This window comes from Ruegeria sp. THAF33, from assembly GCF_009363615.1.
Lineage (GTDB): Bacteria > Pseudomonadota > Alphaproteobacteria > Rhodobacterales > Rhodobacteraceae > Ruegeria.
Map to the genome: position 1 here is coordinate 1 of NZ_CP045384.1, position 56,474 is coordinate 56,474.

Sequence of the window (56,474 nt, forward strand, 5' to 3'; positions counted from 1 at the left end):
ATGACACAAGAGAAATGGGGACTACTGCGTAACAAGTTGCTGAAGGCCATCGGTCGGAACAATTATACGACCTGGATCGAGCCTTTGGAATTCAAGGAGCTTCAGGACGGCGTGGCGGTTTTCTCGGTGCCGACTAATTTCATGGGCAATTACGTCAGCCAGAATTTTGCGGACCTCATTTTATACGAGCTGAACACCGCAGGTGAAACTGTGCAGCGTCTGGATTTCCGCGTCGCCGCAAACTCGCCTGCCCGGCCCAAGCCAGCTGTCGATACGCCGCCGGTGGCAAAGCCTGAACCTGTCGCCGCGCCGAGCGAGGATCCGGCGCAGGATACATTGGAATCGCTTCAGGCCGCCCCGTTGGATTCCCGCTTTACCTTTGACAGTTTTGTCGTCGGCAAGCCCAATGAACTGGCCCATGCGGCTGCGCGTCGGGTATCCGAGGGCGGGCCGGTGACCTTCAATCCGCTGGTTCTGTACGGCGGCGTAGGGCTGGGTAAGACCCACTTGATGCATGCCATCGCATGGGAGCTGAAAACCAAACATCCGGAACTGAACGTTCTGTACCTGTCGGCGGAACAGTTCATGTACCGGTTCGTGCAGGCCCTGCGCGAGCGTCGGATGATGGATTTCAAACACCTGTTCCGTTCGGTTGACGTTTTGATGGTTGATGACGTGCAGTTCATCGCCGGCAAGGATTCCACTCAGGAAGAGTTTTTCCACACGTTCAACGCGCTGGTGGACCAGAACAAGCAGATCATCATCTCGGCCGACCGCGCCCCGGGCGAGATCAAGGATCTGGAAGATCGGGTGAAATCCCGCCTGCAATGTGGTCTGGTGGTTGACCTGCACCCGACCGATTATGAACTGCGTCTGGGCATTTTGCAGAACAAGGTGCAGCAATACAGCTCATCCTATCCGGACCTGACGATTGCCGATGGCGTTCTGGAATTCCTGGCGCATCGCATCTCGACCAATGTTCGGGTGCTGGAAGGTGCCCTGACCCGTCTGTTCGCCTTTGCCTCGCTGGTTGGTCGCGAGATCGACATGGAACTGACGCAGGATTGTCTGGCGGATGTGCTGCGCGCCTCGGAACGTAAGATCACCGTTGAAGAGATCCAGCGGAAGGTGTCCGAGTACTACAACATCCGGCTCTCTGACATCATCGGCCCGAAGCGCCTGCGTTCTTACGCGCGTCCGCGTCAGGTGGCGATGTATCTGTGCAAGCAGTTGACCAGCCGGTCGCTGCCCGAGATCGGCCGCCGTTTTGGCGGGCGCGATCACACGACGGTCATGCATGGCGTCAAGCGCATTGAAGAGTTGAAGCTGACCGATGGTCAGATCGCTGAAGATGTGGAAATGCTGCGCCGGTCGCTTGAAGCCTGATCCGCGCCTCTAATGCAGGAAACCGCCCCGGTTCCTCGGACCCGGGGCGTTTCTTGTGCGCATTAGTCCACGGTTGGATCAGAACTGGTGCCTGTCAGGCACGCTGCCCTTGACGCTGGACGCAATCCAACCCAGAAATCCGTAAAAAATCCTTGTGCCTCAGGGTGGAACCGCTAACGTGCCAGTCCCGCCCATGTCGGTACGCAAGTCAGAGGAATTGAGGGTATGAAGATCAGCATCGAACGCGGCACCCTTCTCAAGGCCGTTTCGCAGGCCCAATCCGTTGTGGAACGTCGCAACACCATACCCATACTTGCGAATGTGTTGATCGAGGCGGAAGGTGATCAGGCGCTGTTTCGCGCGACCGATCTGGATATCGAAGTGGTCGACAAAGCCCCGGCGCAGGTCGAGAAAGCCGGTTCCACTACCGTGGCCGCGACCACCTTGCACGAGATCGTGCGAAAACTGCCCGACGGAGCGTTGGTCACGCTGACCGCCGACAGCGCGGCAGGGCGTCTGACGGTTGAGGCCGGTCGGTCAAATTTCTCGTTGGCGACGCTGCCGAAAGAGGATTTCCCGGTCATGGCGTCGTCGGAGTATCAATCAAATTTCACGGCTTCGGCTGCCTTGCTGCGTCGGTTGTTCGACAAGTCGAAATTCGCAATCTCAACAGAAGAGACACGGTATTATCTGAATGGTGTCTACATGCATGTGGCCGCCGGATCCGATGGCGGCAAGGTGCTGCGCTGCGTGGCCACCGACGGCCACCGGCTTGCTCGGATCGATGCCGATTTGCCGGATGGTGCAGAGGGCATGCCGGGCGTTATCGTCCCGCGGAAAACCGTGGGCGAACTGCGCAAGCTGCTGGACGATGATGAAATGGATATCGCGGTTTCGGTCAGCGAAACCAAGGTGCGTTTCGCCACGCCGGATATCACGCTGACCTCGAAGGTCATTGACGGAACCTTTCCCGACTACACGCGCGTTATCCCGCAAGGAAATACGCGCAAGCTGGAAGTGGATGCTGCCGAGTTCGCACAGGCCGTGGACCGGGTGGCAACGGTGTCTTCCGAGCGTTCGCGTGCGGTAAAGCTGCAACTGGATGGCGACAAGCTGGTCCTGTCGGTGAACGCTCCAGACAGTGGCGCGGCCGAGGAAGAACTGGCCGTCGCCTATGGTGATGAGCGTCTGGAGATCGGGTTCAATGCCAAATATCTGCTGGAGATCGCGTCTCAGGTGGATCGAGAGAATGCGGTGTTCATGTTCAATTCAGCTGGCGACCCGACCCTGATGCGCGAAGGCAATGATCAGAGCGCGGTTTACGTCGTCATGCCAATGCGCGTCTGATCGCGCGGACGCGCGATGCCTACGGCGGGAGTATTTTTGAAAAGATGAAGGGAGGGGTCATGGGATTGGCCCTGACCGAGCTTACGGTCTCGCATTTTCGGTCTCACAAGCTGGCGCGGTTGTCTCTGGACGGGCGACCGGTGGCGATTCACGGGCCGAACGGGGCGGGCAAGACCAATATTCTGGAAGCGGTATCCTTGTTTTCACCCGGTCGCGGAATGCGGCGGGCAAGCGCGGCCGAGATGACGCGGCGGCCCGAGGCGTTGGGCTGGAAACTGTCGGGACTGTTGCAATCGCAGGGTCAGAATTTCGAAATCGAAACCTGGTCTGAGGGTGGTGCAGCACGGCAGGTGAGGATTGATGGAAAATCCGCCACCCAGATTGATCTGGGTAAACTTGCGCGGGTGGTCTGGCTGGTTCCATCCATGGACCGCCTGTGGATTGAAGGGGCCGAAGGCCGGCGCCGGTTTCTTGATCGCATTGCGCTCAGTTTTGATCCGTCTCATGCAGAGGCCTCGCTGACGTACGAAAAAGCAATGCGCGAACGGAACCGTTTGCTGAAAGAGCAGGTTCGGGACGAGCATTGGTATGCTGCGCTTGAGGGTCAGCTGGCAGAGATGGGGCATCGTATCCACGCAGCGCGATTGGCGGCGTTGAGTCATCTGCGGGTGGCGCAGGACCAGGCGGAAACGGCTTTTCCGTCTGCCGAGTTGGAATTGGTGCAAACCGAAGGCGCGATGCCGGAAACGGCTGAGGATTTGCGCGAGACTTTGAATGAAAGCCGGTTCAGGGATCTGGCTGCGGGTCGGACTTTGGTTGGGCCGCATCGGTCAGACTTGTATGGCGTCTTTGCTGCCAAGGGTGTTCCCGCCAAGGATTGTTCGACCGGTGAGCAGAAGGCGCTGCTGGTTTCATTGATTCTGTCCAATGCCCGAGCTTTGGCCGCAATGGTGGGTGCGCCACCGATCGTGTTGCTGGATGAGGTGGCTGCTCATCTGGACGCGGGTCGGCGCGCTTCACTTTATGACGAGATTTGTGCGTTGGGTGCTCAGGCCTGGATGACGGGCACCGGGCCTGAACTGTTTGAGGAGTTGGGTGACCGGGCCCAGACGCTGATCGTGACCGAAGGCGATGAGGGGTCGGTCGTGGCGGCTTAGGCCGGTTCGTTGACTTTGCGCTCCCACAGGAAACCGCGCATGACTTCATCGACCGGTGTTTTGGCCATGTGGTTGACGTAGTTTGACATGGTTTTTTGTGCCAGGCCCAGCACCACGTCCAGAACCGCACGATGCGAATAGCCCGCGTCGAAGAACGCCTGAAGCTGTTCCTCGGTCGGGTTGCCACGGGTTTCCATCACTTGCAGGGTGAAGGTGCGCAGCGCTTCGAGCTTGGGCGAAGGCAGTGGGGTTTCATTGCGCAAAGCCTCAGTTATCTCGTCTGATACCTTCATCATCTTTGCGATGCCGGTGTGCGCGGGCACGCAGTAATGGCATTCGTTTTCCACATTGATGGTCTGCCAGACGACGGTCTTCTCATCGTTGTCAAAATCGGTCTGCAAGAACAGGCTGTGCAGAACTTGATAGCCTTCAAGGTGCTGTGGGCTTTCTGCCATTACCTTGTGCAGGCCCGGCAAACGGCCAAAGGCGGCCTGGGACTTTTCCAGCAGTGGTTTGGATGCTTCGGGTGCGGATTCGATATCATGAGACGGGAAAGTGGCCATGTCGGAACTCCTGTTTTTGGCGCGATGGGTAGTATTTAGGGTTTCTTGAGTGATCACTCAAGTATATATTTGAGTAAACGTTCAAGAATTGGTGATGCCGATGCCCCGAAAACCCGCATATGATCGCGACGCGTTGATCGAGAAGGCCCGTGACATCTTTTGGCGTCAGGGCTGGGCTGGTACGTCGCTGAAGGACCTTGAGCGGGAATTGAAGCTGAAACCTGGCAGTTTCTACGCGGCTTTCGGGTCGAAGGATGCGCTCTATGCGTTGACGCTGGAAAGCTACACGCAAGAAGGCGTGGCGCGCCTGAACGCCCTTGCTGAAAGACTGGGGCCGAAGGAAGCGCTCAAGGCGCAACCTCGTTTGGTCATCGAAGCGGTCGAGAACCCGGCAAAGGCTTGCATGTTGGCAAAGACATATGCCGAGTTGCAGGCGAAGGATCATGCGCTTGCGGATCAGGCCGCGCTTCACATGGCGGAAATGAAGGCGTGTTTCGCCGACCTGTTTCGCAGCGCCCAGGCTGCCGGTGAAATCCGGCCTGAACATGACCCAGATCGGCTGGCGGCCCGGTATCAGTCGGACATTCTGGGGCTTCGGTTATCGGCCGAACGCAAGGATGTCGATGCGCTGGAAATCGCGGCGGATATCGCTTCTGACATCGACCGGTTATGAGGTGGATTCGGATGGGCAGAAAACGACCCGAGTACACACAAAATATTGGGGGATCGCGTGACAATCCCCACCAGAAAACGTATAAGGTACCAAAATAATATAGGTACTGACTGAATGTCCGAAGACGCACAGGCTCCTCAAGAATACGGCGCAGATTCCATCAAAGTTCTCAAGGGCTTAGAAGCCGTTCGCAAACGCCCCGGGATGTATATCGGGGACACGGATGATGGATCGGGCCTGCACCACATGGTGTATGAGGTTGTCGACAACGGAATTGACGAAGCGTTGGCGGGTCACGCCGACCATGTGACCGTGAAAATTCACGCGGATTCCAGCGTTTCGGTCAGCGATAACGGCCGCGGAATTCCTGTTGATATCCACCCGGAAGAAGGCGTTTCAGCGGCAGAGGTCATCATGACCCAGCTGCACGCGGGCGGCAAGTTCGACAGCAACTCGTACAAAGTGTCGGGCGGCCTGCATGGCGTGGGTGTTTCGGTGGTAAACGCCCTGTCGGATTGGCTGGAGCTGCGCATCTGGCGCGCGGGCAAAGAGCACGTGGCGCGATTTGAGGGTGGTGAAACGGCAGAGCATCTGAAGGTTGTCGGCGAATGCGGCGATCGTACGGGAACCGAAGTGCGGTTTCTGGCGTCGACCGACACGTTCTCGAATCTCGAATACTCGTTCGAGACGTTGGAAAAACGGCTGCGCGAACTGGCCTTCCTGAACTCGGGCGTGCGGATCATCCTGATCGACGAACGCCCTGCCGAGCGGCTGGAAACCGAGCTGTTCTACGAGGGCGGCGTGAAGGAATTCGTCAAGTACCTCGACCGATCCAAAACGCCGGCCATGCCCGAGCCGATCTATATCAAGGGCGAGCGCGACGATATCGGTGTCGAGATCGCCATGTGGTGGAATGACAGCTACCACGAAACGGTGCTGCCATTCACCAACAACATCCCGCAGCGCGACGGCGGGACCCATGTGGCTGGGTTCCGGGGGGCTTTGACCCGGACGATCAACAACTATGCGCAGTCCAGCGGGATCGCGAAAAAGGAAAAGGTCAGCTTCACCGGTGACGATGCGCGCGAAGGTTTGACCTGCGTATTGTCGGTGAAAGTGCCCGATCCGAAATTCTCGTCCCAGACCAAGGACAAGCTGGTTTCCTCCGAGGTCCGTCCGGCTGTCGAAGGTCTGATGAATGAAAAACTGGCCGAGTGGTTCGAAGAAAACCCCAACGAGGCCAAGAATATTGTCGGCAAGATCATCGAGGCTGCGTTGGCCCGGGAAGCTGCGCGGAAGGCGCGCGAGCTGACCCGGCGCAAGACGGCGATGGATGTGAACTATCTGGCTGGCAAGCTGAAGGATTGTTCCGAGAAAGATCCGTCGAAAACCGAAGTTTTCCTCGTCGAGGGTGACTCGGCAGGTGGATCGGCACAGACCGGACGGGATCGTCTGACGCAGGCGGTTCTGCCCTTGCGGGGGAAAATCCTGAACGTGGAACGCGCCCGGTTCGACCGGATGCTGTCGTCTCAGGAAATTGGCAACCTCGTCATGGCGCTGGGTACGGGCATTGGCCGCGATGAATTCAACATTGAAAAGCTGCGCTACCACAAGATCGTCATCATGACCGATGCGGATGTGGACGGCGCGCATATCCGGACCCTGTTGCTGACCTTCTTCTATCGGCAGATGCCAGAGCTGATCGAGGGCGGGTACCTCTATATCGCGCAACCGCCGCTGTACAAGGTTTCCCGCGGGAAGTCAGAGGTTTACCTGAAGGATCAGGCCGCTCTGGATGACTATCTGATCAATCAGGGCGTCGAAGGCGCGGTTCTGAAACTCGGCTCGGGTGAGGAAATCATCGGTCAGGATCTGACCCGCGTGGTGGACGAGGCGCGTCAGCTGAAACGTGTGCTGGACGCGTTTCCAACGCATTACCCGCGGCATATTCTGGAACAGGCCGCCGTGGCCGGTGCCTTTGTGCCCGGCGCGGTCGATGCTGACCTGCAAGGTGTGGCTGATAAAGTCGCCGCACGGCTGGATCTGATCGCGTTGGAATACGAACGCGGTTGGCAGGGTCGGATCACACAGGATCACGGCATCCGGCTGGCCCGTATCCTGCGCGGTGTCGAAGAGGTCCGCACGCTGGATGGCCCGATGCTGCGCTCGGGCGAGGCGCGCAAGACCGGCAGCTTTACGCAGAGCCTGCAAGAGATCTACAACTCTCCGGCCACATTGAACCGTCGTGATCGCAGCCAGATGATTCACGGTCCGCTGGACTTGTTGCGCGCCATTCTGGAAGAGGGTGAAAAGGGCTTGTCCTTGCAGCGCTACAAAGGCCTGGGTGAGATGAACCCTGACCAGCTGTGGGAAACGACACTGGATCCGGATGCGCGGACACTGCTGCAAGTGCGCGTGGATGACATGGTTGAGGCGGATGATCTGTTCACCAAGTTGATGGGTGATGTCGTGGAACCTCGTCGGGAGTTCATCCAGAAAAACGCCTTGAGTGTTGAGAATCTGGATTTCTGATCATGTTGTAGCAAGTTCCTTTGCCGAACAGACCTGCGAATGAAGTCGGATGAACAGCTTTATCTGACTGGTCCCTTGAAATTCTGGACTGATCATTCCACATCTATGCCATGAACAAAGAAACCCTTCCAATTGCCGACATCAAGTCGCCCGTAGGCCCGGGTAGGCCTCGTGCCTTTGACGAAGCCGATGCTTTGGAAAAAGCCTTGTGCGTATTTTGGCACAAGGGCTACGAGGCCGCGTCGGTGGACGATCTGACCAAGGCCATGGGTTTGAGCCGTTCCAGCTTCTATGGAACCTTCGGAAACAAGCAGGCATTGTTTCGCAAAGCCCTCAGCCACTATTCAAGACGTGGTTTGAAAGCTTTGCACGACGTCGCGGACGCGGGCGGAGATGACCCCGTCGGCGCGATAATGGAAGCCTTGGCGAACCCGCAAGGAGGTCGTGACGGCTGCATGCTGATCAACTGCCTTACCGAGCTTGCCCCGCATGATGATGAAGTGGCCGATCTCGGACGCCACCATTTGGAGAGCATTGACAAAATTATTGCGGAAGCGCTTGAGCCTTCAGATCCAAGTCTGGCGCTCGACAGGGCGCGCGCCTATGCCTCCCTTGCCATTGGCACACTAGCCTTGCGTAAGGCGGGCGTTCCCGCTGAGCAGATATCGCAAACCCTGAAACAAGCCCGGTTGGTGATTTCACCATAAGGTCTCCCGCCACCATTACGAAATGAAACCTAACACAAACTCAAACAAGAGACAGTGAGCACAATATTGGACTAGTTGGTCCAATAATATCTGAACGAAGTTTACCAAAGAAGGAAGCAGCAATGGCTGATGAAAAACTGTTCTCGGGCATCAAAGCTGGCGCAATCGAGCTGAAGAACCGCATTGTCATGGCGCCACTTACCCGTAACCGGGCAAGAGCTGAGGATGACAGTGTCCATGAATTGCAGGCCGAGTACTACGCGCAGAGGGCAGCTGCTGGTCTGATCATCACGGAAGCATCGCAAATCTCGCCCCAAGGCAAAGGCTATGCCTGGACGCCCGGCATTTATTCCAAAGCACAAATCGACGGCTGGAAAAAAGTGACTGAGGCCGTCCATGCCAAAGACGGGAAGATCGTGATCCAGCTTTGGCATGTCGGACGGATTTCGCATTACAGCTTGCAGGAGGGTGGTGAAGCCCCTGTTGCGCCATCCGCAATTGGCGCTAAGGCCAAGACGTTTGATGGTGAGCAGTTTGTTGAAACTTCCGAACCGCGGGCTCTGGCCATCGAAGAAATTGCTGACATCGTTGCGGACTACCGGAGGGCCGCGGAAAACGCCAAAGAGGCTGGTTTCGACGGTGTAGAGGTCCATGCAGCCAACGGATACCTTATCGATCAGTTCCTGCGCGACGGGTCGAACAAGCGTGAAGACGAATACGGTGGTCCTGTTGAGAATAGAGCGCGATTCTTGAAAAAGGTGATGGACGCTGTTGTCGACGTGTGGGGCGCCGACCGCGTCGGTGTCCGCCTCAGCCCGTTCTCGGACGCTAACAACATTTTCGACAGCGATCCACAGGCGACATTCTCGCATGCGATCAAATTGTTGAATAGCTATGGGTTGGCCTATCTCCATCTCGTAGAAGGGCAGACCGGCGGCCCGCGCGATATTCCTGAAGGTGGTGACCTAAAGGCGCTCTATGAATTGTTTGACGGAGTTAAAATGGGCAACAACGCTTATGACCGAGACATGGCGATTGAAGCGGTCGAGACCGGCGCCGTCGATCTGGTGGCCTTTGGTCGGCCGTTTATTTCCAACCCGGATCTTGTGAACCGGCTGGAGAAAGACGCCGCACTGAATGAGCTCGATCCAACCACTCTCTACGGCGGCAATGAAAAAGGGTATAACGATTATCCGGCACTGGAAGAGGAAGCAGTCGCCGCAGAGTGATACATCGCTCTTAACCCCTTAGCGACGGGCTATACCAAGCAAAGTGAGCGCGCCGGGTTGGACGCGCTCACCCAGCAACTACGGAGATCTCTATTCTTAAGGCGAGGGCCTATCACAAGCCTGAAAATGAACTGCTGCCATATGATCAAGTTGGAATTTATCCTATCAGGATGCATCCTTGTTTGAGAGGCGCCCGGTTTTAGTTGAGGGAGACGTGCAGTGGCTACAATCAATTGAACGCGTTTCTCGAGCCGCGCAGTGTCGTCAGTAAAACGTGCAAAATAATTCAGTCTTTTGGCGTAGTCTTTGCGGTTACGGCCCCTTGCGTTGCTGAATCCCGCAAAGGTCCTCCTTAGGAACCTTGGGTTCTATGCAGCCTTTCTTGCTTGGACTTTCGCAAATGTCTGCGATGCGCAGAAAGCGGGCTGTGCAAAGTCGTCCGGATTCGTCAATTCTTGCAATCTTCAATGGCTTTCAACGCTGTAAAGCTTTCGGACCAAGTCCAATCATTCGAGTTCAACGTCGCTTTGTACCTCTGAATGTGACATCAAGGATTGACCCTAGAACACTTTGCATCGGCTGCGATACGACGTGTTTGATCAGTATCTAGTCAGAGTATCAAGTATCGCTTGCCGCGTTGCGTCATCATTGTGGAAGATCCTGCCGGCGAGAAACTCCGATGGAAACTCAGGCCACGTTTTGCGCATTTCAGTGACCAGTCGTTGTGCTTCTTGCGAATGTCCCAGCTGATCCTGCGCAACGGCCTGAAATAGGAGCGACGGAGCACTCACGGGCGCACCGGCAGCGGGCGCGCCTTGAAATGCTTCGACAACCTTTTCGTAATTCCCGAGCATAAGCTGCGATACACCCCAAATATTACGTGCGCCAAAGCGGCCCGATCCTGACCTTAGTCTTTCGGGATTGCTAACCTCGGCAGCAAGTTCCGGTGCGTTAGCCAGGATGGCTGTGATGCCGACAAGATCCAGGATATGACCATCATTCGGAGCAAGTTCGACGGACATTCTTGCATATTTTTTAGCCTCGACTGGATTATTTTGGGCAGCCAATACCCAACCATTTGCGCCGTTTGCCCAGGCATCTGTCGGAGACAGATCAAGCGCCCTTCCCGACATCTCCGAAGCCTTGCTGATAAGGTCATCTCTTTGCGCTGTGTCCGGGGACAAAATAGCCAAAGTCGCCAGAACTTGTGCCGATCCGGCGTAGCCATCGGAAAGTGCCGGGTCCAACTCCGTGGCATGCTGGAACATTCCTAATGCTATTTGCTGTCGTTTGACATCGAAAACAGGAAAAAACATTCCTCTGGCTTGATCCGCAAGGTTAGCCGCCTGAAGTCTCGTCAAAGACTGCTCACCAAGGGCTGCTCTTTCAGCCTGTCCTAGGGATTGGGTTGGGGGCAAAACCACATTGCTATCTTGAACCAGCCAAAAGCCAAGTCCAGTAATCAGTACAAGGCCACCCAGTCCAAACGGCAGCATTTTTTTCAAACGCGGATGTTCTGCAAGCACATCGCTACTCGGTACCTCTGAAGTGTCGTATGCTGTCGTATTTTTTTGCGAAAACCGTGGCTTGTATCCACCCGGATCAACAAAAATGCGAACCCCTTTGCCGTTCCATTGATCTTCGTAAAACTCATGAAGCAGTCGACGCAGCCGTCTGGCTTCAACGCGAACGAGATTTCGGCCACCGGTGCCATCAATACTTCGACCGTAAACTTCGACTGCGATTGCTTTGCCACGGATTTGGGCGCCGCGACCAGCGAGAGTTTCTTCGACCACGTAAGTAATAAATTGCTGGAGTCGCGGCGAAGCCTGGAACGCGACGCTTGAAACAACGCTCTGAAGTGCTTGTCGGACAAGCTCCGGCGATGGCGGTGCAATATCTTGATCTATCGGCAATTCATTAGCTTGGTTCAAAGCAAACTCACCCCCAACTCACGGTGACTCACTTGGCCTGCATCGTCAACCGCACTCATCTTGATCTGAGAATAGATAGTGGGAACCATGGATAATCCAGTGACTTGGGAACTGAGTGACGAGCTTCCAGAGCTTTCCGATGCGCTCTCAGGGTTTAACGAAACGGATGCGTTGCTCAGCGAGGCAATCGAAGACCTGAAGAAAGTATCGGCACTGTTGGATGACACATCAATACCAGCCCCAGAGCGCGCGGAATGGACCCACATCAAATCTGAGCTGATCAACGAGCTTCGCCGGATGGTGAAGCGAAGCCTTCGCAACACTTCTAACTGAGGACTGGTCCATGACTAAGGAAGACACTGGGAAAGACCTGGACAACAAACAGGGGCAACCAACAGAGCAAATCGAAGACCCGTCGCGGCGGAGTGTTCTAAAGGGCTTGGCCACTGGAGCGGCCGCGACAGGGGCAGCTGGGTTTGCGGCAGGAAGTGCCGAGGCCCACGAAGGAGACGGCCCCCTGGGAGAAACACTCAAGAACCCATATGGCGGTCGACCCGCAGGCGGCATATCATTGCCAGAGTACTTCCGCCCGACGAAGTACATGACCGGTTCAAACGCGAACTATTTTCCACTGAGTGAGGAGTTGGGGCCAGATGAGATGCGCATCTCATTCTGTGGTTCAACACCGTATCCACCGCGCGAAGATCAGGCGGGTACTTGTATCATGGTGGAGTTGGGGAATGGAAAGCGGTTCTTCTTCGATTTTGGCTCCGGTTGTGTCCGCAACATCGTTGCCATGCAAGTACCGGGGCAACTGATCAACGACATCTTCATCTCTCACCTACATGTCGACCACTATGCCGACATTCCGTATATTTACCCGTTCCGTGCCTGGTCGGGTGGCTACACGCCATTGCGCATTCACGGTCCCTCTGGTCGGACACCGGAACTTGGGACCGCCGGAATGGTCAAAGGCATGCAACAGATGCTCAAATGGCATCTAGAGGCCTTTGATGTGTTCCCGATTGGGGACGGCTACGAGATCGAAGTCAATGAATTCGATTTCCGTCAGGAAGGCGGCATCGTTTATGACGAAGATGGCGTGACTGTCCGGTCCTGGCCACGAAGCCATGCCAAGGACGGTGCGGTTGGCTATCGACTCGATTGGAACGGGCTGAGCTTTGTATGGACCGGCGATGGTCGCCCGGATGAGCTTTCACGAAAATACGGCGAAGGTGTTGATGTCTTTGTAACCGAAATGTCGGGACAGGATATTGGTCAGCTGATGACCTACAAATATGGTATCCCACAAGATCTCTTTAACTACACTATCGATACGCATCACACCTCCCACTATGCCGTGGGTAAGCTCTTTGCTGACACAAGGCCGCGTTTGGGAATGGTGACACACTATACCCAGGACGAAGACATCGATGCAGAAATGCTGGCTGGTATTCGCGCCCACTACGACGGTCTGTTCCAATGGGGTCTCGATGTAGCCGTTGTGAACGTGACCAAGGATGCAATCTGGTACAGGAAAGCTGCACTGCCCGGAAAATCCGGTACTGTTCCGCCATTCCGCGAACTGGCTGCGGCAGCCGAGGCCGGACGTATCGAGCTTCCAGATGAAATCACACTACCGAACCCGAGGCTCACCCGAGCAGATCAGCAAGATCAGAAGTACAGAGATATGGAGATTGATCCACGCGAGTACTACCCAACTGACGTTTTCCGAGCACCCGGCGGGGACTGGCCGCAGGACTTTACCATCAAAGTTTCGGATGTAATCGGCACGCGTGATGAAGACTGAGAGGAGATCGAACGATGATTGAATTTGGTTCGACTTCTGCGATCCCCGTGACGATCCTTACCGGCTTTCTAGGAGCCGGTAAGACAACACTTTTGAACCGCATCCTGACAGGCAATCACGGGTTGCGGGTTGCGGTTCTGGTAAATGACTTTGGATCCATCAATGTCGATGCCGATCTTGTAGTCGGCCTCGAAGATGATGTGATGAGCCTGGCTAATGGTTGCGTTTGTTGCTCGATACGAGATGACCTGATCGAAACGGTGGAAGCCGTACTTGCCCGGCCTGAGAAGCCGGAATACATCGTCCTTGAGGCAAGTGGTGTGTCCGACCCGTCGTCTATCGCGATGACATTTACCGATCAGAAGTTTCGGGACATGATCCGCTTGGACAGCCTAATGTGTCTTGTCGATGCGGAACAGCTATTTGCTGCGCCGGAACAAATGGAACTGAAGCTCCGTCAAATCGCGTTCTCGGACATGGTTATTTTAAACAAGGTCGATCTCGTCGACAGGGCAGCTGTTCAGAAGGTGCACGATTGGCTTGGGTCTCGCTTCCGTCGATATCGCCTGGTCGAAGCTGTCAATGCCGACGTCCCACTGGATATACTTCTTTCCGTTGGTCGCTTTGCCGCCGAACAGCTCGAAACAACAATACCCGATCATCACGAACATGGACCAGATTGTGGTTGCCGCCACTCTGATCACTCGGACAGTTTTTCAACAACCATGATGAAAGCTGAACGCCCGATAAGCCTATCTTCTCTCCGGAACGCAATTCGGAAGCTTCCAGGCGATGTCTATCGCCTCAAGGGTTTTGTTTTTAGCGAGGAGGACCCGGATCATCGCATTCTCGTTCAGGTCGTTGGAAAACGTATGGACATCGCAAGGGATGGGGTATGGGGCCACCGAAAACGCGAAACAAGGCTTGTTGCAATAGGTGCACCGGGTGCCCTGTCAGAATGCGAGCTTTCCGATGCGTTGTTGGCGACCGTATAGCGGCAAGTTCGACCAAACTTGCTTGCGTGTGATTCTTAAATTCCAACTCGTAACCGCTCGAAAACCCGCAGCGCCAAGGACCAAATAAGGAGAAACACCTGATTGCTGAAACAGATTGGGAAATTGGTTCAAGCGATCACATGACCCGCACCTGCCACTGCGTTTGTATTATCGGGCACGGCTGTATGCGCGCAGGACCTCTCAGGTCCAGAACTTGAAGATGCCGCCCCAGAACCCGGATTGCCGTGTTCAGCCGGAGGACAAGATGCCGAGTTGTTTTCTGCTTTCTACGGGCCCGGGGCGTTACCTCGGGTTTCAAATCTCCTTTTCTGGGGTTCTAGGGGCAAATTCAGGATGCCTATATTTTTTCAACCGAGGAAAATCTGGAAGCCATGCAGCGGGTGACGTCAGTGTTTTAACAAAGTCAGGCGAGGTCGGAACAATGCGCTGCGCGTCAGTGTTGCACGCCAATGTTCCCGGTGAATTGCGTGCGACGCTTCTCATCAGGGACTTTGGGAACGATTCCGACGATCCACCCGTGGCAGTCTAAGTTATTGGCTACCTGCATTTCATCGAGGCCGCACTTGATCTCCGAGGCGCGATTGTAGCCGTAACTTCGAAAGCAATTATTGGCTGAACCACGATAGGCAAAAGGTATTAATCTGATCCAAGACACCCGCCGAGGCGTATTTATCAAGTACCTCTTAACAAGGAGAAAAGAATGCTTCCACCCAGCATTATCGCTGCGACCCTTGGATTTTTCGCAGCCACTTCGCTTCAAGCTGGTGTTCAAATTCGCTTCGTAGAGGGCGCACCAAAGGATCGTTTTGTTCTGACAAATGTCGGAACGTGCGACGTCGTAGCCTCGACCGTCAAAATTGACTTGTCGCAATCTGCCGGAAGCTTGATTTTCGACGTTACCGAAAAAGGCGCTGGCGTGGAGGTTTTTCAACCTCTCGAATTCGTTGAAGGTGCTGACGCACTGCGTCAGCTTCCGTCGGTCGTGGACGGGCAAAATACAATTGAACTTGAGATCGCCTCCCTCGCGGCAGGGGAACAACTCGCTTTTACCATCGATGTAGATGACACCATTGGGCAACGCGAAATCACTGTTTCTGGGTCGGAGATCGAGGGCGCCATGGTGTCATATACTGCCTCGGATGAGACCAATACTGCGACCTTCTCTTCCGAAGCGTTCGTCAACGTGATGACCAAGGATTGCTGAGAGCTGCCCGGCAATGTCGGACTGGTTGATCCGCATAGCATTTCTTGTGCTCATGCTCGGAGGCGGCATCCTGATCGGGATACTAACCGCACCCGGTGATTGGTATGCGCAACTTTCTAAACCTGCTTTCAATCCACCAAATTGGATTTTTGGCCCGGTTTGGACGGCGCTTTATGTATTGATCGCGATGGCGGGCTGGCGCCAGTTCGAAGCAGACCGGAGCTCGGCCGCCATGAAGTTGTGGTGGGCGCAGATGGGGCTGAACTTTTTGTGGTCACCAACCTTTTTCGTACTGCAAATGCCGTGGGTTGCCTTTGTGGTCATTGTTGCGTTGCTGGCTGTCATCTTCGTGTTCATCGCTCGGGTGAGGAACTCGGATCCAGTCTCCGCGCTGGCCTTCCTGCCGTATTGTGCATGGGTCGCATTTGCCACGGCGCTTAATCTTTCTATTGCGATACTGAACTGAGAAGGAACAACATGCGTGCCAACTTCTTTGGGCTTTTTTCGGGGCTTGTTATGCTCGGATCTACAATGGCACAGGCTGATGAAAACCTTGCTGAGGACTTTTCCAAGTCTCCCGAGACGCGTTGGGACTATGTTGCGGACACAGTCATGGGAGGCGTCTCTTCAGGGAAAGTGCAGTTTCGTACGGAAGGTGATGTCGCATTCGCGCATCTGACCGGAACCGTCAGTACAAAAAACAACGGTGGCTTCATCCAGTTCCGACGCAAGTTGCCTGATCGGCCCGATGTTGGCGTATCGGGCGTAAGGCTGTTGGTCCGGGGTAACGGCGAGCAATATTTTGTTCACCTCAGGACACGTGGCACCGTGCTTCCTTGGCAATACTATCAGGCCGAGTTTCCAACTTCAGAAGACTGGACCGAAGTCTCTTTGCCTTTGTCAGCCTTCAAGGCTTCAGGTGCTATGTTGCGCGCTATTCCCGTCGCTGACGAAATCACCTCGGTTGGAGTTGTAGCCTATGGGCGCGATCACGAGGCCCGTGTGGATGTCAGCGAGATTGGGTTTTACTGAAGGTCGCCCGGGCGATGGCCAGAAATACGTCTGGGCGTCCCCCTTTCGGTGTAGCCGCGCCCCCAAAAAGGGCGACATGCCATCAGATTATTTGTCAAAAAGACCTAAAGCTGCGACCCAATTGGCAAAATACTCAGGAAACCGGAAACTATGTGATCCCAGGCTGATCCAGTCGGCTCGGATTCATATTCAAGGACGTTGCCATCATCATCTCTTGTCGTCCATCTAAGCTGGCCAGCTTGCTCGAGTGTGACGTGATATGTGTATGCGGGCAGCGCATCGTCTAGGGCACCCATCGTCTGTGCAGTCAATGCTGGCGAGTCAATCAGAATTCCCATCTCGGTGTTGATGTTGACAGACCGGGGGTCCCAGTTGAACGACCCTACGAACAAGTATCGGTCATCAACCGCAAATGCCTTGGAGTGTAGGCCTGATCGCGATTGAGCCCAGTTAATCCCGCGGCGTTGAACTTGATAAGCGTCGGGTCGCAGTTCGTACAGTTCTACTCCACCGCGTAAAAGTGCTCGGCGTTTTTTAGCGTAGTGTGCGTAAACGGGTGCGACGTCGTTAGACGCAAGTGAATTGGTTACGACCTTTACGTCGACCCCGCGCCTCTCGAGTTCGGTCAACCATTTCACGCCGTTGTTGCGCGGCACGAAATAGGCGGACACGATATTCACCTCACTGCGGGCATTCTCAAAATACGGAAGCAATTGAGATGCCAGAACGGGGTCTGAACTATCCAGACCCGCCGCTTTTGAAGGTGGATCAGCATATAGTTTCGCAGGCTGCCAATCCAGTGACAGGGCTCCATCTGCGAAGTTCTCTTGTGCTGACTTTCTGAGGGCGGCGCCGTACTGCGTTTGCTTCGCTTCTTCGACCAGTTCCTTCAACCTGCTTCGTGCATCGCTAAGGTCAAATTCTTCGGGTTCCCCAACGACCGCACGTGCCGGAACGGCGAACTCGCTGTTCCAGTAAGAGTCAAAGCTACGCGACACTTCGCGTACAACGGGGCCTGCGGCCAGCACATCCAGATCAGCGTAGTTCATTTCTTCCCGTGCCAGAAAGTACTCGGCACCGATGTTTCTTCCACCCACAATCGTGAACACATTGTCTGCCGTCATGGACTTGTTGTGCATTCTTCGATTGATGCGTTTGAAATCTGTGATACCCGCAATCAAAAGGCTCTGATCTCGCCAAAATGGATTGAATAGCCTGATCTCAATATTTTTGTGATTGTCCAACGCGGCCGTCATCGCGTCATAGCTGGACGTGTCCATGTCATCCAGCAACAATCGGACACGAACACCCCGATCTGCTGCCTGCAAAAGACTGGCTGCAAAAAGGTGACCTGTTGGGTCGTTGTGTAGAAGGTAGTATTGCGCGTCTATCGTTCGCTCGGCAGCAGCCGCCAACAGCAGCCGTGAAACAAACGCTTCTTCTCCATCACTGATCAGCTTGATGCCTGACCGACCGTCTTTGGGGTCCCCAAGGCGATCGGCCGCCTGGCCCAGAGCCGTGCCCGAATTCGCCGGCAGCGCAGCCGATGCTGTCTTTTCATATGTACGGGATTTTGGAGCGCAAGCGACAAGAAACAGCGCGCAACAAACCCCAATCACGAACTTCCATTGCGCCATAGGTTTCCTCCAACCGTATGCCCTAAGTGACTACGCCGGACCATGCGATGGCAAGTTTGTTCTATGACGCCTGAGGTTGTTTCGTTTGTAAGTGTTGATTTCGCATACCAGCAATGGCGGAATTGTCAGTCTGATGCCGGGCGACGGTTTGATGGCTCTTTTTGGAGTTCCGCAGCCACCGCCGAACTTTGCGCAAAGCTCAGTGTAGGAAGGACATCAAATGCATAACATGATTGAGATGTAAGTTCACGAGCGGCGCTCAGAAGGGAAAAGTGACCTGAAAATCAGCATCGGAATAGCGACTGGCGAAGTCGTCGCGGGCTATGCCGGTACAGATAATCGGGCGACGTATACTTGTATCGGATCGACCGTAAACCTTGCTGCTTACCTTGGGACAGAGACGCAGAAAACCAGAAGCCTTTAATTGATTGATCAAGAAGTCTTCGATCTGTCGGTGGCGGCATATGTGTTGGACACATTTGGTGGAACCATGATCAAGGGTTTCTCCGATCCATTCGGCATCCATGCGCTATGACCAATCGAGCGACCTCAAAAAATGGCTGAAACACTTGAAGTATTCGACGCAGTTTATGAGGGCTTAGAGCGTAAAGCAGAACAGTCAGCAAGTTCGGACTATCGGTCAGGGGCGTACCAAATTGGCGAAGTGTATGCGCGTTCCTGCGCTGTCAATGGGACATTGTCTGGCATTTGTATTCCAAACTTAACGGCATCATACGCCGTCCAGCGGGGTGTCGGAATTTCGATCACTCGGGCGTAGTAAAACGCGCTTTCTGACGGATCAAAGTCGGGATCCTGCCACACGGTTCCTAACTCAGAAGCACCTATCGTGTTGGTCCACGAGGGGATTGAAAGGTTAACTGTGGTGCCTACGGATGGCAGCTTACCAGCGGCATCTGGTTCGCGGGAACCGGACCAGGCCACATCGTAGACTTTTTCCCGTTGCTCTCCATCTCCATCTAACCAACCCTTTATGATCTGGATTCGATCCAAGTTTGCTCCCATCGGATCACGAAGCGCGTATACCAGAAAAGTAGGAGAGCCTTCCCCACGGCCAAGATCGCCACCCATCGGCACACCTTTGGTGTATCCCACAAGCGCCAAGTCCCGCCGCAAGGCATCCTCTTCGGTAAAAGTATATCCACCGAACATACGGACGCGCATTCGGGGACCTGTTGTTGCGTAAGTTTCACGCCGATGCATCGCATCCCAGATGGCTGTGCGGGAATTCTCCTCGGCCCATACTGCTGTCAGACCGCCGGTAATATATTGCGACGACCGCAGCGCAACCGTCCCGTCAGCATACGTCTTGCTGACATGTTGGCTCCGTTCTTCGCTGGGCTCGTAGCCGGTAAATTTTCCGAAGAAATTGTCGTTGTCAGGGGCGGTCAAACCTGTGTGCGTGTCACTGGCCCCACCCAAACCAAACTTGAAAGGGTTCACCCCTAAAATTTTTTGAAGCGACAGGCCGCGAAGCAACCCGGATCGGGCATATTCGCCGGGCAGCATATCCGTCTCTTTTCGAACCGAAGCATCAAGGTTACCGAAGTCCCACGTTTCGAAGTCAGCAAATTCATCGTCAGGTGAAAGGAACGGGTGAGCCTCACCGTCCCCCTTTATCTGGGTTGGTTCATATAGCCTTTCCCATTTGTTTCGCGCTTCTGCGTATGCGGGATCTAACGGTACCCCGTCTGCAAAATCGTCAACGAGCGGGAACATCCAGCCGTTCGATAAGTTTCCATTGTGCGGAATAGCAAGCACACGCCCGCCGGTTGTTTGCTCATAGTTTTCCAACCACTTCCAAAGATCACGAGGGTTTGGTGAGCCGACCGGGGGCGTCGTTGTATAAGGCAGTATCTGCCTTGTGAGCTCAGGGCCGTCGCGAAATATCACGTTTCGGTGCAAATTGTTCCCTGCAACGAGAGATGTCCATTCATAGGCTATGAAGGTGCTGAACACGCCGGGGTCATTGTACTCCTCCGCGGCATCAATAATGTCGTCCCAAACACGGGCGTAAGCGGGATTGCCGGGTTGATAGTTCAGCGCAGGGGAAACCTGTCCTTGAGCAAATGCCGCGGTAAGCTCAAGCGCAGCTGCCAAGGCGGCTTCCCCACCTTTGTTGAATTCCTCGTGGAAATATCTGCCTTGCTCATCCGCCAGGATGTTGGGTGCACCCCCAATTATGTCGGTGATTGCTCCCATCGCATCCGAATGGTCTGTAATCATGAAGAAATCGAGAGGTATCGAAAGTTTTACTGGTTGACCCGTATTAGAGATTACCTCTTCGCCACGCGCAAACCGATAAGCATCTCGCGGCATCAGGCGTGTCCCGCCGCCGCCAGCGTCCCCGGAAAGACCGGTATGAACGTGGGTGTCTCCAAAATAGACTTGAGTTGGATACGCACGCTCAGCGTAAGGTGAATAAGGGCGACCAGAAGGTCCAGAAAGCCCAGACGGGTTTATTGCATCCTGAGCAAGGATTGGGTTCCCCAAAATGAGAGCGAGGGGTAAAACATAGCGAAACAACTTTTCCTCCATAATTGGAGGCATCATAACACAACTCCGGTACGGAGTATTTCCGGCCGAGAATAAATGTCTTCTGCACTTGAGGAGTAGACCCTCGGTGAACTTCACCAAATGGCTGCAACGAGCCGGGCGCAGCAAATTATCCCGTGGTCCTAGCGGTTTAATGAACTTTCGAAGAGCCGTCCAAGTGGTTCAAAGGCTGTTGAGCCGATGCTTCTCGAGTATCCCACAAAGCATAGTCTTGGCTTGGAGCCTGTGTTCTCGATGGCGTTCACGCGCCACATCCGGCCGACCTTCACTTATCGCTTGGAAAACAACACGATGATCCTCATTGGATTTGACTGGTAGCGGCCTGATAAACAGTGTCGTTGCGCGTGCGCGACGAACCTGGTCGCTCATCATGGCCACAATCGCTTCGACCCGTTTGTTGCCACCTAAACGCACGAGTTCCTGATGAAACAGCTCATCGGCCTCGGCCCAGGCTTCCAGGTCTTCGGCGTCGATGGCTTGGTCCATCTTTGCAATCGATCCAGCAAGTACCGACAGTTCATCATCTGAATAACCTGCTTCGGCTGCGCGCTGTGCTGCGAGACTCTCGAGTTCCGTCAATATGTCGTAAATTTCACGCATATCATCGGATGAAACAGGCAGTATCCGCACGCCCTTTCGGGGCCGCATTTCCAGCAAACCCTTACTTTCCAACATCAGTGCAGCTTCCCGTATCGGGGTGCGGGACATGCCAAGGGTCTCGGCGAGTTCAGATTCCAGATGGTCAGTTCCGGCCGCAAGTTCGCCGGATAGGATCATCCGCCGCAAATCCCTTACAGCGCGTTGTGTATTGGAAAGAGTTTTTGCTTCCTGATCCTTCACGGCGTCTCCAGGTTGATCTTTCGTCCCTCCGCAGCCGAGAGATAGATTTTCTCTTCTATGCGGATCACATCCAAATATTCTCGGGCCGTGTTTTCCAACAGCGTGCCCCGTAGAAGGCCCGAAATGACGTGACTTTGCAAGGCGTGGACACAGTCTCCTCCAAATCCTTCGTGATCGCTCGGAGGTAGAATCTGCTGTCGCTTCTGTTTTCCAAAAGCGCGGAATTCCACTGAACCGTCGCCGTTAAGAACCAGCGATCCTTTCGTTCCTTCAATAAGCGCTTCGCCCATGGTTTGGCGCAGGTTTTCGGCACTGTGATCAAGGCACCTGTTCCCGTCGAACAGAGCTTTCAAACCGTTTGGATGATCAAATAAGATGTAACCTGAGTCCTCGCCTGCGATAACGGGGTTCACTCGACGCAGGTCGGCATAAACCGCGCTGGGCGCCCCGAACAGAAACCGGAACGTGTCTACCCAGTGAACCGCTGTTTCATGAACGAGGAAACGCGGCATGTCCTGAAAGTAGGGCTGCCGGTCAAGATAGGCGCGTGGTCCCTGTCCGTCGCCGGGCCGAAGCCGGAAAGTCGCTTGAAGAGGCGTTCCAATTCGACCTTCAGCCATCGCTTCTTTGATTGCGCGGTACCAAGGCTGGAAGCGAAAGTTCTCGTGTACGACAATCGTTGCGCCAACCTCATCTGCTTCGGAAACAACCTCCTCCGCTTCACCCAGAGACAAGCAAAATGGCTTTTGGCAGATCAGCCACTTGATACCAAACCGCAGTGCCGTGCGGATGGCCTCGGCCTGCGCCACAGGAGGAAGGATGATGTCCACGAGATCTGGTTCTTCTGCCTCCAACATTTTCGACAGATCATCATAAGCCGCCAGCCCTGTTTCCCTCGCTTTTTTGATATCACGGTTGCAGGATGCAACTGGAACAGCGCCAGGCATTCTTGACCAGCTTTCGTAGTGGAACTTGCTGAAGTATCCCGCACCTACACACGCGACCCGAATGGCTTCTTTAGTACTCATGCCGGCAATGCTTCCAATACCGCTGAGGCTGCTTCCTGAGTTCCAGCTTTGCCGCCCAAGTCTCGCGTCAGGCTTTGACCGTTCGCCACTACCTTTTCCACGGCCTCGCGCAATCGAGCGCCGTCGCTGGACAGTTCCGGGTGATCATGGGTCAAACCCAACCATTCGAGCATCATTGCCGCAGATAGGAACATTGCAAAAGGGTTGGCAACACCCTGTCCCGCAATGTCCGGAGCGGAGCCGTGGCAGGGTTGGAACACGGCGTGGTTCAATCCGATATCTGCTGAAGGAGCCAGTCCAAGACCGCCCATAAGACCTGCACCAAGGTCAGAGAGGATATCTCCGAACATGTTCTCAGTTACCAAAACATCGAATTCCCAAGGCTTCTGGACCATCCAGAGGGCGGTCGCATCAACATAAGCATGGTCTGCTTGTAAATCGGGATGGCGTGCGGCCTCGGCGTCAAAGATTGATCTGAAGAATGCAAAGGCGCGGAATACATTGGCTTTGTCGACACAGGTTACTCGTCCCGGGCCGCGACCGGACGCCTTGCGGTTGTTGGCGAGGTCAAACGCGAAACGGAATAGCTTTTCGGATACCTCGCGGGTGATCAGCAGGGTTTCACGCGCCTCATCTTCCGTGACTTCGCCCGTTCCTTGGGTGAAGAACAACCCTTCGGTGCTTTCACGAATCAAAACAAAGTCGATCTCTTTTCCGGGAGGCAACGCCAAGGGTGTCATTTGTCCGCTGCTTACCTTTACCGGACGCACGCCAGCAAAAAGGCCAAGCTGCTTTCGCAGGTCTATCTGTGGAGAAATCTCGGTTCCGTCAGGATATCGAACATCCGGTAAACCCATTGCTGACAGCAGAATCGCGTCGGCCTTGCGTGCAGTTTCGAGTGATCCTGTTGGGAAAGATTCTCCAGTTTTGGCGTAGTGGCCTGCGCCTGCTGGTGCGTCTGTAAACGCCAACTCGTAGGTCGGATTACCGCGCGAGAGATGGCGCAAAATTTCAAGCGTAGGCGCCATAATTTCCGGGCCGATCCCGTCCCCGTGGAAAACCGCGATATCGTAAGTCTTTTTCATTTTGGCCCGCTTCCTTCCCGTTTTGCATTCATAGCGCGATAGCAGCTTCCACTACAGTCCGTTGACAATGCATTCTTTAATGTATACGCAAATAAATGCAACAATAAACGCGAAGTTGTTTTGGGAGGACTTGGAAATGAAACTAAAGCTAGGGCGGTTAGCGGCCGCAGCCGTGATGGCGACCGGGATCGCAGGGGCAACTGCCGCGCAGGATTATCCCTATCGTGATATCACCACAGCTGTGGTCTGGGGGGCCGGTGGCGGCACGGACACGATTAACCGAATGATCATGGCCGAGATGGAAAAACACCTTCCGGTCTCGATCAATGTGATCAATCAAACAGGTGGGGTCGCAGGCTCCAACGGCATGGTCTATGTCATGAACCAACCAGACGATGGTTATACATTGGTCGGGCTGTCAGAATCGAATGTCACGGCCGCTGTGCAGGGGGGGTGGGACAAGAAATTTGATTTTTGGTACCCGTTCATTGTTGGCGGATCACCTGATCTGATCTCGGTTCCAGCGGACAGCCCTTACAATACGCTGGAAGAACTGGTCGACGCTGCCAAAGCTGCTCCGGGTACTATTCCAGCAGCGGCTTCCGGTGCAGGTTCGATCCACCACTTGAACCTTCTGGCCATCGAAAAAGGGTCCGGTGCAGAATTCAAATTTGTTCCATACAAAGGCTCAGCACCCGGGCAGGAAGCGGCGATAGCGGGTGAAGTTGCGTTGGTTGTGACTTCACTGGCTGAACAGGCCCCATTGATCGAGGGTGGCCAATTGAAACCGCTTGCGATGTTGACGCCCGAAGATGCGCAGATTGCGGGCACAACAGTGCCATCTGCCTTTGGCATCTATGACGGGCTCGACCAGTATCTGCCGCTCAAACAGGCCATCGGGTTTGCAGTTCACAGTTCAGCCGGAGATGACGTAAAGGCTGCGCTTGGCGATGCGTTCGAGCAGGCGATTGCGTCCGACACCGTCGCTGAATGGGCTGCGGCAAACAACTACGATGTCGGCGGTCAGCACGGCGAAGAAGCTCAAGAATTGTTTGCGAACCTTGAGGCTACCTTTGCCTATACCTTGCAGGACCTTGGTGCTGCCACTGTCGATCCGGCCTCGCTGGGTATCGAGAAGCCCTAATCCGATCAATTTTGAAAGGGCGCGTTCGATCGCGCCCCTTCCTGAAGGAGGCAGGCCATGGACAAACCTGACGAAACACTGATCCTGCGGACGCGCGATTTTTGGGCATCGATTGTTCTTATCACAGTGTCCCTCTTTTTCCTTTGGAAGACATTGGACATTCCACTTTGGGGTGAAAACCGCGCCGGTGTAAGTGGATCGGATTGGTACAACTCGGCTGCAATTGTACCGTTATTCATCTTCGGCGGGATACTTGTTCTTTCCTTCGTTTTGCTGGCTATTTCGGTCCGTTCGGGCGGAGCTCAAAACGCGTTCAGTGCCTTGGGGATTGGATGGGAAAAGTCGGAAGCCTATCGAGCTTCAACAATAGGCCTGATCCTTCTTGCATATGTCGTCGGACTGGTTCCCAGAGTGGACTTCATTCTGTGCTCTGGGTTGCTGATCACGGCTTTGACTTACGGCTATTACGGGGGTCATGCGCGGCGTGCTTTGGTGGCCTGTGTCGCAGTTGTCGCTGCCGGTTTGTTTGCGTTCGCCGTGTTTCCTGCTCAGGCGGATTGGAATGAACACGGTGATGATTGGTTTACTTTGGCCGTTTGGGTCACGCTTACACTTGTGGTGTTGACCAAAGCGGTTACTGAACGCGTTTTGCGGTTCGTTCCAGTGGTGGCGATACTTGCCCCGCTCATCCTTGTAAGCGCGATGGCCTTTGTTTTCCGGCAGAACGTTCCCGCGCGCGGGGGGCTGATCTTTAAGCAAATCGAATACCAATACTACGTGACGCTTCGTCCGCTTTGGAAAGACTGACCGGATGGACTTTATCCTATCGCAACTGGCTGGATTTGGGACTGCATTCCTGGGCCTGGCAGCGGACCCGCAAACCTATCTGTATTTGATTGCATCCGTATTCCTGGGCATCGCATTCGGAGCATTGCCCGGACTTACGGCAACCCTGGCAGTGACGATCCTGACGGGATTTTTTGGCAACAAGATCCCATTGGACTATTCACTCATCGCATTGCTCGGCGCCTATGTTGGCGCGATTTACGGCGGCTCTTACCCCTCAATTCTATTGAACATTCCGGGCACAGCAGCCAGCGCGGCGACGGCAATGGATGGCTACCCTCTGGCCAAAGCGGGTCGAGGGGGCGAAGCACTAGGGCTCACCACGACGGCCAGTTTCATCGGCACAGTAATCGGGACCATCACGCTTTTGATTTTCGTCTGGGCGCTGCTTTTGGTTTCAAAGAACATCGCAAGCCCGGAGAAAGCATTGTTGGCCCTGTTCGGCATTCTGCTTTCTGGCACTTTGATGAGCGAAGACCTGGTGATCAAGGGATGGATCGCTGGTCTGATCGGGCTTGCGATGTCCATGGTGGGGCTTGACCCTCTGTTGTCTGAACCACGCTATACTTTCGGCTGGTCTTACCTGATGAGCGGATTTCAGGTCGTGCCAGTTTTGATGGGGGCCTTTGCCATTCCCCAAATCATTGACGGTTTGAGGCACGTTGAGGCCGGGAAAGTTCTGGCCCTGAAAGGCCGTATTGTTCCAAACCTTCGCTCTATTCGGCGCTACCTACCGACCATTGGCCGGTCAGGAGTGATCGGAACCGGGGTAGGAGCACTTCCCGGAGTGGGCGAAGACGTCGCCGGTTGGGTCAGCTACGGTGTTGGCAAGACCGTATCTGCCGAGGGCGACAAATACGGAAAAGGCTCTTTGGAAGGTCTGTTGTGCTCTGAGACTGCAAACAATGCCTGTATTGGTGGTGCTCTGATCCCGCTTTTGGTGTTGGGCATTCCCGGTTCGCCACCGGCCGCCGCTTTGATGGGCGCTTTCAAAATCAACAACGTGATCCCAGGCCCGACGATAGACCCCGAGATCATTCTGCGCGTGGTTGCAATTTTAGTGCTGGCGTCACTGACGATGTTCCTTATGGGGCTTTTCACCGCTCGGGTCTTTATCAAAATACTCGCCATCCCGCAGACCATCTTCTTGCCCGTCGTTATGGTTTTGACAACAATTGGGTCTTTCAGCGTTGGTGGGGGCATCAATGATCTCTATCTGATGCTTGGTGTGGGTGCCGTTGCCTATTTCATGAACCTGATGAAATACCCAATCGCCCCGTTGGTGATTGGTGTTATTCTGGGCGGCCTGTTTGACGAAACCTTCCGCCGGTCGCTGTTTCTGTCGGATGGGGATCTTTCGGTCTTCTTTTCACGACCCGGTGCGGCCATTCTTCTGGTACTCAATATTGGTCTGATCCTCAGCCAACTGCCTGTCGCAAAGCGCGCTTTCTCACGCCTAAAAGGAATTTCTGTCTGATGTTTGCGGTTACTGTCACCTTCACTCTCAAGCCCGGTACGAGAGACACCTTTTTACCGCTGATGGTCGAAAACGCTTCAACCTCTCTGCGTGAAGAACCCGGATGCCATCAGTTTGACGTTTGCCTCGGTGACGATCCCGAGACGGTGTTCCTCTACGAGGTTTATGAGGACGCTGCCGCGTTCGGCGTTCACCTCGAAAGCCCGCATTTCAAGTCCTTCGATGCTGCGGTGGCTGATATGATAGAAGCCAAAGCTGTTCACCAGTATTCCGAGGTCATCCGATGAACGATTGGGAAATCCACGCCGTCAAATATGCAGATCGCAATGCCCGCACTCGGCGCGATAGCTTCATCTTGGATGACAATCACGACGCGCCTCATGCGATGGATTATTTCGTTTGGGTGCTCAAACGCGGCGACAAAGTCATTCTGGTCGATACTGGTTACGATAGCGGCGAGGCCACTGCCCGGGGTCGTCCCATCGCGATGGACCCTCGCGAGGCTTTGCGGCCCTTAGGTATTTCGCCCGAAGCGGTGACCGATGTCATCGTGACCCATCTTCATTATGACCACGCGGGGGGGCTGCATATGTTCCCTAACGCGAAGTTGCATATGCAATCGGCGGAAATGGCCTTCGCCACGGGCCCCTGTATGTGCCACGATCATCTGCGTGCGCCTTTCTCGGCGGGCCATATTTGCGAGGTCGTAAAGCGTCTCTATTCAGGCCACGTCATATTCTACGACGGAGAAGCCGAGATAGCTGATGGGGTCACGGTGCACTGCATCGGGGGGCATTCGCGCGGGTTGCAATGCGTTCGGGTAAGGACGTCAGGCGGGTGGATGGTTCTGGCCTCGGACGCCTCGCATTACTACGAGAATTTCATGGCGCGCAAAGCTTTTCCCATCGTCGTCGACCTGCAGGACATGATGGATGGTTTCGAGACGCTCGAGAGGTTGGCTTCGCATCCTCGACTCATAGTGCCCGGCCATGATCCACTTGTGCGCGAGGTTTATCCCATCGGAGCAGCACCGCATATCCATAGGTTGGATCCAGGGCCGACGAGGGACATCAAATTATGAAGATCGGCGTCATAGCGGACGACTTCACTGGTGCGAGTGATATTGCGAACACCTTGGCAAAGGGCGTTGAGCCGGAAGGTGGGTTACGAACGGCTCAGTTTACAGGCATTCCAACTACCCCGGCGGACGAGGCGATCGAAGCGGGTGTGATCTCTCTCAAAAGCCGCACTGCACCCGTCGATGAAGCCATTGCAGATAGCGTGCGCGCCCTGCGCTGGCTCGCGGATCAAGGATGCGGTCAGTTCATTTTCAAGTATTGCTCGACCTTCGATTCCACGTTGGCGGGAAACATCGGCCCCGTTGCGGAAGCGTTGGCCAATGAACTGAGTGCGCAAAAGGTGGTTTTCTGTCCGGCCTTTCCCACCACGGGGCGTACCGTCTATCAGGGACATCTTTTTGTGCACGGCAAGCTGTTGCACGAGTCTGGGATGGAAAATCACCCTCTTACTCCGATGACGGATGCAAACATCCGGCGATGGTTGCAGCGTCAGACCGAAGAAGCGGTCGGGTTGGTGCCCATTGACGCCGTGAAGCAAGGATCCGAGGCGATTGCTGCTGCTTTGAAGAGCGCCGACGAACGATTTGTGATTGGCGATGCGATTTCGGATGAAGATTTGTTGGCCTGGGGCGAAACTCTAAAGGATGCCAAGCTCATTACTGGGGGATCGGGTATAGCACTGGGGTTACCAAGAAACTTCTTGAGAGGGGCTTCACCCAATAGTGCTGGCAGTGTGTTCCCTGGTTTCACGGGGCCCGAGGCGATCCTTGCGGGGTCTTGCTCAGGCGCTACTCGTGAGCAGATCGATGTTCATGCGAGTTCCCATCCGACCTTCGCAATTGATGTTCCGGGCGTCATTTGCGGAGATGTGACCACGCAAACGCTTTTGGAATTCTTTGAAACGCACTTGGGTCAGGCGCCGCTCGCATATTCGTCGGGAAACCCGGAAGATGTGCGCGCGATCCAAAACCAATTTGGTCAGGAAGAAGTAGCAGAAAAGCTGGACAATCTCTTTGCAGATACCGCGCGAGAACTTGTCCTGACGGGGTACAAGCGATTGGTGGTGGCAGGAGGGGAGACGTCGGGCGCTGTCGCCAAAGCCGTGTCTGCGGCACTGGGGTCTCCTGCCATGTCGGTTGGGCCAGAGATTGACCCGGGCGTGCCGGTCCTGAGCGTTGGAAAAACCGAACCCATCGCGCTGGCGTTGAAGTCTGGAAACTTTGGCGCTCCGAACTTCTTTTTGAAGGCTCTCAGAATGATGGAGGCAGGCACATGAAATCTGAAGAATTGGTATTGCGGCAGCAGATGTCGGAGTTATGTGCCTCGCTGTTTGAGCGTGGATTTTCCGTCGGCACTGCGGGCAATGTCTCCGCTCGTCTACACGACGGTATCCTGATGACGCCAACCAACTCAACTTTAGGAAATATCAAACCCGAGCGCATCGCCAAGATTGATTTGGATGGAAACCACGTCTCTGGCGACAAGCCGACCAAAGAGGTTTTTCTGCATCAGGCCTTTTATGAGACTCGACCAGAAGCGGGCGCGGTGGTTCATTTGCACTCGACCTGGGCCACCGCCCTGTCGTGTCTGGAAGACACCAATCCAGATGATTGTATTCCTCCGCTGACGCCGTACGTGGTGATGCGCGTCGGCACGGTCAAACTTGTTCCATACGTCAAGCCGGGTGATCCGAAATCTGGTGACCTGATCCGCGAACTGAGCGGTAAATACAGTGCTGTACTGTTGGCCAACCACGGACCCGTCGTCTCGGGAAAGGATCTTTTCTCAGCGGTCTGTGCAGCAGAAGAGTTGGAAGAAACGGCCAAGTTGCTCGTGGCACTGCGGGGGATGCCAACCCGAACGTTGGATGCAGAACAAGTCGCAGAACTCAAAGAGACATTCGGAGGGATTTAATCCGACGCCAAATACTGACTGTGCAGACTTTTGGGCAAATCGTGCAGGGCTATGGGCGTTAAACTTGAGTTTAATGAACGGAATCTATGGCAAGAAAGCCGCGTTTTGAGGCACCTAAGCCCGGTGTGGCTTATCAATTGCGGGCGTTCTTTGCTGGCCGAATGCAAATACTGCACCGGTCTCCGACTAACGCTTATGCTCTCAATGTCTCATTTCTCACGGGTGACCGGGACTTCAGTTTAGATGACAAAAATTAGATTTCGGCGGAGCGTGCGGTTCAAATACAGGGGTGTTTTTGATGAACTGTGGGCGGAACTTGCGGCCTAGCTGCTTCTTCAGCCACCGGATCTCGGAATCCAAAGCACGCAGCTTCTCGTCAGACAGTTCCATGCCGCCATACTTCGATTTGTATTTGTGGAAGGTGCTCTGGCTGATCCCAAAGTGCTTGTAAACATCCCCGTCTTCTCGCAGGCTTCTTGTTCGTTGATCATCTGAATGATCTGTTCGCCGATGAATCCCACGTGCACTTGTCCGTCCTTTAGTTGACCAGACTCTACGCAAAACTGGAGGAGATTTACGGGCTCAGGTCATGTCCTGAAGAAACACAAAAGTCTTGATCTGACCAAATCCCGGCGGCAGCATTGACCTGCGTTGTTCGAAAAATGGGGATACCGTTTGCAAGGCCTTCTTAGTTTCTTCCCATGTAGAGTCTCGGGTTGCTTGCGATGATACATTCCTCACCTGAACTGCTGGCAGTTTCCAGGCGTTGGTACGAGATTCTCAGAACCAAAAAGAATACTGAGGAATTGCGGAACTTTCTGTCGAAAGCAGAAGAACTTCGGTTCGTTGGAACCGGCGAAGGCGAGTATTGGAGCGGGCAAGCCGTTCGTGATGGGGTTAGCGGCTTTTTTGCGGAAATCCCGGCACCGGTCGTTTTCGAAGAAATTGAAGCGGAAGCCTTCGAAAACGGAGAAACGGGATGGTCATCCTTTGTCCATAAGATTCAGTTTGTCGGCTTTGATGAAGCCGTCTTCTATCGCACCGTCCTGATTTTTGTCCTGGAGGGAGCGGCCTGGAAGATCATCAATCGCCACGCTTCAGTACCCACTCCGAATATTGAACTTGTGGGTAAGGAACAGCTGGCCATCCAAAAACTGATTGATGCCGCACGCGATGAAGGGCCCGAGCTGACCCAAACCGAAGGTTTAGCTTCGGTACTTTTCACTGATGTGGAGGGCAGTACGGCATTGGCAGAGGCGTTGGGTGATCAGCGTTGGTCGGTGCTGATCGAAAACCATTTCCGGGTCTTGTCGGCGATCATTGAAAAGCATCATGGCCAGTTCGTAAAATCCCTTGGAGACGGAACGTTGTCCGTCTTTCCGTCTGCGAAAGAAGCATTAGCGGCTGCCATCAAAATTCAGAAGGCCATTGCGTCGGTATCCGAAGAGCCGTTTTTCGGTATTCGTATTGGAATTCACACTGGCGATGTCGTGCAATCACGTGGAGATTTTTTCGGTACCGTGGTCAACAAAGCGTCACGCATTACAACGGCTGGTGTGGCAGGTGAAATACTCGTTTCAGATGTGACCCGCGCCATGGTTGCCGGACAGACCGGTTTTTCGTTTTCCGGCCTAGAACCCAGACTGCTCAAAGGGCTCCGTGGACACCACGTACTGTATCGGCTCCAGTGGAATAATTGAGCGTTGACTTCACCTTAACTCGACAGGTCGAATGGTTCCCTCGCGAAGCAGGTGGGTACAAAGCACTGTATTGCACAGTACAGAAAATCGCCAAAATACTCCGGTGGATTGCGGCTATCGCCCTACTGTCACGTGTGCAGTATGCAACAAGATCAGCATACAATTTCTCGCGTGCCGGATGGTTCGGTTGGGTCAGTGTCACGTCCTTCCAAAGACGAGATGCGCTGTGGATGTTTCTATCACTCGTCCACGACACGAAACTCACCGGATGGCGCGTCAGTAGGTGGTTCTTCGAACTCATTGGAAATCAGACCGCGACGGATAAGTTCACGAATGGCGGCCGCTCTGGATGGCAGTCTGTTCTCGAACCGCCAATCATCGATGGCCTTAAGCTCTTCGAGGTCGAGCATCAGTTGCAGTTTTTCAGTGCGCTTTGGTGGTCGATTTTGATCAGACACTGGCATGACCTCAGTAGCTTACGTCAGTTACTCCAAGCATGTATGGCAATGGGCCTGTGTGTCTACATCAATGTTGGCATGTTGGGCTGGATACCCATGATCATGAAGCGCCCCATTATGCGTGGCATACCTATAATAAGTATATGATTTTATTTGAAATTTACCATTTTATCCCTAGTATCTACTCTGTAAGAAACGAAATGGAGTGAAAATGATACAGCAAGTTTTGAAGTCTGAAGTTCAGGAAGAAACGAACGATACAGGCATCGACAAAAATGCGTGGATCGCCAACGCGGTGACGGAAATACTGGCCGATACAATGATCCTGATGGTGAAAACGCAAGGCACACATTGGAACGTCGTCGGCCCGCTATTCCTGCCGATCCATGAGCTTACAGAGCGTCAGTATCGTGACCTGTTTGAGGCCGCTGATGAATTGGCCGAGCGCGTGCGCGCGTTGGGTCAGGTGGCACCGATTTCGTTCACTGACATGGTTAGCCAGGCAAAGTTGACCGAAGAAGAAACGTTCAAAGACGCAGAAGGTATGATCAAGCAGTTGGTTGCAGACCATGAAGCGATCGCCCGAAACCTGCGTGAGACTGCCGCGACCGCCGCCCGTTATGGCGATGGAGCTACAGAGGATCTGATGAACGCCAGGATGGCCAAGCATGAAGAAGCAGTCTGGATGCTCAAGGCGATTGTTGCGGCCTAGTGGGCGGCTCCCGTCGATCTGAACCACCGTTTGAGAAGAAAGGAAAACTCATGACACGTGTTGGGTACGAGAAAAAGGCACAGCTGCAACTGGATAGTTGGAATGCCCAGATTGATGTTCTTGAAGCCAAGCTGAAAGTGGCGGAAGCGGATGCCAAGATCGAGCTCGAGGAACAACTCAGCAAGCTCTACAAGGTAAGGTCTGACGCAGAAGCTCAGCTGAAAGAGTTGAAGTCGACCAGCGACGAGGCCTGGGAAGACGTCAAAGAGGGCTACGAGGCTGCATGGAATGACATGCAGAGTGCTTTGAAAAAAGCGGCCGACCGGTTCGCGTAAAGCAGGGTTCGTCAAGAAAGCGCGTGTTGGGAATGGGGACTGGAATGCAAACACCCAGAGAATTAGTGAGGTATTTTCGCGGGTTCCTAACCATCCCTGCCGCCATAAGTCTTTCAGGTCTCGTGGTGGCTGGGATTGTCTTCAAGACCGAGCAAGCGCTTGTGACGTGGGGTTGGTCCGCTTCCGATTGGCTCAGCGTTTCGAATCGTACTGCGAGCGATGTACTGAGCGCAATCTCGGCAGCATCCATGTCCGCATTGGTCATGGTCTATTCCATTGTTCTTCTGGTCTACACCTTGGCAGCTGGATCTATTGGCCCCAGGCTCTTGCAGCGCTTTGGCGAAGACAGGGTAAATCAGATTGCAGTTGGTTCACTTGGAGCAACGTTTTTATACAGCTTGATGCTCTTGTGGTTGGTACGCGATGACACATCAGTGAACCTAGCCGTGGTGGTTGGCATAATCTATTCGATCGTCTCAGTTCTATTGCTGCTGCTCTTCGTCCATACAGTATCGACGCGCGTAACCATTGATCAGGAGGCGGCGCGGATTTCTGAAGCCTTGGATCGCCAAGTGAGCACCGCGATCGAAAACAGTGCAGATATTCCATCCTCAGAGGCAATCCCCGAGAAGGGAGACAAGCGCCCGGTCCCGGCTTCGGGAACTGGTTATGTGAACTCGATCAACACCGAAGAACTGGTGCGTGCGGCCAAACAAGCAGGAGCAGTCGTCGTTTTTGATGTGCAGCCTGGTGACTTTATGGTTCCATCGGACATTTTGGCCAATGTTCATGGTGATATTGATGAGAGCCTCAATGATCTGGTGCAAGCGGCAGCTCCGTTGATCCCCGCGCGAGACCCTAACGGAGATATCCGTTTTTCTGTCCATCTTCTCGTTGAAATCGCACTTCGGGCATTATCGCCGGGTGTCAACGACACGTTCACCGCAATTGTCTGCATCGACCGTCTATCGGCCTCTCTGGCCCGTGCGTGGTCGTCCAAGCTCTGCACGGGTGTGTATCGAGATGACGACGGAGCCGTGCGGGTGGTTTACCCATCCATCACGGCACAGTCGTTGTTTCACGACTCGATGCCAGCTCTAAGACGCGCCGCTCGGGGCAATGGCCTCGTGACGGCCGCCCTTATTCGAGCTTTGGTGCGCATTGCTGAAGCGGCTCCAGAAAAGGAAGCGTGGGCTGTTGTAGATGAACTAACCGCAGTCAGAGATGAGACCCGAGAAAGCGACATGCTGGAGCGCGATATTGATAAGTTTTGTGGTCAAATCGAAACTGCAATGCGAGGGCTTAGTTAAACTTCCCTTACGCGCGTAGTCCCGTTCTGCGGGGGAGAAGTGCGTGGGCCATCCGCAGTGATATCGAGAAGAACTTGAGTGCCGGGCTTGCCTTCAAGTTAAAAAAGACGGCAAGCAGGTGATGAAAGCAGACAGCAGGGAATGATCGCATAAAGCCCAAAACGGGCGGGCACTGAATTCAAGTAGAATTGACTTTCCCAGCTTTCAGATAAAAGGGTTGTGAGTTTCCTTCTTTAACTCGAAGTACCCCAATTCATGCCAAGGTGGGAGGAGTTGCTATGAAAACAACGGTTGTGACTGGCGCCGCGGGAGGGATGGGGAAGTCCATCTGCCGCCAATTGCGGGCAGATGGGGTCCACGTCGTTGGACTGGACCTTAATGAAGGGGGTCTGGACGAACTGGCAACAGAATTGGGCCCAGATTTCACGCCGATCTCCGTTGACCTAACGGATTCCATGGCTATCGCTCAGACGTTTGATGGCATTAAGTCAGCGCACGGCGGTCTGGATGCTTTGGTAAACAACGCGGGCACCTGCTTCATGTCCGACTTCCCGCACATTCCGCCCGAGGAACTCGAAAAACAGATGGCAATCAACTTTAACTCTGCGTTCCATTGTTGCCAGCAGGCGGTTCAGTTGATGTTGGAACGCGAAGGCATCAAAAAGATTGTGAATATCTCTTCGAACGGAGCTTACAATTTCGATGTGTTCGACCCTCCGCACTACCGGGCGTCAAAGGCAGCAATGGATACCCTAACGAAAGACCTTGCCCGTCGATACGCAAATGAAAAAATCTGTGTGAATTCGCTGGCACCTGCCATGACCGAGACACCTTTGTTCAATGTCTTGACCGAGGAAGTCTTGGAGAAAGCCGTTAGTGCCATGCCGCATGGTCGCGCGATGCGGCCCGAGCAAATCGCCTCTTGGGTCAGTTTTCTCATTTCGCCGGCCGGTGATGTTTCCAGCGGGAACGTGATTATTCTGAATCAAGGGCGCGACGTCAGATAACTGGCAGGCGCGACATCACTTTTCGGGAAAAGTGAGCCACAGGTTGGGATCAACGGTAGACTTCTGGTGCTTTCTTCAGAACGGGCCACTGCTTGGGACAATGCCCATAGATTACAAAGGCATCTCGTTCGGATGCTAGACGCATCAACCTGTCTGCGCTGGCAATCGCGGCATCTTCGTCCCATGAGCCGGCAAACTTATCGTCGATTTCTGCCGGTCGGGAAATTGCATCACTCGTTAACAAAATTGCACCCGAAGGAAGATCGACCATTACTGCGATCTGGCCAGGCGCATGACCGGGTGAGGCCAAAACGAAGATGCCCGGTCCAATCTCTGCGTCGCCTTCAACCAAGAGATAATCCTGATCGGGCCATTCCAAAGGCCGTATATCGCCCCAATACAATGGGCGAGGCAAGGCTCGCTCCGCGGAAGAGATAAGAATTGGACTGCTTGGAAAGTCGCCCAATGCGCCGATATGGTCGATATGAGTGTGCGTACAAATCTGCAATGTGATGTCTGACGGAGTCAGTCCGAGTTTTGCCAGTTGTGCGCATGGCAGATTGTCTGGTTCACACTTCAGGACCTCGCCGAACTCGTCCAATCGATCTTCTTTGACTGCGGCGTCGGTATCGGTCGCGTATTTTTCAGGAAACCCAGTGTCGATAAGTATTGCTTCTCCTAAGTCCGTCCGGACCAGAAACCCGCAGATCCCAATAATGCGGCCGGTGGAATGGACCTTGAACAGCCCGTAGTCCAGAACTGCCAAGTCACTCGGTCGCCCTTTGACAAATCCTTCTGCTTGCACAGACTCTCTCCCTGATTGACTACAAGGATTTTGAGTACAGCATGAAAGTCAAGATACACACACTTTTTCAGTACCTGCTGGATACCACCGAAGCGGATCCAGAAGCTTTCGTTGGGTTTTCCTTGTCAGAGTCGCCGCGTTTGGGTGAGTTCATGGATGCGTTGGACCCAGCACTGCCGCTGGATTGGAACCAAAAAAGCTTTCGGGGCCTGCCTGCTTTACGACGACATGTCTTGGACCGCGCAGGCTTGTCTGATGTTTGCAAACCAGACGATGTTCTGATCACCGCAGGCGCTGCGGAAGCCAATTATCTTGCATTCATGCAATTGGTCCAACCGGGCGACGAAGTCGTAACAGAACGCCCAGGCTGGCCGCAAGTGGGCGTCTTGGCAGAGGCTGATGGCGCGACTCTCAAAGTTGTAGACCGAGAAGAGAGCGCTGGTTGGTTATTGCCGCTGGACGAAGTTGAAGCCGCAGTAACAGCGCGCACGCGGCTCATCTTTGTCACCAACCCCAATAACCCAACCGGCCGCCTGATGACCCGGGCAGAGCTGGAAAGGCTTGTACAAATTGCAGACCGTGTCGGCGCATGGCTGGTTGTTGATGAAGTTTACGCAGGATTGGAATGGGACGGGTCCCGTGCCCCTTCGATTGCCGGTTTGTATCCGAGGGGTATCACGACGGGCAGCGTTTCCAAAGCATTGGGGCTCCAGGGGCTGCGCACCGGCTGGATGATTTGCCGTGATCCCGATCTGATTTGGGATGCCATAATTCTGCGAGAAAACTCTAGCGAGATTATGAATATACTCGGCGAAGTCATTGCCGAAATCGCTTTAAGGCCTGACCGATACAATCAGTCAATGAAAACTGTGCGCGCAGCTGGGATGAAAACACTGGAACGCCTTGATCGGTTTGTTGCCGAACAACCCCGCCTCGATTGGTTCAAACCTCAGGCTGGATTGATTGGTTTGGCACGGCTTGACGGGATTGATGGCGATGTTTTCGCCAAACGCTTGCTCGCCGATCCGTACCGAACATTTCTTTTACCGGGCTCGTCTTACGGGATGCAGAACCACGTCCGACTAGGCGTCGGAGGAGGTGCTGCTGCCAATCTCAACCTTGGCCTAGAGCGCATGGGCGAACTGTTGGCGAACTGGCAGACTTAGGACATTTGTTTTGACGGTTCTGGCTGCAAAGTCGGTCTAACAGTGCAGCCCGATCAAAGCTGATACTAAGCCCAATTGTGGTTCAAGTTCGCCTACCTTGTGTTGAAAGTTCTTTCGCTAGAATAACGCTGTCGGCGCGCTATCTCGCAGAAGGAACAGCCTAATACACAATCCGGGTCCGCAATGACAGCTTTGACGATTGAAGACGTGCAAGACTATCCGCGGCCACCTGCGCTGCGGGAGATGCCCCATAACGTGCGGATAGAGTTTGGCGGTCGAACAATCGTAGAAACCGATCAGGCGTTTCAGGTTCTCGAAACCCACCACGCCCCAACGTACTACATCCCACCGCATGACATTGATGCCGTTCTGACAAAAACCTCGGTCAGGTCATACTGCGAATGGAAGGGCGTTGCGAGTTACTGGGACGTTCAGAGCGGGGCGGCCAAGGCCACAAAAGCCGCATGGAGTTACGGGGAACCAACCACCAGGTTTGAACAGATAAAGGGCTATGTCGCCTTTTACGCCGGTCTTATGGACGGTTGTTTCGTTGGCAAGCATCGCGTGATCCCGCAACCCGGGGACTTTTATGGAGGTTGGGTCACCGAAAATTTGAAAGGTCGCATCAAAGGCTCTCCGGGCACGGAATTTTGGTGAGGATGTATGACTGACCCTAAACCCTCACCAACCTCTTTGGCAGTTCCGACAAGCCGTTTGGTCCGTGTTGCCGGTTTAAGCAGCATGACGGCAGGCATTGCAGGAAACGTGGCAGTACGCGCCCTTCGAGAGATCGGTCGCGGTGCGCGACCCGATATGCGTGGTTTGTTGATGGCCCCAGTTAACGTGACACGGATCGCGGATCAGCTTTCACGCATGCGAGGGGCAGCGATGAAGGTGGGGCAGCTGATTTCGATGGATGCAGGCGAGGTCTTGCCACCTGAGCTGGCTGACATCATGGCACGTTTGCGGGATCAGGCGCATTTCATGCCACCGAAGCAATTGCGTGACGTCCTGAACCGAACCTGGGGTACAGATTGGCGCAAATCCTTCAAAACTTTCAATGTAAGGCCCATTGCGGCGGCGAGTATCGGGCAAGTACATCGTGCAACTTTGAAAGACGGGCGCGATGTGGCGATCAAAGTGCAATATCCCGGTATCGCTCGCAGTATTGACAGCGATATTGCCAATGTGGCCGCGTTGGTTCGAATGTCCGGTCTACTTCCCAAAAGCTTTGATCTGGGGCCGTATATCCAAGAGGCGCGCAGTCAATTACGTGAAGAAACGGATTATGAACGCGAGGGGCGGCACATGCGCCACTTTGCTGACCTCTTGCAGGGTGATGAAGCCTTCGAAATTCCGGAGTTCTTTCCGGATTGGAGCACTCCCGAAGTTCTTACGATGTCCTTTCTGGAAAGTCGCCCTATCGAGACCGTGAGTGATGCGACCAGAGAGGAACGCAATCGAGTCTCAGAAGCCTTGGTCGATCTCACGCTGCGCGAGGTTTTCGAGTTCGGTATCATGCAAAGCGATCCAAATTTTGCCAATTACCGATACAACCCGTCAAATGGGAAGATCAGCCTCTTGGATTTTGGCGCGGCCCGAGCCCTGCAACCATCGGCAATTGATGGGTATATGCATCTGCTGCGTGCAGGCCTGCGGGAAGATGACGAAGAGCTTCGTAACGCTGCCATCCAATTGAAGCTTGTTGAAGGTGATGGCCCGTTCGACGACCGGATCCTCGGAATGATCCGCAGTGTCTTCGACGCAATCCTATCCGCGAATGAATATGATTTTTCTGACCGAACGCTCTCCAACCACCTGAACAAGGAAGGCATGGCCTTGGCCCGGGCCGGGTATATCCCGCCCCCAATGCGAATGGATATTCTTTACCTCCAGCGAAAGATTGGGGGGATATTCTTGTTGGCCACGCGATTGAGTGCCTCGCTGCCTGTAAAGGCGCTTCTTGCAAAGTATGTCATCTGAACGACCTCCATCCTTCCTAACCCAGCAAACCGAGCAATAGCAGAACCCGCGGCACCGATATGCGTGACCAACCCAAAACAAAGCGCGAGTACAATGCGAGCGTTGCCAAGTGCGGGTTCGAGCCCCCGTTTGACGAGCCAAACCAGCCCTTGAAAACGACCATCGTCCAGATTGATCATGTCGACGAACCTGTCCCGTTAGCCGACTTCGCTCCGACCCAAGACGCGATCCTCGAAAGCATCGGTCTTAGGGGCAGGAAGCCCCGATATGCAAGCTCTAGCAAAGGCGTTATCCCCGGCAAGCTTGCCACCCGTGCCAGCCAACGCCATTTAGGTAAAGTGCCCCACAGTTCCGTAAACGCGCGTGCACCGGATACTAGTTCTCCATCTGGTCGACGCACAGTGAAACGATCCATAGCTTCTTGCCGCGTTAGATCTTCATCAATTCGAACATTGGGTTTTGAAACGTCGACAAACCTCAAGCGTTCAGCGCCCTCGCAGGAGGCATAGTGCTCGATCTCAACGGAGCAAAGCGGGCAAGATCCGTCGTAATAAACCGTAGCAAACGAATGATCAGTTGCGGCGTCATCAGATATGAGCGCAACCTCAGCTTTGTCCGTTTTGTCCATTTTGTTTGACCTCGTCTTGTGGGCTTCATCCGTCCCGTTGCAAGACTTAGCGCAGATACCGAAGAAACGAGGGTTCAGCAGTGACATACAGATGCGTTATGAGGCCGCAACTTGTGATGATGCTAGCCAAATTTTAGCGATTGCGTCGCCTGAATAGCAGGCGTGCGGGCAATTTTGTTGAATAAGGTGAGGGGTTTGTAGGTACCTCGCTGTTTTTCGAAAGGCACTGAAAAGTTGCCCTACCGGAAAATGACTACTGCAATCTCACAAGCTCAGCCTCACAAGCTCAGCGGTCGGCGCAGCTCATGATCCACGGGGCTTGATACCGCATAAGTCAAGCTTACTGCCTTCGATGCGCAAACAAGATGGTCCCGTTTGAATACCTCCCTCTTGCGTTTACAGAGCTTTCGGGGCGGATGCTCTGAGGTCCGTTGCAAACCGTGCCTGGTAGCGTTCAAATCGACGGGCTGGTCTCTTTATCCTTTACTCAGAAATCAGACATTATCCTTTACTCAGAAATCAGACATTCAAATAAGACAGAGATGGGCTAACCCGCTCCTTTTTTGGTGGTTTAGGGCCCAGAGCGATCACTTACCAATGTCACCTTTGTCGGGGTCTTTTTCTCTTGGACACATGCCTTGGTTGGGTTCGCGAACGCTTCCGACATTCATGTACCGAAGGCCAATGGCTTCTCTGCAAAAAACCACGTCCTAGCGGAATGCGAGGAAGACTGGAACATAGATCCATTTCTAGTGGCCATGCGTACAAACCTTGAAAACGGAGGTATCGTGCAGGTCGTCTGGTTCAAACGGGATTTACGGGTAAATGATCATCAGGCACTGGCGCAAGCGTCTGAGGTCGGGCCAGTTCTGCCACTCTATGTGGTTGAACCTGAGCTTTGGCAGCAACCTGACGCGTCAACACGGCAGTGGAAGTTTGTTGCTGAGACAATCGCTGAGTTGCGTGATGACCTTGGGAAACTGGGACAACCACTCATTGTGCGCACGGGACAAATTTTGGCGGTCCTTTCCAAGTTAAAAGATCGTGGTCTGATAGACGTACTTTGGTCACATGAAGAAACAGGAAACAATTGGACTTATCAGCGGGACCGTCAGGTAGCTGCATGGTGCAGGGACCACGGCGTGCGGTGGCACGAAGTACAAAACCATGGCGTTCTTCGCAGGCTCAGGTCTCGCGATGGCTGGGCGGAACGTTGGGATCGGTTTATGGCTTTGCCCGTTGCTTCACCAGTTGCGCTTAAGCATATCGACGTAGAACCGGGCTATATTCCCACGGGGCGCGACCTTAGCTTGCGGGATGATACATGTGTTGGTCGTCAAGCCGGTGGACGAGCTGTGGGTTTGGAACGTCTGAGCAGTTTTCTGACCCACCGTGGCAAAAGATACCAACGCGAAATGTCCAGCCCCTTGGAGGGGGCCGTTGCGTGTTCGCGGCTGTCGCCCTATCTGGCTTGGGGTGCGCTTTCGATGCGCGAGGTGTCGCAAGCTACTGAAAATCAGAGACGCCGGTTGCCGCCGCAGGCAAAGGATTGGCGTAAATCGCTTCGCTCGTTTTCGGGGCGTTTGCATTGGCATTGCCATTTTATTCAGAAACTTGAGGATGAACCCCGGATTGAATTTGAAAATCTGCATCGGCTCTACGATGGTCTTCGACCGAAAGCGCCAGATGCCCAGCTCTTGACCGCATGGTCCAACGGAGAAACGGGATATCCATTTCTGGACGCATGCATGCGGTCATTGCAGGCAACGGGCTGGCTTAACTTTCGGATGCGCGCAATGGTGATGGCCACTGCAAGTTATCATCTTTGGCTGGATTGGCGGGCCCCGGGTGAGCATTTGGCGCGCATGTTTACCGACTATGAGCCGGGCATTCACTGGAGTCAGGTGCAGATGCAATCAGGCACCACTGGCATCAATACCGTGCGCATCTATAATCCGGTTAAGCAGGGCTATGATCAGGATCCAGAAGGGTTGTTCATTCGGACATGGTTGCCGGAATTGTCCCAAATTGCGGATCAGCATATCCATGAACCCTGGAAAGCTCACAACGCGAAAGACATCATTGGAACGCTTTATCCAGAGCGTGTTTTTGACCATCTAGCGGCAGCCAAGGCCGCGCGCGAGCGGGTTTGGGGCGTGCGCCGAAGTGCGGAGTTTCGTTCCGAAGCACACGCCATCGTGACAAAACACGCCAGCCGAAAGAATCGGCGGAATCCTCGCAAAGTCGCGCGGGCGTCTCAAAATCAAAAGCAACTCAGCCTGCCTCTGGAGGATCAGTGATGAAGATGCGCAAGAAAGCCGACTTACCCCAGAAGGTTTGCCCGGTCTGCCAGCGCCCGTTCACGTGGCGCAAGAAATGGGGAAACGTTTGGGATGAGGTGAAATACTGCTCGAAAAAATGCAGATCGGCTGCATGACCGAGATGTTTTCAGAACTTGATGAAGCGAAAGAGACGTTCGATTTCAAACCCACACGGACCAACGGTCTTATAAGGCTGAAGCAGTTCGCGGGACGCACCGGGCGCCATTACGCAAGTACGCGAAACTACGATATTGGGACTGAGCGTCGCAGCAATGTATCGGGTTTGTCACCTTGGCTGCGCCACCGTTTGATAACAGAGAAAGAAGTACTGGCAACGGTTTTAGCGTCGCATAATTTCAACGCGGCGGAGAAATTCGTGCAAGAAGTTTTTTGGCGCACGTACTTCAAGGGTTGGCTGGAACAAAGGCCCAGCGTCTGGTCACTGTATCAGCGGGATTTGCTGAGCGCTTGTGAGCGATTAAGGGATGATGAGGGCCTTAAGGCCCGTTTCAATGATGCAGTGAACGGCAATACCGGCATCGACTGTTTCGACCATTGGGCGCGGGAACTGGTGGCGACAGGCTACCTTCATAACCATGCGCGCATGTGGTTTGCATCAATCTGGATTTTTTCACTTCGCTTACCCTGGCAGCTTGGCGCGGATTTCTTTTTGCGACATTTGCTGGATGGCGATCCCGCATCGAACACGCTGAGCTGGCGCTGGGTTGGCGGATTGCACACGAAAGGCAAAATTTACCTCGCGCGCCCTGACAATATTGCCAAATACACTGAAGGACGGTTTCAACCGAAAGGCCTGGCCAAATTTGCAGAACCGCTGACCGAGCCGGTAGAACACCCGCTCGTTCCCCTTTCAAGTCCGCAAATGCACTCAGACAGCCCTTATCTGTTGCTGTTGACAGAGGATGATCTGTCAGCTCATCAATTGATGCCAACATCGCCTGTTGCCAAGATCGGACTTTTGGCGACGCATGGTCGATCCCCAAACCCGTTGGGAGACGTTGTACAGGATTTTGCCAAGGGCGCGATGAGCAGCGTCTTGGAAGCCCACGGAAAACTCGGGCAATCGACCGAGGACTGGTGTGGTACGTTGATCGAGGCAGCACGGAATGCAGGTGTTACGACCATTGCAACAGCCTATGCGCCTGTCGGTCCCACTCGGTCACGGCTGGATCGTGCAGAACCTGTATTGAGAGACGCAGGCCTTTCCTTGAACAGGATAATGCGGCCGTACGACGCTTTAACATGGCCTCATGCGAAGGCCGGGTTCTTCGGCCTTCGAAAGAAGATCCCTTCGCTTCTACGCCAACTGAACTTGGCCACCCAACAAAGACCATAGCCCATGTCCACTGCCGCCCTTTTACTTCCCAACCAATTGTTTGCCCAACACCCGGGCCTGGCCGCCCGGCCCGATACTGTTGTACTTTTCGAAGACCCGCTGTTCTTTGGCGACGCGTATTATCCCGCCACGATGCACAAGCAAAAGCTTTGGCTGCACCGCGCCTCAATGGCGCGCTATCGCGATGGCTTGGTCGCCAAGGGCTTTGATGCTGCGATCTGGCGCTTTGAGCGGCAGCCGGGTGCATGTCTGCGGCTTTTTCAGAACCTGCGTGATCGTGGTGTCAGCCGAGTGATCATGGCTGATCCAGTAGACTTCATTGCAGAAAGACGTTTTCGGGCAGCGGCTGGCAATACCGACATCACGCTCGATATCCAGCCATCCCCCGGCTTTATGAATACGCGGGCCGACAATCTGGATTGGTCTGCCGGTCGAAAACGCTGGTTCATGGCGGAGTTCTACAAGGGCCAACGCCGCCGTTTGAACGTGTTGATGGACAGCGGCCAACCGGCCGGGGGACAATGGAGTTTTGACGAGGAAAACCGAAAAAAAGTGCCCAAGGCGCTGTTGGGCAGCCTGCCTTGGATCGACTGGCCTGCCCATGACGCAGTTGATGAAGCTGCAAAAGCGAGCGTTATCGCTGAATTTCCAGATGCATTGGGTGGCCTGGATACGCTATTTTATCCGACGTCACACAAAGCTGCATCCGACTGGCTGGCGCAGTTTCTGGAACGGCGGTTCGAACACTTTGGCGACTATGAAGATGCTATTGTCGAGGGGGAAAACTGGCTGTGGCATGCCGTTCTTACGCCTGCTTTGAACATTGGCTTGTTGACGCCGAAGCAAGTTTTGGACGCTGCCTTGGCGCATGCTGATCGCAAGGGAATTCCCCTGAACTCGGTAGAAGGATTCATCCGCCAGATCATTGGCTGGCGCGAGTTTATGCGTGCTACCTATGAGAACCTTGGTGTGCAGATGCGCACTACAAACCATTGGGGCCATCATCGCCCTATGCATCGCTCTTTCTACAACGGAACCACTGGTATTGATCCGCTGGACGACACGATCAAAAGGGTGCTCGAAACCGGGTATTGCCACCACATTGAACGCCTTATGGTACTGGGAGGATTTATGTTTCTGTGTGAGATTGATCCAGACCATGTCTATCGCTGGTTCATGGAAATGTTCGTCGACAGCTATGATTGGGTGATGGTTCCCAATGCCTACGCGATGAGCCAGCATGCCGATGGCGGGTTGATCACCACCAAACCGTATTTTTCCGGCTCAAACTACATTCGAAAAATGAGCCATTGGGGCAAAGGGCCCTGGGCAGATATCTGGGACGGGCTTTATTGGCGCTTTATCCTGAAACACACCGATAGACTTGCTGGCAATCCCCGTTGGGCGATGATGTGCCGTACGGCTGGGCGCATGTCGCCAGAGGTCAAAAACAAGCATGTCACGACGGCTGAAGCCTTTTTGCGACGTATGACGTGAACATGAAATTTACCCGCGCAATGTCCTACGCTGGATTAAGGTCGCCTAGTCCCAGCCACACTACAACGGAGGTTCTGATTGAGGCGGACCAAGGTAGATGCTTACAAAGCAAGCTGCAGCAACTTGCGGAAGCCATTATGGCGGTGTGAGCTTCGTTTTCTAGCTATCAAAATTCGGGAATATCAAAAACATACAGTCGCGATTTCTCGGCATCATCTGTCAGGATGTAGAGAAGTCCATTGGGCTCATCCAGGGCGATCCCTTCTGGATGCTTTACAACCTTACGGTCGCCGTCTGTCATATAAGTTAGTTCTATTGTCTCTGCCGTTCTCGTCTCGGGATTGTACAAAAAGATCTGGCGCCCTTTGTCGCTCAGAATCCACAGTACACCTGAGGACGCAGACCAAGCCAATCCGCTTACATCCAGCTCATCGTCATTTACGCGATCGGACATAAAACCAGATTTGCGATCCAATGGGGTGATTTCCTCGATCTCCGTCAGCTCTGGGGACAATACCAGCAACAACCGCGGTTTCCCTTCGATGACCACGAATACTCGCCCAGTGTCCGGATCGACTGTGATGCCCTCAGGCCCTTTGTTCAATGGATTACCGACGAGCATTTCAGCTGCATCCGAATAACCCTTGAGAGTAGCAAGTGGAACCGTTGTAAGTTGAATGGGGTCGGTTGGGTGAACGACTAGAATTGACCGGTCAGTTTCCTGAAGCACCAAAACAGATCCATCTTTTCGCCAAGCGACACCCTCGAGGTCTGATCCCTTCAGTGATGGCAACTTGAAAGAGTTTCCCAATGCCCCGTCGATTCCAAGGAGATGCAGTTTAGGTTCGGCATCGCTGACAGACCACAAGAAGCCTTCAGCGCTGGAAAGCGACAGACCTGAAGGCTCTGAAAACCCTTCTGATTTGTCTGCGACCTTGAACCTATCGACCAGAACCAGATCAGCACTTTCGGCGCATGCAGGATCAGCCCACAGCGGGAAGGCTGCCGCCACTAACCCGGGCGCAAAAGCGAGCCGTCTAAGCATAAAGAAGCTCCGTGAAATTTCAGGTTTTGACGGAAACACTTTGTTTTCTGCCATTCAGTTTTCTCGCCCGTGGATCACATCCCTTTATCGCGTTCTTATCACAACTCAGATGCGATGTCGGAAGAATGCTCATTGAACTCTTTACCTGATCCCGATTGTTGCGATTGAATTGAATGGGGCATGATGTGCCTGTGGTGAAGCCTAAGCCCTTGGCCTGAGCAGGAAGGAAGAAAAGCTGAATACGACATTCCCGTTTAAAACCGCGTTGTTGATGCTGCTGTTGCCAGGCGCTGCGGTGTCGCAAATCGATCCTGCAACGATGCTGGCCGGAGCTTCGGAATCAGAAATTCTGATCGAACGCCAATGGACTCAGTTTCGCGGCAAACAGGAACTGTATTTCTTTACTCTCGATGTGGTGGTCACGATCATTCTGGCTGGCTTGATCGTCTATCATCCGGTGAGACGCAAAGCCCGTAGAAGCATCGGCGACTTGGTCATGCCGAGGCTTTTCTTCCTTTATGCGCTTATCGGCATGGCTGTTGGATTCCTGGTTGTTCAACATGGGTCAATGATCGGATTCGTTATCTTTGGCATCGGCGCGTTGCTCAGGTTCCGATCCAATCTTGATGATCCGGTAGACACCGTTGAAATGATAGTCGTAACTGTTCTTGGTCTTGCGGTCGGTTTGGGCTTGCCACTGATGGCCACACTGGTAGCGATTGTGTGTTGGTGCTTCATTTGGCTCGGAGGGCGAAACAAGGGCGTGGAAGTTTCGCTCAAGGCTTCAGATGAAGAACACTCATTGAACGTCAGCGGAGACATTGAAGCCATGGCCGCAGACGCTGGCTGGAAGCTTGTCAGAAAACACCACGTCCCCGGCAAGTCTCGCGTTTCATTGCTTTTCATTACTTCGGGTGGACTTTCAGAAGCCCGGATCGAAGAGATGATAAACGATCTGGTCCCCGAAAAAGTCGAGTTGAAACTCAACCTCTAGTTATTTCACAAGGTCCAATCGTTTCAACACCGCATTCGGGGATCTGATCTCTTTCGGTAGTGACTTGAAGTTTACAGACCTTTCGAAATTGGGCCCTCGATATACTGCTATCCCAAACTCTCCGTTCGGCTGGAACGTAACATGAGTGAAGCTGTGTGGTGATCTGGCTTTTGAGCCGATAAGCCGTCGTGGACCACCGCCCAAACAAGCTTGGGAAACATAGGCCACACCGTCTTTCCAGCCTGGGTAGAAGGCATGATGGTGGCCGGACAGATGCAGAACGACCCCGCTTTGCAGGTAGATTTTCTCAAGTGTCGGGTCACCGATGATTTCGCGTTCGCGCTGGATCGCGAAGGGCCAAAGCGGCAGGTGACTGAAAGTGACAATCGGGTTTCCATTCGCCCCCAGCTCCTCAAGTTGGTCCTTCTGATCGCCGGATAGCGGCCCAAGGGTCGTGGCATCCAAAGACGCAAACGTGACGCCTTGCATCTCAAACGCGTAGAAGAACGGATAGTCATCCGAAACCAGGAAATCGACGTCTGGTTTTCTCGGCGCCCATTCCTCGGCGTAGATTTTTCTTTCACGTTCGAAACCACGGTAGGCAGAGGCATCATGGTTTCCCGGCGTGACCGCAAATGGAATTCCGGCAGCCTCCAGCGGGTCTGACACCGCCTTGTGAAACGCCTTCCACATCTCTCTGACCTGTTTGTCTGACAAGTTGGGAATGCGCTGACCCGCAACCATATCTCCGGTCGAAACCACCAGATCGGGATCAATCTCGATTATCCGTTCAATTGCCTTGTCGACACGGGCATCGTATTTTATCGAGCCGTAGCTTCCGTTCAGATCCGATATGACGATTACATCCAAAGCCGCCGCTTTGCAGGCAAGCAGAGCGGACCAAATCAACACCGCCGCGGTGACGGAGCGCTTACGGGTCATTACAGTCCACAGCCTTTACCTCGGTGTCGTTTTTCAAAAAGAATGCGACGGGGTCCAAGTCGAACATCAAAACACCTTTTGAACAATTGCTCTGGAGAATGGACGTTGCCAGCGCTGTATTTTTAACGGCTTGCGCAATCTGCCTATCTGACAGGCCAAAGCTTTGCGACAACCAGTCATAAATCGGGCCTTGCGTTTGAAGGTCATTATTCAAAGCAAACAAGCGCTGGTAAGTGCTTGGAGAAAAGTGTCGCATTTTCTCCAACATCTGAGTGGATTTCGCGAAGTTGGCATATTCGACACGCCCACCAGCATCGTTGTCGTTTAGATTGCTGCGACGGATCAATAATGCGTCGGCTGGAACATCTCCATCGTTTGGCTTATGGTGCTTGGCCTTCTTGTGCTTCAGGTCTCCGTCTTCGACCCAATACCAATAGGGTGTGAAGTCTATGTTTCCTACGCGGTCCTGCTGGCTAAAGATGAAGTCGAGCAGAACAATCTCGGTAAGTTCTTGCATCCAAAATGCCATCTGTTGGTCGCTGACATCGGGGCCGAGATCCTTGTTGATCTGCCGATCCTTTCGACCTTCCCTGACACCCTCTACAATGGCCTCGGGCAAGGGTTTTGAAGACCGCAAGGCCAAGAAGGCGGGTGTTTCCTGAAAATCGCGGTTTTGGCCTTTGCCCCAACCGGATTTACGGGTGCCGTTGATTTCCGAGCCGTAGCGATGACCGGGGCTGTCAAGCAGGACACCGTATATCTGCGTTCGATCCGCGGTGAACAGATCATCGGTTGGCTGGTACGAGTTCGGACCGGCATCCGCAGCCACGAATACCCGCCAGCCTTCATGGTTCATGCGCCCGCCATGAGAGCCACCAGAAATCGCAAGGCCGGGCTCTGCGACCTCGGTGAGATGCGCCTGAGCGTCCATGCTACGCCAGACCGCCACCGGAACGTTCACCGTCGCGTCGAAATACCTGGAGAAATGGTAGTAGAGCAGCGAAGAGGTTGAAAACGTTCCGCTTGTACCCTTCTGGTTCATGGTGGATTTGAATTTAGCCACCCTGTCCTTTGCCAGATCTTTTGCCGCCTTCCCCTCTTTGCAAGCGTTTCTCTCGAATTCGGAACGGTTCCCGGCGTAGGGTCCTTCCGAAATATCGTAGACGGCCATTCCTGGGCTGGTGCTCCAGGTTTTTGGGCAAACAGCAATTTCGGAGGCATAGAAATCAATCTCGCAATAGGTTGTTTCTTCCTCAAGATCGCTTTTCTTATACTCGCCCGTTGGAACTTTTTCGATCCGAATACAGCGTTCAGTAACGCCGTTGGGACTATCAAATGTCGTGGCTTCACCGAGAACATCGTCGTTCGCACACAAGATGGTGGGTGCAATGAAAGCAAGAGACCCCAGAAGATGGAACTTCATTTGAATAGTCCTCCGGATATCATCTAGGGCAAATCGCAGCCCGTTGTTCGGCGGAAATCTTCAGGTTGGGGTCGACACTGAAGTTGGAGAATTTTGCGTCAATCCACTTGTCGCATCCGCCTGAACATGGGGCACCGTTTCGGGCATCATTCCAATATTCCTTGGCCCTTTCTTCCGTCCAACCGCAAAACTGAACAAGCGCCATTGCCGACAGTGCGCCAGAGGAATGAACGCCCCACATGCAGTGTACCAGGACAGGGCCCTTTCCAGGGTTTTCAATTACTTCGTGTATGGATGCCATGACGGCACCGGGACGGGAGGATCTGGCGCTCTGATAGTCAAAGGATCCGTTCCCACAACTGGTGCGGCCGTACTGAGTGTTTTTGCCGAAGTCGGCATAAAACCCGGTTGAAAACCCTTTTTCGCACAAGGTTTCGCGTTGAACGTCACTCAGACCCGTTCGATCCTTGTCGCCGCCCTTGAAACCGGATCGATACAACACACCGCTTAAGACTGGGCGGAAGAAAGCGACGCCATCGACCCCTCCGTCGCCACTTTTTGAAAGCATTTGGCTGTTGCTAGGGCCACCGTTTCGGCTGGTGACGCCAGAAGTCGCAGCGGTTGCCAGAACACCAATGAATATGAGTGACGTCAAAAACCGCATGCGTGTTCCTTTCTGTGTTCAGCCCGTGATGCTCACACTTTTCCAGCCGGCAATCTCTCGGAGAGACACATTCACCGTAAACATCTTTGGTGGCGGTTAGCGTCCCGCCGCGAAGCTTCAAATTGGCCACACCAGATTGATGATAACGACGACCACGAAGTAGGCCAGAACAACTTTCCAATTCCACTGGTGTTTGTTTTCTTCGTTGATCACGCCGGCCGATTTCAATGCCAGGTTTGTGATAATCAAAGCGACAACGATGACCGCCGCATGTGCCAGATCGAAATGCAAACTAGAGCTCCTTTTTTCTGATTTGGGATTGTTGAAAATTGTCAGCAGTCGCCTGATGGCAGCATAGTTACATCTGAATACCTTCCTTCAGATGTCGTGATCCGCGCACATGCGCCGGTATCTTTGTTAAACCAGTAAGAGGTCAGCCCTTCGCTTCGGATAAGTTCAAACCCGAGACTTTGAATGCCCATTTCAGCCTGACCCGCTCTGGCCCCTTCAAATGACGAAAGATCGCTAGAGCTGCCCACAGTTGGTGCACTCGCATCCACTGACCCGCCACTCTCGTCGCATGCTGAGAGTACAGAAATACACACTGTACCGATCACCAAAAAGACTTTGGATTTCATCTGTTTTTTCCTAGCTGATTTGAGTTGCCGTTCCAGGGTTTTCCGTCGATCACCTATTCAATTCCGAAAATTACGTTGTAGCCGACGGAAGAGTTGCCGCGGTTGATGACCTCGACAACATGATCACCGGATTGCCACAGCTGCCCTCGATACTCCTTGTCCGCCGACATCAATCCCAACAGTTCAGAACCATCGGGGTTTCGAATAACGTAGTCCAAGGTGCCATTTCGCGGAGCAACGCGAACGTAAAGGAACTGTTCGTTTTTGGCGCCAAGGACGTATTGCTGGGACGCTCCGGGCGCGAGTTGGCCAACGAGTTCGGCGCCAGTTGAACCAGTATCAAATTTGACGCGTTGGCTTTCAGTAGATCCTTCGGCGCCGGCCATAGCTCCACCACCATCATCCATCGCCTCGACAACCGACATCTCTCCGATGCTTCCATCCTTGTACGCGATGCATCGCCAGAGTGTCCCACCTGCGTCACGTAGCATGACCAACGTGCCAGCTTCGGAAAACTCTGAGCTTTCAATCGTACCGGATTGACCGTCTGGCCCACCAACTTGCCGTAAATGATCGATACACGCGTCATCGGCTTCCGACATTGCAAGAGCAGCTGTGCCCGAAATTGCAAACATGGGTGTGAGGAGGTTCAGTAAACGGAGTTTCATCAGATTGTCCCCTGTTGGCTAATCCTTACAGTGTTCTTCTGTGCAAAGCGGAACATCACTTCGCTTCCCGCAACTTGGACAGAAACTCATCGCATGCCTGTGCGCTTCCGACGATCTCGTCCGTCGTTTCAATTCCTTGCAGGGATGCCATCTCGGAATTCACGCGATTGAGGATCTGATCCGCTTGCTCGGCGGTGATCAGATTCTCGGCTTGTGCGCCTTTCAATGTAGAGCAGACACCGGCGGACAAGCCTGTCGCAACGCCGACACCCATCGCGGCACCTCCACCCAAGGTCATCGCCCCAACCACGCCGAGGACGAGCCCGATCACGATACCCAAGATCACTTTTCCCATGTTTTCCTCCCTTTTGGTGGGAATGCGTTCGGCGTTCACTACTGCCGCAAACTGCGTACCCATTTGCAAATCAAGACCAGCGCTAGAAGATTGAAAACCGGTGCGAGCGCCGCGAACCACGGTTTGGTCGACTCCGAGAGCAAGTCCGCTACGAGTATCCAGGGCAACCCCAACGGCAAAAGGAACACCCCGGACAAAGGGTCTTTTTCTTGCCCCAACCAGCCAAATGTACCCGTCAAGAACGCAACCAACGCCAACAGGTAAAGGATCGCGAATATGATAGTGGCTATTCTACAAACCAAGTCGAGCATTCCGATGAGCGAGCCAGTGCTGCGCGGCCGTGTTCAGCCACGCACCAAACAGGTCACAATGCGCCTTCGTCGCCCAGGAACTCGATACCGGCTGTGGCGCCATCACTGTAAGCAATACAGTTCCATGGGGCACGATCCTCGCCAACGCCGACGGTGACCTGGGTTCCCGCCTCGCTGAACGCAGACGACAGAACAACGACTTGCGAATTGTTCGTTGTGTTGGCTACGTCTCGCAAACACGCTTGCTGAGCGGGCGTGAGCTCGGCAGACGCGCTTGACGTACCCGTATCGTCGCAGGCAGCAAGCAGTGCGAAACATGTCGTGCCTGCAACCATCACCATCTTGTTGGTCATTTTCTTCTCCCTTTAGGTTCTTTGATCTCAATTGAATTAGAGGCGACGTTTTGAAGCTCCAGCGCCTCAGCGGCCAATAGTACATACTCCGAACTGGTGACTGCCGTTCCCAAAAGACTCGCCATTCAAGGTTTGGCCGGCAGAACAATATTGCGTTGATCGCATGCACTGCCAACAACGCGTGACCGCACTGGAAAAAGCTGGAGCGAATGTTGGAAGAAGAGCTAGTATTTTGAGTCTTGGCATCGCGTTCTCCCAACGCTCGGTCATTGAAAACGCCTTCCGACTGCCAGCACTCACTCCGACAGTCGGAAGGGCCCGGTAAATCGGGCGACAGCGACAACAACGGAGGTAAAATAAAGTTGCGTCGAATTCTCATATTTGAATCTAATTTTTCATAAATCAATATTTTTTCCGCGCGTAAATTTCTCTAGGCTTTCGTGCGATAGGCTTTTGCTTTCAAACAAAAAGAATGTGGGGATTTTCGCAAAAGCGAGTGTTCCCTACGCGGCCAAGCGTTGTTGACGCCGCAAAGAAACGACGAAGGGACAAAAACATGGGATTCGTTGAAGCAGTAAAAACGTGTTTTTCGAAATACTACCAGTTCTCTGGTCGGGCTTTACGATCAGAATACTGGTGGTTCTTCTTGTTTGTGGTTCTCGTGAGTGCCGTATTAGCTTTGCTGGATACGATCATATTCGGGACCAATCCCGAAACGGGGCAGGGTTCTCGGGTTCTGTCCTCTGTTTTCCAACTGGCTGTTCTCATACCCATGCTGGCCGCCGGTTGGCGGAGGCTGCATGATACAGGACGACCTGGCTGGTATTTGCTGCTGCCGATGGCGCTTAGCATTACAACGCTTTTTGTTATGCTGGGTGGGGTGGCGTTCTTCTCGGTATTGGAGCAAGGAACGGAAAACCCCGATTCACTACGAGGACCTGCGGCAGTCTTGGGCGCAACCGGCATTGTTGTTTTCTCAATTCTTCAATTGGTTCTGTCCATCCTGATGATCTGGTGGCTAACGCGCCCTTCTCAAGAAGGCGCAAACGAATACGGCGCACCTGTTTCCTGATCTGGTTACCCGGGCGGTGGGCCCGACGCTCTGCTGAAAGAAAGAGCCAAATGCAACGCCGTGGAGAGAGAAAGAATGAATTTCAAGCCGATTTCCGTTGGAGCGCTGATGATGGCAATGGCAACCACAGCATCGGCGGAGTGGTCGTTCAGTTCCGGGCCTAGTCCCAATGCATTTATTCAGACCGGAAACATGACGCTGGAACTTCAGTGTAACCGTATCCGCTTTGCTCCGGCTGGATATGAGGACAGCCAGGACATTGTGCAGAAGCAGGGGCTTTCCATTCGATTTTTGAAGAACGGCACCACCGAAGTTGGGGCATTTCAGGTTGGCGCAGAAAACGCTGCCGTGCAGATCGTCGACAACTATCCCGTCGAAGTCAGTTTCAATAGTCAAGAGGACTATGGTTTTGTACTGGACCAGCTTGCGGCCAATGCATCGGTTAATCTGTCCATGATTGATCAAGATATCAGCTATGGAATCTTTGACTTGAAAGGTTCCAGCGCGGCAATTCAGTCCCTTCGTTCCGCCTGCGATTCAGGTGCTCGCCAGGGGGCCTCCTACGAAGCGCCCGAAGGCATCGCCTATTGTGGTGGCGGAGCGGTAGAGCGCGTGATCGAACCGGTAATTTTGGACACTCCGGACGGGGAGTGGGACGCGCGAGTATCGGTCAATGGCGAGTTGATCAGAGCCATGACCGCCTATAGTTATTTTGGAAACTCTAAGCCGCCGGCCGGATTTGTCGTCGCCCTGCTTGGGGAAGACAGGTCCGAGTTTCTGATTTTTAACGAAGGCGCGGAAAACTGGCTGGAATACGGGGACTTCAGATATGATCAATGCAATTGACGCCGCCTTCCAATCAGTTTCCCCAATAGAGCACCAGCTGAAGTATTTGGTTTCCGGGATCGTACTTGTTTCGGGACTAGTTTGGACCTCACCAGCTGTCGCGGCTGATGTATCGCAACTTCCGCCCGGTTTGCAGGCGAAGGTTGATCTGGCGGCACGAGCCTGCGCGGAGTTCAACGGCGGTCAGTTTGACATAGCCTGGGGCGCGGTTGAAAGGGTCGATCTCGACGGAGATCTACAACGCGACTGGGTTCTGAATGAGTCTGGTTTTGCGTGTTCAAGCGCTGCATCCCTTTACTGCGGTACCGGCGGATGCATGTCGCATTTTTGGGTTAGCGAAGAGGTGCATTCCCTGCTCAACCAAGGCTGGGCGGTCGTTGATTTTGGGAGCCAACGCATTGTCATCGCGGACGTGCATGGATCCGATTGCGAGGGAATCAATCCGACGCCATGCGTCAGCGCCAGTATTTGGGATGCCGAAGCCAAGACTTGGCGCTCGTCTGCTGGAAGCTGGGAGTAAACTGTTTTTTGTGTTTAGCAACTGTGCCAGAGGACCCTGTTTGTTCTTGGGATTCTCTGTGGCATGCAAATCTGTGGGATAGCTGTACAAAACTGTGACCGAATACCGCGCAGATTTATGGGTTAGGTTCTGCGGTTTTTCTTAAGTCACAGGGCGGCCTATACCCTTCAACCGCAGGTAAATCCCCACGACCTCAGACAAAAGAACAGATGACGAGGAGGCAACAGCGGCAGATCAGAGTGGTCGGCTCCTGCTGCATTTTGAAGCCTCGGCATGTGCTTCACCGCAAGTTCTTCGTCACGACACCTCAGGTGGTACCAGTATTAATCGAGCTGATCGGCAGCTCTTCTGGCTTTCATTTCAGCGATCATGGGCGACTTTGTGCGAAGGGAAGGCACGCGAGCAGCAACCAGACCACAGCCATTGGCACATTGCCGATTTTTGGGAAGGACGGGAATGGATGTAGGCTCCACAATGTTCAAAAACCAAGTTCCCGTTTTCGCAACACGTCGCGCCCCTGGAACAAGGGACGGCTGTTGGTACAGAAGCGGCCATGCGGCCAAAGCAGGCTTGGGTCATTCACCCCCGGCTTGAACTCGCAAAAACCTGAGAAAGCTTGCTCTGTTACATCGTGCTATCGACAGCAAGTTGCGTGGATGCCGTCGACAACACAGATCGCGTAGGACAGCAGCGAAACATCCAAGCACGCGAAATACTCTATTCGAAACCCCCTATTTTCACAGATCTGCTGTGATCCAGTTGGGAGCTCGGCACCTGATCAGTGGCAGGCCAATTGCTCACGCTTAGGGCTTGGCCTTTTGCACAGTTTGCCCGCAGGTAGGGCAGTGATCGGCCTGGGACATGGTCTCAGCGTGTACGCGGTTTCGGATATGATCGGCAGCGCGACGCGAGAGACCCAATTGCTTGCGAACGGCTTCAATAACGGCCTCGTCCGCGTCGCAGATATCGCCGTCTTCCAAGGCCTTTCGAAATTCACGTTCCAGGCTGGCTCGTCGGCGGTGCAACTGGTCGTTCAGACCGCTGGCAATGATCCCTGCGGGCAATGCGGCCATCCCAATGCCAATCACCGTGATCGCAGCGCCGAAGATCTTACCGGCAACTGTCACGGGCGTTACGTCGCCATAACCAA

The 56,474-nt window shown here is 53.9% G+C and carries 56 protein-coding genes and 1 pseudogene (1 of these 57 running past the window's edge); 38 read left to right on the forward strand and 19 right to left on the reverse strand.

Going from position 1 to position 56,474, the window contains the following annotated elements; all coding sequences use genetic code 11:
* The 3 genes from dnaA (at nt 1) to recF (ending at nt 3,890) form a co-directional block, all read left to right on the forward strand.
* Entirely contained in the window at nt 1-1,386 is a 1,386-nt protein-coding gene (gene dnaA, locus FIU92_RS00005; protein ID WP_152456610.1) for a chromosomal replication initiator protein DnaA, read from the forward strand.
* A 225-nt stretch (nt 1,387-1,611) separates the two neighbouring features.
* Entirely contained in the window at nt 1,612-2,733 is a 1,122-nt protein-coding gene (gene dnaN / locus FIU92_RS00010) for a DNA polymerase III subunit beta (protein ID WP_152456611.1), read from the forward strand.
* A 59-nt stretch (nt 2,734-2,792) separates the two neighbouring features.
* Nucleotides 2,793-3,890 carry a DNA replication/repair protein RecF gene (gene recF, locus FIU92_RS00015; RefSeq protein ID WP_172978438.1) on the forward strand — a complete coding sequence of 366 codons (1,098 nt, stop codon included), beginning with the start codon at nt 2,793-2,795 and terminating at the stop codon, nt 3,888-3,890.
* On the opposite strand, the gene FIU92_RS00020 is transcribed toward recF, so the two are convergent.
* Nucleotides 3,887-4,453, reverse strand: a complete 567-nt coding sequence (locus tag FIU92_RS00020; RefSeq protein ID WP_152456613.1) for a carboxymuconolactone decarboxylase family protein — start codon at nt 4,451-4,453, stop codon at nt 3,887-3,889. The two genes, recF and FIU92_RS00020, sit on opposite strands and share 4 nt — an antisense overlap.
* Before the next feature lie 100 nt (nt 4,454-4,553).
* Between FIU92_RS00020 and FIU92_RS00025 the strand changes: the two genes are divergently transcribed.
* The 4 genes from FIU92_RS00025 (at nt 4,554) to FIU92_RS00040 (ending at nt 9,594) form a co-directional block, all read left to right on the forward strand.
* Nucleotides 4,554-5,126, forward strand: coding sequence for a TetR/AcrR family transcriptional regulator (locus FIU92_RS00025; RefSeq protein WP_152456614.1), 573 nt, complete (start codon nt 4,554-4,556; stop codon nt 5,124-5,126).
* Nucleotides 5,127-5,240: 114 nt separating this feature from the next.
* Nucleotides 5,241-7,658 carry a DNA topoisomerase (ATP-hydrolyzing) subunit B gene (gene gyrB / locus FIU92_RS00030; protein ID WP_152456615.1) on the forward strand — a complete coding sequence of 806 codons (2,418 nt, stop codon included), beginning with the start codon at nt 5,241-5,243 and terminating at the stop codon, nt 7,656-7,658.
* 194 nt (nt 7,659-7,852) lie between these two features.
* A complete protein-coding gene (locus FIU92_RS00035; RefSeq protein ID WP_254705325.1) occupies nt 7,853-8,365 on the forward strand; it encodes a TetR/AcrR family transcriptional regulator in 513 nt (170 codons plus the stop codon).
* 122 nt (nt 8,366-8,487) lie between these two features.
* A complete protein-coding gene (locus tag FIU92_RS00040) occupies nt 8,488-9,594 on the forward strand; it encodes an alkene reductase (protein ID WP_152456617.1) in 1,107 nt (368 codons plus the stop codon).
* A gap of 599 nt (nt 9,595-10,193) precedes the next feature.
* On the opposite strand, the gene FIU92_RS00045 is transcribed toward FIU92_RS00040, so the two are convergent.
* Nucleotides 10,194-11,528 (reverse strand): hypothetical protein, encoded by a 1,335-nt coding sequence (locus tag FIU92_RS00045; RefSeq protein WP_152456618.1) that lies wholly within the window; start codon nt 11,526-11,528, stop codon nt 10,194-10,196.
* 87 nt (nt 11,529-11,615) lie between these two features.
* On the opposite strand from FIU92_RS00045, the gene FIU92_RS00050 reads away from it, so the two are divergent.
* The 6 genes from FIU92_RS00050 (at nt 11,616) to FIU92_RS00075 (ending at nt 16,590) form a co-directional block, all read left to right on the forward strand.
* Nucleotides 11,616-11,861, forward strand: coding sequence for a hypothetical protein (locus FIU92_RS00050; protein WP_152456619.1), 246 nt, complete (start codon nt 11,616-11,618; stop codon nt 11,859-11,861).
* Between the two features lie 10 nt (nt 11,862-11,871).
* Nucleotides 11,872-13,338, forward strand: coding sequence for a guanitoxin biosynthesis MBL fold metallo-hydrolase GntH (gntH, locus tag FIU92_RS00055; RefSeq protein ID WP_152456620.1), 1,467 nt, complete (start codon nt 11,872-11,874; stop codon nt 13,336-13,338).
* Nucleotides 13,339-13,352: 14 nt separating this feature from the next.
* Nucleotides 13,353-14,333 carry a GTP-binding protein gene (locus FIU92_RS00060; protein WP_152456621.1) on the forward strand — a complete coding sequence of 327 codons (981 nt, stop codon included), beginning with the start codon at nt 13,353-13,355 and terminating at the stop codon, nt 14,331-14,333.
* A 721-nt stretch (nt 14,334-15,054) separates the two neighbouring features.
* A complete protein-coding gene (locus tag FIU92_RS00065; RefSeq protein ID WP_152456622.1) occupies nt 15,055-15,558 on the forward strand; it encodes an aggregation factor core in 504 nt (167 codons plus the stop codon).
* Between the two features lie 13 nt (nt 15,559-15,571).
* Nucleotides 15,572-16,024: a TspO/MBR family protein gene (locus FIU92_RS00070; RefSeq protein ID WP_152456623.1), complete on the forward strand. Its 453-nt coding sequence runs from the start codon at nt 15,572-15,574 to the stop codon at nt 16,022-16,024.
* Between the two features lie 50 nt (nt 16,025-16,074).
* Complete coding sequence (locus tag FIU92_RS00075) at nt 16,075-16,590, forward strand: CIA30 family protein (RefSeq protein ID WP_254705326.1); 516 nt, start codon at nt 16,075-16,077, stop codon at nt 16,588-16,590.
* A gap of 104 nt (nt 16,591-16,694) precedes the next feature.
* Here the strand turns inward: FIU92_RS00075 and FIU92_RS00080 are convergent, their stop codons facing one another.
* Entirely contained in the window at nt 16,695-18,005 is a 1,311-nt protein-coding gene (locus FIU92_RS00080; protein WP_254705327.1) for a phospholipase D family protein, read from the reverse strand.
* Nucleotides 18,006-18,522: 517 nt separating this feature from the next.
* Between FIU92_RS00080 and FIU92_RS22970 the strand changes: the two genes are divergently transcribed.
* Nucleotides 18,523-18,651, forward strand: coding sequence for a hypothetical protein (locus FIU92_RS22970; RefSeq protein WP_254705381.1), 129 nt, complete (start codon nt 18,523-18,525; stop codon nt 18,649-18,651).
* Between the two features lie 209 nt (nt 18,652-18,860).
* On the opposite strand, the gene FIU92_RS00090 is transcribed toward FIU92_RS22970, so the two are convergent.
* The 4 genes from FIU92_RS00090 to FIU92_RS00105 all read right to left on the reverse strand — a co-directional run bounded on the left by FIU92_RS00090 (nt 18,861) and on the right by FIU92_RS00105 (nt 23,754).
* Nucleotides 18,861-20,798 (reverse strand): DUF3604 domain-containing protein, encoded by a 1,938-nt coding sequence (locus FIU92_RS00090; RefSeq protein ID WP_152456626.1) that lies wholly within the window; start codon nt 20,796-20,798, stop codon nt 18,861-18,863.
* A gap of 165 nt (nt 20,799-20,963) precedes the next feature.
* A complete protein-coding gene (locus FIU92_RS00095) occupies nt 20,964-21,641 on the reverse strand; it encodes a GntR family transcriptional regulator (RefSeq protein WP_254705328.1) in 678 nt (225 codons plus the stop codon).
* Complete coding sequence (locus FIU92_RS00100; protein ID WP_152456627.1) at nt 21,638-22,669, reverse strand: Gfo/Idh/MocA family protein; 1,032 nt, start codon at nt 22,667-22,669, stop codon at nt 21,638-21,640. Before FIU92_RS00100 ends, FIU92_RS00095 begins: the two co-directional genes overlap by 4 nt.
* Nucleotides 22,666-23,754: an isocitrate/isopropylmalate dehydrogenase family protein gene (locus tag FIU92_RS00105; RefSeq protein ID WP_152456628.1), complete on the reverse strand. Its 1,089-nt coding sequence runs from the start codon at nt 23,752-23,754 to the stop codon at nt 22,666-22,668. The genes FIU92_RS00100 and FIU92_RS00105 overlap by 4 nt, the downstream gene beginning before the upstream one ends.
* A 136-nt stretch (nt 23,755-23,890) precedes the next feature.
* Here FIU92_RS00105 and FIU92_RS00110 point away from each other — a divergent pair, with 136 nt between their 5' ends.
* The 8 genes from FIU92_RS00110 to FIU92_RS00145 all read left to right on the forward strand — a co-directional run bounded on the left by FIU92_RS00110 (nt 23,891) and on the right by FIU92_RS00145 (nt 31,914).
* Entirely contained in the window at nt 23,891-24,898 is a 1,008-nt protein-coding gene (locus FIU92_RS00110; RefSeq protein ID WP_152456629.1) for a tripartite tricarboxylate transporter substrate binding protein, read from the forward strand.
* A gap of 57 nt (nt 24,899-24,955) precedes the next feature.
* Nucleotides 24,956-25,705 carry a hypothetical protein gene (locus FIU92_RS00115; RefSeq protein ID WP_152456630.1) on the forward strand — a complete coding sequence of 250 codons (750 nt, stop codon included), beginning with the start codon at nt 24,956-24,958 and terminating at the stop codon, nt 25,703-25,705.
* Nucleotides 25,706-25,709: 4 nt separating this feature from the next.
* Nucleotides 25,710-27,221: a tripartite tricarboxylate transporter permease gene (locus FIU92_RS00120; protein ID WP_152456631.1), complete on the forward strand. Its 1,512-nt coding sequence runs from the start codon at nt 25,710-25,712 to the stop codon at nt 27,219-27,221.
* Entirely contained in the window at nt 27,221-27,508 is a 288-nt protein-coding gene (locus tag FIU92_RS00125) for a putative quinol monooxygenase (RefSeq protein WP_152456632.1), read from the forward strand. The genes FIU92_RS00120 and FIU92_RS00125 overlap by 1 nt, the downstream gene beginning before the upstream one ends.
* Entirely contained in the window at nt 27,505-28,302 is a 798-nt protein-coding gene (locus FIU92_RS00130) for an N-acyl homoserine lactonase family protein (RefSeq protein WP_152456633.1), read from the forward strand. Before FIU92_RS00125 ends, FIU92_RS00130 begins: the two co-directional genes overlap by 4 nt.
* Nucleotides 28,299-29,576, forward strand: coding sequence for a 3-oxo-tetronate kinase (gene otnK / locus FIU92_RS00135; RefSeq protein WP_152456634.1), 1,278 nt, complete (start codon nt 28,299-28,301; stop codon nt 29,574-29,576). The genes FIU92_RS00130 and otnK overlap by 4 nt, the downstream gene beginning before the upstream one ends.
* On the forward strand, nt 29,573-30,214 hold the full coding sequence (otnC, locus tag FIU92_RS00140; RefSeq protein WP_152456635.1) for a 3-oxo-tetronate 4-phosphate decarboxylase: 642 nt from the start codon (nt 29,573-29,575) through the stop codon (nt 30,212-30,214). The genes otnK and otnC overlap by 4 nt, the downstream gene beginning before the upstream one ends.
* Nucleotides 30,215-30,939: 725 nt before the next feature.
* Nucleotides 30,940-31,914 (forward strand): adenylate/guanylate cyclase domain-containing protein, encoded by a 975-nt coding sequence (locus FIU92_RS00145; RefSeq protein WP_152456636.1) that lies wholly within the window; start codon nt 30,940-30,942, stop codon nt 31,912-31,914.
* A 239-nt stretch (nt 31,915-32,153) separates the two neighbouring features.
* Here the strand turns inward: FIU92_RS00145 and FIU92_RS00150 are convergent, their stop codons facing one another.
* The gene (locus FIU92_RS00150) at nt 32,154-32,372 is read right to left on the reverse strand and encodes a hypothetical protein (protein ID WP_152456637.1); all 219 of its coding nucleotides are present in this window, start codon (nt 32,370-32,372) and stop codon (nt 32,154-32,156) included.
* A gap of 211 nt (nt 32,373-32,583) precedes the next feature.
* Between FIU92_RS00150 and FIU92_RS00155 the strand changes: the two genes are divergently transcribed.
* The 4 genes from FIU92_RS00155 (at nt 32,584) to FIU92_RS00170 (ending at nt 35,736) form a co-directional block, all read left to right on the forward strand.
* Nucleotides 32,584-33,084 carry a Dps family protein gene (locus FIU92_RS00155; protein ID WP_152456638.1) on the forward strand — a complete coding sequence of 167 codons (501 nt, stop codon included), beginning with the start codon at nt 32,584-32,586 and terminating at the stop codon, nt 33,082-33,084.
* Nucleotides 33,085-33,134: 50 nt separating this feature from the next.
* On the forward strand, nt 33,135-33,419 hold the full coding sequence (locus tag FIU92_RS00160; RefSeq protein WP_152456639.1) for a coiled coil domain-containing protein: 285 nt from the start codon (nt 33,135-33,137) through the stop codon (nt 33,417-33,419).
* 44 nt (nt 33,420-33,463) lie between these two features.
* Nucleotides 33,464-34,729, forward strand: a complete 1,266-nt coding sequence (locus FIU92_RS00165; RefSeq protein ID WP_172978439.1) for a DUF2254 domain-containing protein — start codon at nt 33,464-33,466, stop codon at nt 34,727-34,729.
* 278 nt (nt 34,730-35,007) lie between these two features.
* Complete coding sequence (locus FIU92_RS00170; protein WP_152456641.1) at nt 35,008-35,736, forward strand: SDR family NAD(P)-dependent oxidoreductase; 729 nt, start codon at nt 35,008-35,010, stop codon at nt 35,734-35,736.
* A 49-nt stretch (nt 35,737-35,785) separates the two neighbouring features.
* Here the strand turns inward: FIU92_RS00170 and FIU92_RS00175 are convergent, their stop codons facing one another.
* A complete protein-coding gene (locus FIU92_RS00175) occupies nt 35,786-36,541 on the reverse strand; it encodes an N-acyl homoserine lactonase family protein (RefSeq protein ID WP_152456642.1) in 756 nt (251 codons plus the stop codon).
* Between the two features lie 152 nt (nt 36,542-36,693).
* Between FIU92_RS00175 and FIU92_RS00180 the strand changes: the two genes are divergently transcribed.
* The 3 genes from FIU92_RS00180 to FIU92_RS00190 all read left to right on the forward strand — a co-directional run bounded on the left by FIU92_RS00180 (nt 36,694) and on the right by FIU92_RS00190 (nt 39,690).
* On the forward strand, nt 36,694-37,707 hold the full coding sequence (locus tag FIU92_RS00180; RefSeq protein ID WP_254705329.1) for a pyridoxal phosphate-dependent aminotransferase: 1,014 nt from the start codon (nt 36,694-36,696) through the stop codon (nt 37,705-37,707).
* Nucleotides 37,708-37,890: 183 nt separating this feature from the next.
* Nucleotides 37,891-38,364, forward strand: coding sequence for a DUF427 domain-containing protein (locus FIU92_RS00185; protein ID WP_152456644.1), 474 nt, complete (start codon nt 37,891-37,893; stop codon nt 38,362-38,364).
* A gap of 84 nt (nt 38,365-38,448) precedes the next feature.
* Nucleotides 38,449-39,690, forward strand: coding sequence for an AarF/ABC1/UbiB kinase family protein (locus tag FIU92_RS00190; RefSeq protein ID WP_254705330.1), 1,242 nt, complete (start codon nt 38,449-38,451; stop codon nt 39,688-39,690).
* Between the two features lie 175 nt (nt 39,691-39,865).
* On the opposite strand, the gene FIU92_RS00195 is transcribed toward FIU92_RS00190, so the two are convergent.
* Complete coding sequence (locus tag FIU92_RS00195; protein ID WP_371419723.1) at nt 39,866-40,405, reverse strand: thiol-disulfide oxidoreductase DCC family protein; 540 nt, start codon at nt 40,403-40,405, stop codon at nt 39,866-39,868.
* A 671-nt stretch (nt 40,406-41,076) separates the two neighbouring features.
* Between FIU92_RS00195 and FIU92_RS22975 the strand changes: the two are divergent.
* The 5 genes and pseudogenes from FIU92_RS22975 to FIU92_RS00215 form a co-directional block, all read left to right on the forward strand.
* A pseudogene (locus tag FIU92_RS22975) lies at nt 41,077-41,433 on the forward strand (deoxyribodipyrimidine photo-lyase); the annotation flags it as partial.
* A gap of 111 nt (nt 41,434-41,544) precedes the next feature.
* Nucleotides 41,545-42,618 carry an FAD-binding domain-containing protein gene (locus FIU92_RS00200; RefSeq protein ID WP_254705382.1) on the forward strand — a complete coding sequence of 358 codons (1,074 nt, stop codon included), beginning with the start codon at nt 41,545-41,547 and terminating at the stop codon, nt 42,616-42,618.
* 5 nt (nt 42,619-42,623) lie between these two features.
* Complete coding sequence (locus tag FIU92_RS00205) at nt 42,624-42,755, forward strand: DUF2256 domain-containing protein (protein WP_371419754.1); 132 nt, start codon at nt 42,624-42,626, stop codon at nt 42,753-42,755.
* The gene (locus FIU92_RS00210) at nt 42,752-43,996 is read left to right on the forward strand and encodes an FAD-binding domain-containing protein (protein WP_152456648.1); all 1,245 of its coding nucleotides are present in this window, start codon (nt 42,752-42,754) and stop codon (nt 43,994-43,996) included. The genes FIU92_RS00205 and FIU92_RS00210 overlap by 4 nt, the downstream gene beginning before the upstream one ends.
* A 3-nt stretch (nt 43,997-43,999) precedes the next feature.
* Complete coding sequence (locus tag FIU92_RS00215; protein WP_152456649.1) at nt 44,000-45,493, forward strand: cryptochrome/photolyase family protein; 1,494 nt, start codon at nt 44,000-44,002, stop codon at nt 45,491-45,493.
* Between the two features lie 166 nt (nt 45,494-45,659).
* Here FIU92_RS00215 and FIU92_RS00220 read toward each other — a convergent pair whose 3' ends face one another.
* A complete protein-coding gene (locus tag FIU92_RS00220; RefSeq protein ID WP_152456650.1) occupies nt 45,660-46,592 on the reverse strand; it encodes an SdiA-regulated domain-containing protein in 933 nt (310 codons plus the stop codon).
* A gap of 217 nt (nt 46,593-46,809) precedes the next feature.
* Between FIU92_RS00220 and FIU92_RS00225 the strand changes: the two genes are divergently transcribed.
* Nucleotides 46,810-47,532, forward strand: coding sequence for a hypothetical protein (locus FIU92_RS00225; protein WP_152456651.1), 723 nt, complete (start codon nt 46,810-46,812; stop codon nt 47,530-47,532).
* On the opposite strand, the gene FIU92_RS00230 is transcribed toward FIU92_RS00225, so the two are convergent.
* From FIU92_RS00230 to FIU92_RS00260, 7 genes are all read right to left on the reverse strand, one after another.
* Nucleotides 47,533-48,474, reverse strand: coding sequence for a metallophosphoesterase (locus tag FIU92_RS00230; RefSeq protein ID WP_152456652.1), 942 nt, complete (start codon nt 48,472-48,474; stop codon nt 47,533-47,535).
* Nucleotides 48,464-49,897, reverse strand: coding sequence for a hypothetical protein (locus FIU92_RS00235; protein WP_152456653.1), 1,434 nt, complete (start codon nt 49,895-49,897; stop codon nt 48,464-48,466). Before FIU92_RS00235 ends, FIU92_RS00230 begins: the two co-directional genes overlap by 11 nt.
* Before the next feature lie 781 nt (nt 49,898-50,678).
* Nucleotides 50,679-50,852, reverse strand: a complete 174-nt coding sequence (locus tag FIU92_RS22655) for a hypothetical protein (RefSeq protein WP_170755412.1) — start codon at nt 50,850-50,852, stop codon at nt 50,679-50,681.
* 41 nt (nt 50,853-50,893) lie between these two features.
* On the reverse strand, nt 50,894-51,199 hold the full coding sequence (locus FIU92_RS00240) for a hypothetical protein (protein ID WP_152456654.1): 306 nt from the start codon (nt 51,197-51,199) through the stop codon (nt 50,894-50,896).
* A gap of 53 nt (nt 51,200-51,252) precedes the next feature.
* Entirely contained in the window at nt 51,253-51,867 is a 615-nt protein-coding gene (locus FIU92_RS00245) for a hypothetical protein (protein WP_152456655.1), read from the reverse strand.
* 55 nt (nt 51,868-51,922) lie between these two features.
* The gene (locus FIU92_RS00250) at nt 51,923-52,222 is read right to left on the reverse strand and encodes a hypothetical protein (protein WP_152456656.1); all 300 of its coding nucleotides are present in this window, start codon (nt 52,220-52,222) and stop codon (nt 51,923-51,925) included.
* A gap of 364 nt (nt 52,223-52,586) precedes the next feature.
* Complete coding sequence (locus FIU92_RS00260) at nt 52,587-52,886, reverse strand: hypothetical protein (RefSeq protein WP_152456658.1); 300 nt, start codon at nt 52,884-52,886, stop codon at nt 52,587-52,589.
* 556 nt (nt 52,887-53,442) lie between these two features.
* Here FIU92_RS00260 and FIU92_RS00265 point away from each other — a divergent pair.
* The 3 genes from FIU92_RS00265 (at nt 53,443) to FIU92_RS00275 (ending at nt 55,324) form a co-directional block, all read left to right on the forward strand.
* Entirely contained in the window at nt 53,443-53,958 is a 516-nt protein-coding gene (locus FIU92_RS00265; protein WP_152456659.1) for a DUF805 domain-containing protein, read from the forward strand.
* 75 nt (nt 53,959-54,033) lie between these two features.
* A complete protein-coding gene (locus FIU92_RS00270; protein ID WP_152456660.1) occupies nt 54,034-54,804 on the forward strand; it encodes a hypothetical protein in 771 nt (256 codons plus the stop codon).
* On the forward strand, nt 54,788-55,324 hold the full coding sequence (locus FIU92_RS00275) for a hypothetical protein (RefSeq protein ID WP_152456661.1): 537 nt from the start codon (nt 54,788-54,790) through the stop codon (nt 55,322-55,324). The genes FIU92_RS00270 and FIU92_RS00275 overlap by 17 nt, the downstream gene beginning before the upstream one ends.
* 803 nt (nt 55,325-56,127) lie before the next feature.
* Here FIU92_RS00275 and FIU92_RS00280 read toward each other — a convergent pair.
* Nucleotides 56,128-56,474 carry the 3' portion of an ion transporter gene (locus FIU92_RS00280; RefSeq protein ID WP_152456662.1) on the reverse strand. It continues 613 nt past the right edge of the window, so only the last 347 of its 960 coding nucleotides appear in the window; its start codon lies beyond the right edge, outside the window; its stop codon occupies nt 56,128-56,130.

Excerpts from the sequence above, each read along its gene's own strand:
- dnaN (WP_152456611.1), top strand. The coding sequence starts at position 1,612 with ATGAAGATCAGCATCGAACGCGGCACCCTTCTCAAGGCCGTTTCGCAG.
- FIU92_RS00240 (WP_152456654.1), bottom strand. The coding sequence starts at position 51,199 with ATGAAATCCAAAGTCTTTTTGGTGATCGGTACAGTGTGTATTTCTGTA.
- FIU92_RS00165 (WP_172978439.1), top strand. The coding sequence starts at position 33,464 with ATGCAAACACCCAGAGAATTAGTGAGGTATTTTCGCGGGTTCCTAACC.
- FIU92_RS00245 (WP_152456655.1), bottom strand. The coding sequence starts at position 51,867 with ATGAAACTCCGTTTACTGAACCTCCTCACACCCATGTTTGCAATTTCG.
- FIU92_RS00090 (WP_152456626.1), bottom strand. The coding sequence starts at position 20,798 with ATGATGCCTCCAATTATGGAGGAAAAGTTGTTTCGCTATGTTTTACCC.
- FIU92_RS00170 (WP_152456641.1), top strand. The coding sequence starts at position 35,008 with ATGAAAACAACGGTTGTGACTGGCGCCGCGGGAGGGATGGGGAAGTCC.
- FIU92_RS00220 (WP_152456650.1), bottom strand. The coding sequence starts at position 46,592 with ATGGCAGAAAACAAAGTGTTTCCGTCAAAACCTGAAATTTCACGGAGC.
- FIU92_RS00050 (WP_152456619.1), top strand. The coding sequence starts at position 11,616 with ATGGATAATCCAGTGACTTGGGAACTGAGTGACGAGCTTCCAGAGCTT.
- FIU92_RS00105 (WP_152456628.1), bottom strand. The coding sequence starts at position 23,754 with ATGAAAAAGACTTACGATATCGCGGTTTTCCACGGGGACGGGATCGGC.
- FIU92_RS00120 (WP_152456631.1), top strand. The coding sequence starts at position 25,710 with ATGGACTTTATCCTATCGCAACTGGCTGGATTTGGGACTGCATTCCTG.
- FIU92_RS00070 (WP_152456623.1), top strand. The coding sequence starts at position 15,572 with ATGTCGGACTGGTTGATCCGCATAGCATTTCTTGTGCTCATGCTCGGA.
- FIU92_RS00065 (WP_152456622.1), top strand. The coding sequence starts at position 15,055 with ATGCTTCCACCCAGCATTATCGCTGCGACCCTTGGATTTTTCGCAGCC.
- FIU92_RS00025 (WP_152456614.1), top strand. The coding sequence starts at position 4,554 with ATGCCCCGAAAACCCGCATATGATCGCGACGCGTTGATCGAGAAGGCC.
- FIU92_RS00235 (WP_152456653.1), bottom strand. The coding sequence starts at position 49,897 with ATGAAGTTCCATCTTCTGGGGTCTCTTGCTTTCATTGCACCCACCATC.
- FIU92_RS00225 (WP_152456651.1), top strand. The coding sequence starts at position 46,810 with ATGCTGCTGTTGCCAGGCGCTGCGGTGTCGCAAATCGATCCTGCAACG.
- FIU92_RS00230 (WP_152456652.1), bottom strand. The coding sequence starts at position 48,474 with ATGACCCGTAAGCGCTCCGTCACCGCGGCGGTGTTGATTTGGTCCGCT.
- FIU92_RS00100 (WP_152456627.1), bottom strand. The coding sequence starts at position 22,669 with ATGAGTACTAAAGAAGCCATTCGGGTCGCGTGTGTAGGTGCGGGATAC.
- FIU92_RS00145 (WP_152456636.1), top strand. The coding sequence starts at position 30,940 with ATGATACATTCCTCACCTGAACTGCTGGCAGTTTCCAGGCGTTGGTAC.
- FIU92_RS00020 (WP_152456613.1), bottom strand. The coding sequence starts at position 4,453 with ATGGCCACTTTCCCGTCTCATGATATCGAATCCGCACCCGAAGCATCC.
- FIU92_RS00155 (WP_152456638.1), top strand. The coding sequence starts at position 32,584 with ATGATACAGCAAGTTTTGAAGTCTGAAGTTCAGGAAGAAACGAACGAT.
- dnaA (WP_152456610.1), top strand. The coding sequence starts at position 1 with ATGACACAAGAGAAATGGGGACTACTGCGTAACAAGTTGCTGAAGGCC.
- recF (WP_172978438.1), top strand. The coding sequence starts at position 2,793 with ATGGGATTGGCCCTGACCGAGCTTACGGTCTCGCATTTTCGGTCTCAC.
- FIU92_RS00115 (WP_152456630.1), top strand. The coding sequence starts at position 24,956 with ATGGACAAACCTGACGAAACACTGATCCTGCGGACGCGCGATTTTTGG.
- gyrB (WP_152456615.1), top strand. The coding sequence starts at position 5,241 with ATGTCCGAAGACGCACAGGCTCCTCAAGAATACGGCGCAGATTCCATC.
- FIU92_RS00110 (WP_152456629.1), top strand. The coding sequence starts at position 23,891 with ATGAAACTAAAGCTAGGGCGGTTAGCGGCCGCAGCCGTGATGGCGACC.
- otnC (WP_152456635.1), top strand. The coding sequence starts at position 29,573 with ATGAAATCTGAAGAATTGGTATTGCGGCAGCAGATGTCGGAGTTATGT.
- FIU92_RS00125 (WP_152456632.1), top strand. The coding sequence starts at position 27,221 with ATGTTTGCGGTTACTGTCACCTTCACTCTCAAGCCCGGTACGAGAGAC.
- FIU92_RS00195 (WP_371419723.1), bottom strand. The coding sequence starts at position 40,405 with ATGTCACTGCTGAACCCTCGTTTCTTCGGTATCTGCGCTAAGTCTTGC.
- FIU92_RS00260 (WP_152456658.1), bottom strand. The coding sequence starts at position 52,886 with ATGACCAACAAGATGGTGATGGTTGCAGGCACGACATGTTTCGCACTG.
- FIU92_RS00185 (WP_152456644.1), top strand. The coding sequence starts at position 37,891 with ATGACAGCTTTGACGATTGAAGACGTGCAAGACTATCCGCGGCCACCT.
- FIU92_RS00205 (WP_371419754.1), top strand. The coding sequence starts at position 42,624 with ATGCGCAAGAAAGCCGACTTACCCCAGAAGGTTTGCCCGGTCTGCCAG.
- FIU92_RS00190 (WP_254705330.1), top strand. The coding sequence starts at position 38,449 with ATGACGGCAGGCATTGCAGGAAACGTGGCAGTACGCGCCCTTCGAGAG.
- FIU92_RS00250 (WP_152456656.1), bottom strand. The coding sequence starts at position 52,222 with ATGGGAAAAGTGATCTTGGGTATCGTGATCGGGCTCGTCCTCGGCGTG.
- FIU92_RS00210 (WP_152456648.1), top strand. The coding sequence starts at position 42,752 with ATGACCGAGATGTTTTCAGAACTTGATGAAGCGAAAGAGACGTTCGAT.
- FIU92_RS00270 (WP_152456660.1), top strand. The coding sequence starts at position 54,034 with ATGAATTTCAAGCCGATTTCCGTTGGAGCGCTGATGATGGCAATGGCA.
- FIU92_RS00215 (WP_152456649.1), top strand. The coding sequence starts at position 44,000 with ATGTCCACTGCCGCCCTTTTACTTCCCAACCAATTGTTTGCCCAACAC.
- FIU92_RS00130 (WP_152456633.1), top strand. The coding sequence starts at position 27,505 with ATGAACGATTGGGAAATCCACGCCGTCAAATATGCAGATCGCAATGCC.
- otnK (WP_152456634.1), top strand. The coding sequence starts at position 28,299 with ATGAAGATCGGCGTCATAGCGGACGACTTCACTGGTGCGAGTGATATT.
- FIU92_RS00275 (WP_152456661.1), top strand. The coding sequence starts at position 54,788 with ATGATCAATGCAATTGACGCCGCCTTCCAATCAGTTTCCCCAATAGAG.
- FIU92_RS00075 (WP_254705326.1), top strand. The coding sequence starts at position 16,075 with ATGCTCGGATCTACAATGGCACAGGCTGATGAAAACCTTGCTGAGGAC.
- gntH (WP_152456620.1), top strand. The coding sequence starts at position 11,872 with ATGACTAAGGAAGACACTGGGAAAGACCTGGACAACAAACAGGGGCAA.
- FIU92_RS00200 (WP_254705382.1), top strand. The coding sequence starts at position 41,545 with ATGGCTTTGCCCGTTGCTTCACCAGTTGCGCTTAAGCATATCGACGTA.
- FIU92_RS00040 (WP_152456617.1), top strand. The coding sequence starts at position 8,488 with ATGGCTGATGAAAAACTGTTCTCGGGCATCAAAGCTGGCGCAATCGAG.
- FIU92_RS00180 (WP_254705329.1), top strand. The coding sequence starts at position 36,694 with ATGGATGCGTTGGACCCAGCACTGCCGCTGGATTGGAACCAAAAAAGC.
- FIU92_RS00060 (WP_152456621.1), top strand. The coding sequence starts at position 13,353 with ATGATTGAATTTGGTTCGACTTCTGCGATCCCCGTGACGATCCTTACC.
- FIU92_RS00160 (WP_152456639.1), top strand. The coding sequence starts at position 33,135 with ATGACACGTGTTGGGTACGAGAAAAAGGCACAGCTGCAACTGGATAGT.
- FIU92_RS00265 (WP_152456659.1), top strand. The coding sequence starts at position 53,443 with ATGGGATTCGTTGAAGCAGTAAAAACGTGTTTTTCGAAATACTACCAG.